This is a genomic window from Neisseria dentiae, assembly GCF_014055005.1.
Lineage (GTDB): Bacteria > Pseudomonadota > Gammaproteobacteria > Burkholderiales > Neisseriaceae > Neisseria > Neisseria dentiae.
The window spans coordinates 2359816-2417486 of sequence record NZ_CP059570.1 but is presented as its reverse complement, the minus strand read 5'-3'; the positions used below and the strand labels follow the sequence as shown (position 1 = coordinate 2417486).

The 57671-nt window shown below is 55.6% G+C and carries 48 protein-coding genes, 4 tRNA genes, 3 rRNA genes, 1 other RNA gene and 1 pseudogene (2 of these 57 only partly in view); 41 read left to right on the top strand and 16 right to left on the bottom strand.

Annotated elements, in window-relative coordinates; genetic code table 11:
• Positions 1 to 149: the start of a hypothetical protein gene (locus H3L92_RS11320; RefSeq protein WP_143824312.1), read on the bottom strand. It extends 520 nt beyond the left edge of the window; 149 of the gene's 669 nt are visible here — the first part of the coding sequence; the start codon lies at positions 147 to 149; its stop codon lies off the left edge, out of view.
• 119 nt (positions 150 to 268) lie between these two features.
• Positions 269 to 907: a hypothetical protein gene (locus H3L92_RS11315; protein WP_115336239.1), complete on the bottom strand. Its 639-nt coding sequence runs from the start codon at positions 905 to 907 to the stop codon at positions 269 to 271.
• A 211-nt stretch (positions 908 to 1118) separates the two neighbouring features.
• Between H3L92_RS11315 and rsgA the strand changes: the two genes are divergently transcribed.
• A complete protein-coding gene (gene rsgA / locus H3L92_RS11310) occupies positions 1119 to 1985 on the top strand; it encodes a ribosome small subunit-dependent GTPase A (RefSeq protein WP_085365313.1) in 867 nt (288 codons plus the stop codon).
• A 241-nt stretch (positions 1986 to 2226) separates the two neighbouring features.
• Here rsgA and H3L92_RS11305 read toward each other — a convergent pair whose 3' ends face one another.
• Positions 2227 to 3390, bottom strand: coding sequence for a benzoate/H(+) symporter BenE family transporter (locus H3L92_RS11305; protein WP_085365314.1), 1164 nt, complete (start codon positions 3388 to 3390; stop codon positions 2227 to 2229).
• Between the two features lie 319 nt (positions 3391 to 3709).
• On the opposite strand from H3L92_RS11305, the gene H3L92_RS11300 reads away from it, so the two are divergent.
• Positions 3710 to 4789: a calcium:cation antiporter gene (locus H3L92_RS11300; RefSeq protein WP_085365315.1), complete on the top strand. Its 1080-nt coding sequence runs from the start codon at positions 3710 to 3712 to the stop codon at positions 4787 to 4789.
• Positions 4790 to 4864: 75 nt separating this feature from the next.
• On the opposite strand, the gene murA is transcribed toward H3L92_RS11300, so the two are convergent.
• From murA to mutS, 4 genes are all read right to left on the bottom strand, one after another.
• Positions 4865 to 6115: a UDP-N-acetylglucosamine 1-carboxyvinyltransferase gene (murA, locus tag H3L92_RS11295; RefSeq protein ID WP_085365316.1), complete on the bottom strand. Its 1251-nt coding sequence runs from the start codon at positions 6113 to 6115 to the stop codon at positions 4865 to 4867.
• A gap of 182 nt (positions 6116 to 6297) precedes the next feature.
• Positions 6298 to 7029: an LOG family protein gene (locus H3L92_RS11290; protein ID WP_085365317.1), complete on the bottom strand. Its 732-nt coding sequence runs from the start codon at positions 7027 to 7029 to the stop codon at positions 6298 to 6300.
• A gap of 150 nt (positions 7030 to 7179) precedes the next feature.
• Positions 7180 to 8427 (bottom strand): M48 family metallopeptidase, encoded by a 1248-nt coding sequence (locus H3L92_RS11285; RefSeq protein ID WP_085365332.1) that lies wholly within the window; start codon positions 8425 to 8427, stop codon positions 7180 to 7182.
• A 385-nt stretch (positions 8428 to 8812) separates the two neighbouring features.
• A complete protein-coding gene (gene mutS, locus H3L92_RS11280; RefSeq protein ID WP_085365318.1) occupies positions 8813 to 11410 on the bottom strand; it encodes a DNA mismatch repair protein MutS in 2598 nt (865 codons plus the stop codon).
• A 68-nt stretch (positions 11411 to 11478) separates the two neighbouring features.
• Between mutS and H3L92_RS13450 the strand changes: the two are divergent.
• Positions 11479 to 11641, top strand: a pseudogene (locus H3L92_RS13450) (lipoprotein signal peptidase).
• A gap of 43 nt (positions 11642 to 11684) precedes the next feature.
• Here H3L92_RS13450 and rnpB read toward each other — a convergent pair.
• Positions 11685 to 12148, bottom strand: an RNA gene (rnpB, locus tag H3L92_RS11275) — RNase P RNA component class A.
• Positions 12149 to 12198: 50 nt separating this feature from the next.
• Positions 12199 to 12528 carry a zinc ribbon domain-containing protein YjdM gene (locus H3L92_RS11270; RefSeq protein WP_085365319.1) on the bottom strand — a complete coding sequence of 110 codons (330 nt, stop codon included), beginning with the start codon at positions 12526 to 12528 and terminating at the stop codon, positions 12199 to 12201.
• Positions 12529 to 12766: 238 nt separating this feature from the next.
• Between H3L92_RS11270 and H3L92_RS11265 the strand changes: the two genes are divergently transcribed.
• Positions 12767 to 12976 (top strand): hypothetical protein, encoded by a 210-nt coding sequence (locus tag H3L92_RS11265; protein WP_143824313.1) that lies wholly within the window; start codon positions 12767 to 12769, stop codon positions 12974 to 12976.
• Positions 12977 to 13039: 63 nt separating this feature from the next.
• A complete protein-coding gene (gene mnmE, locus H3L92_RS11260) occupies positions 13040 to 14407 on the top strand; it encodes a tRNA uridine-5-carboxymethylaminomethyl(34) synthesis GTPase MnmE (protein ID WP_085365321.1) in 1368 nt (455 codons plus the stop codon).
• A gap of 493 nt (positions 14408 to 14900) precedes the next feature.
• Here mnmE and H3L92_RS11255 read toward each other — a convergent pair whose 3' ends face one another.
• Positions 14901 to 16130, bottom strand: coding sequence for a PilT/PilU family type 4a pilus ATPase (locus H3L92_RS11255; RefSeq protein ID WP_085365322.1), 1230 nt, complete (start codon positions 16128 to 16130; stop codon positions 14901 to 14903).
• Positions 16131 to 16312: 182 nt separating this feature from the next.
• Complete coding sequence (locus tag H3L92_RS11250) at positions 16313 to 17353, bottom strand: type IV pilus twitching motility protein PilT (RefSeq protein WP_085365323.1); 1041 nt, start codon at positions 17351 to 17353, stop codon at positions 16313 to 16315.
• 167 nt (positions 17354 to 17520) lie between these two features.
• On the opposite strand from H3L92_RS11250, the gene H3L92_RS11245 reads away from it, so the two are divergent.
• The 10 genes from H3L92_RS11245 to H3L92_RS11200 all read left to right on the top strand — a co-directional run bounded on the left by H3L92_RS11245 (position 17521) and on the right by H3L92_RS11200 (position 26404).
• Positions 17521 to 18213, top strand: a complete 693-nt coding sequence (locus tag H3L92_RS11245; RefSeq protein WP_085365324.1) for a YggS family pyridoxal phosphate-dependent enzyme — start codon at positions 17521 to 17523, stop codon at positions 18211 to 18213.
• 46 nt (positions 18214 to 18259) lie between these two features.
• Positions 18260 to 19084, top strand: a complete 825-nt coding sequence (gene proC, locus H3L92_RS11240) for a pyrroline-5-carboxylate reductase (RefSeq protein ID WP_259345799.1) — start codon at positions 18260 to 18262, stop codon at positions 19082 to 19084.
• Positions 19085 to 19086: 2 nt separating this feature from the next.
• Entirely contained in the window at positions 19087 to 19644 is a 558-nt protein-coding gene (locus tag H3L92_RS11235; protein WP_085365326.1) for a YggT family protein, read from the top strand.
• Between the two features lie 206 nt (positions 19645 to 19850).
• Positions 19851 to 20267, top strand: a complete 417-nt coding sequence (gene dksA / locus H3L92_RS11230; RefSeq protein ID WP_085365327.1) for an RNA polymerase-binding protein DksA — start codon at positions 19851 to 19853, stop codon at positions 20265 to 20267.
• Between the two features lie 325 nt (positions 20268 to 20592).
• Positions 20593 to 22133: ribosomal RNA gene (locus H3L92_RS11225) — 16S ribosomal RNA — on the top strand.
• Positions 22134 to 22248: 115 nt separating this feature from the next.
• Positions 22249 to 22325: transfer RNA gene (locus tag H3L92_RS11220), tRNA-Ile, on the top strand.
• Between the two features lie 5 nt (positions 22326 to 22330).
• Positions 22331 to 22406 (top strand) — tRNA-Ala (locus tag H3L92_RS11215).
• A gap of 353 nt (positions 22407 to 22759) precedes the next feature.
• A 23S ribosomal RNA gene (locus H3L92_RS11210) occupies positions 22760 to 25643 on the top strand.
• 148 nt (positions 25644 to 25791) lie between these two features.
• A 5S ribosomal RNA gene (rrf, locus tag H3L92_RS11205) occupies positions 25792 to 25904 on the top strand.
• The 16S, 23S and 5S rRNA genes sit together here with 2 tRNA genes alongside, the layout of an rRNA operon.
• 200 nt (positions 25905 to 26104) lie before the next feature.
• Positions 26105 to 26404: a ComEA family DNA-binding protein gene (locus tag H3L92_RS11200; RefSeq protein ID WP_085366598.1), complete on the top strand. Its 300-nt coding sequence runs from the start codon at positions 26105 to 26107 to the stop codon at positions 26402 to 26404.
• Positions 26405 to 26627: 223 nt separating this feature from the next.
• Here H3L92_RS11200 and H3L92_RS11195 read toward each other — a convergent pair whose 3' ends face one another.
• On the bottom strand, positions 26628 to 27122 hold the full coding sequence (locus H3L92_RS11195; RefSeq protein ID WP_085366547.1) for a hypothetical protein: 495 nt from the start codon (positions 27120 to 27122) through the stop codon (positions 26628 to 26630).
• 366 nt (positions 27123 to 27488) lie between these two features.
• Between H3L92_RS11195 and H3L92_RS11190 the strand changes: the two genes are divergently transcribed.
• Together H3L92_RS11190 and H3L92_RS11185 are read left to right on the top strand one after the other, a co-directional pair.
• Positions 27489 to 28601, top strand: a complete 1113-nt coding sequence (locus H3L92_RS11190; protein ID WP_085366549.1) for a YjgN family protein — start codon at positions 27489 to 27491, stop codon at positions 28599 to 28601.
• Between the two features lie 22 nt (positions 28602 to 28623).
• Positions 28624 to 29622, top strand: coding sequence for a M48 family metallopeptidase (locus H3L92_RS11185; RefSeq protein WP_085366551.1), 999 nt, complete (start codon positions 28624 to 28626; stop codon positions 29620 to 29622).
• 74 nt (positions 29623 to 29696) lie between these two features.
• On the opposite strand, the gene asd is transcribed toward H3L92_RS11185, so the two are convergent.
• Entirely contained in the window at positions 29697 to 30818 is a 1122-nt protein-coding gene (gene asd, locus H3L92_RS11180; RefSeq protein ID WP_085366553.1) for an aspartate-semialdehyde dehydrogenase, read from the bottom strand.
• 141 nt (positions 30819 to 30959) lie between these two features.
• Between asd and H3L92_RS11175 the strand changes: the two genes are divergently transcribed.
• The gene (locus H3L92_RS11175) at positions 30960 to 31559 is read left to right on the top strand and encodes an RDD family protein (protein ID WP_085366555.1); all 600 of its coding nucleotides are present in this window, start codon (positions 30960 to 30962) and stop codon (positions 31557 to 31559) included.
• A 259-nt stretch (positions 31560 to 31818) separates the two neighbouring features.
• Here H3L92_RS11175 and H3L92_RS11170 read toward each other — a convergent pair.
• From H3L92_RS11170 to H3L92_RS11160, 3 genes are all read right to left on the bottom strand, one after another.
• Positions 31819 to 31894: transfer RNA gene (locus tag H3L92_RS11170), tRNA-Ala, on the bottom strand.
• A 7-nt stretch (positions 31895 to 31901) separates the two neighbouring features.
• Positions 31902 to 31978: transfer RNA gene (locus H3L92_RS11165), tRNA-Met, on the bottom strand.
• A 146-nt stretch (positions 31979 to 32124) separates the two neighbouring features.
• Entirely contained in the window at positions 32125 to 33273 is a 1149-nt protein-coding gene (locus H3L92_RS11160) for a class I SAM-dependent methyltransferase (RefSeq protein ID WP_085366557.1), read from the bottom strand.
• Positions 33274 to 33592: 319 nt separating this feature from the next.
• Between H3L92_RS11160 and mraZ the strand changes: the two genes are divergently transcribed.
• The 23 genes from mraZ to H3L92_RS11045 all read left to right on the top strand — a co-directional run.
• Complete coding sequence (gene mraZ, locus H3L92_RS11155) at positions 33593 to 34048, top strand: division/cell wall cluster transcriptional repressor MraZ (RefSeq protein ID WP_085366559.1); 456 nt, start codon at positions 33593 to 33595, stop codon at positions 34046 to 34048.
• Positions 34045 to 35004, top strand: coding sequence for a 16S rRNA (cytosine(1402)-N(4))-methyltransferase RsmH (gene rsmH, locus H3L92_RS11150; protein ID WP_085366561.1), 960 nt, complete (start codon positions 34045 to 34047; stop codon positions 35002 to 35004). The genes mraZ and rsmH overlap by 4 nt, the downstream gene beginning before the upstream one ends.
• Before the next feature lie 57 nt (positions 35005 to 35061).
• Positions 35062 to 35322 carry a cell division protein FtsL gene (gene ftsL / locus H3L92_RS11145; protein ID WP_085366563.1) on the top strand — a complete coding sequence of 87 codons (261 nt, stop codon included), beginning with the start codon at positions 35062 to 35064 and terminating at the stop codon, positions 35320 to 35322.
• Between the two features lie 55 nt (positions 35323 to 35377).
• Positions 35378 to 37129 carry a peptidoglycan D,D-transpeptidase PBP2 gene (gene penA / locus H3L92_RS11140; protein WP_085366565.1) on the top strand — a complete coding sequence of 584 codons (1752 nt, stop codon included), beginning with the start codon at positions 35378 to 35380 and terminating at the stop codon, positions 37127 to 37129.
• Positions 37130 to 37139: 10 nt separating this feature from the next.
• A complete protein-coding gene (locus H3L92_RS11135) occupies positions 37140 to 38636 on the top strand; it encodes a UDP-N-acetylmuramoyl-L-alanyl-D-glutamate--2,6-diaminopimelate ligase (protein WP_085366567.1) in 1497 nt (498 codons plus the stop codon).
• Positions 38637 to 38710: 74 nt separating this feature from the next.
• Positions 38711 to 39580 carry a peptidase gene (locus tag H3L92_RS11130; protein ID WP_245945438.1) on the top strand — a complete coding sequence of 290 codons (870 nt, stop codon included), beginning with the start codon at positions 38711 to 38713 and terminating at the stop codon, positions 39578 to 39580.
• Between the two features lie 143 nt (positions 39581 to 39723).
• Positions 39724 to 40242 (top strand): M23 family metallopeptidase, encoded by a 519-nt coding sequence (locus H3L92_RS11125; RefSeq protein ID WP_085366569.1) that lies wholly within the window; start codon positions 39724 to 39726, stop codon positions 40240 to 40242.
• A gap of 67 nt (positions 40243 to 40309) precedes the next feature.
• Positions 40310 to 41257, top strand: a complete 948-nt coding sequence (locus H3L92_RS11120; protein WP_085366571.1) for an Abi family protein — start codon at positions 40310 to 40312, stop codon at positions 41255 to 41257.
• Positions 41258 to 41401: 144 nt separating this feature from the next.
• Positions 41402 to 42772, top strand: coding sequence for a UDP-N-acetylmuramoyl-tripeptide--D-alanyl-D-alanine ligase (locus H3L92_RS11115; RefSeq protein ID WP_085366573.1), 1371 nt, complete (start codon positions 41402 to 41404; stop codon positions 42770 to 42772).
• A 160-nt stretch (positions 42773 to 42932) separates the two neighbouring features.
• The gene (gene mraY / locus H3L92_RS11110; protein WP_085366575.1) at positions 42933 to 44015 is read left to right on the top strand and encodes a phospho-N-acetylmuramoyl-pentapeptide-transferase; all 1083 of its coding nucleotides are present in this window, start codon (positions 42933 to 42935) and stop codon (positions 44013 to 44015) included.
• 129 nt (positions 44016 to 44144) lie between these two features.
• Positions 44145 to 44627: a group II truncated hemoglobin gene (locus tag H3L92_RS11105; protein WP_085366602.1), complete on the top strand. Its 483-nt coding sequence runs from the start codon at positions 44145 to 44147 to the stop codon at positions 44625 to 44627.
• 180 nt (positions 44628 to 44807) lie between these two features.
• Positions 44808 to 45098, top strand: a complete 291-nt coding sequence (locus tag H3L92_RS11100) for a GIY-YIG nuclease family protein (protein WP_085366577.1) — start codon at positions 44808 to 44810, stop codon at positions 45096 to 45098.
• A 187-nt stretch (positions 45099 to 45285) separates the two neighbouring features.
• On the top strand, positions 45286 to 46623 hold the full coding sequence (gene murD, locus H3L92_RS11095) for a UDP-N-acetylmuramoyl-L-alanine--D-glutamate ligase (protein WP_085366579.1): 1338 nt from the start codon (positions 45286 to 45288) through the stop codon (positions 46621 to 46623).
• A 299-nt stretch (positions 46624 to 46922) separates the two neighbouring features.
• Entirely contained in the window at positions 46923 to 48083 is a 1161-nt protein-coding gene (gene ftsW, locus H3L92_RS11090; protein WP_085366581.1) for a putative lipid II flippase FtsW, read from the top strand.
• Positions 48084 to 48166: 83 nt separating this feature from the next.
• Positions 48167 to 49234, top strand: coding sequence for an undecaprenyldiphospho-muramoylpentapeptide beta-N-acetylglucosaminyltransferase (murG, locus tag H3L92_RS11085; RefSeq protein WP_085366583.1), 1068 nt, complete (start codon positions 48167 to 48169; stop codon positions 49232 to 49234).
• A gap of 228 nt (positions 49235 to 49462) precedes the next feature.
• On the top strand, positions 49463 to 50857 hold the full coding sequence (murC, locus tag H3L92_RS11080; RefSeq protein ID WP_085366585.1) for a UDP-N-acetylmuramate--L-alanine ligase: 1395 nt from the start codon (positions 49463 to 49465) through the stop codon (positions 50855 to 50857).
• A 114-nt stretch (positions 50858 to 50971) separates the two neighbouring features.
• Positions 50972 to 51883 carry a D-alanine--D-alanine ligase gene (locus H3L92_RS11075; protein ID WP_085366587.1) on the top strand — a complete coding sequence of 304 codons (912 nt, stop codon included), beginning with the start codon at positions 50972 to 50974 and terminating at the stop codon, positions 51881 to 51883.
• Positions 51873 to 52640 carry a cell division protein FtsQ/DivIB gene (locus H3L92_RS11070; protein WP_085366589.1) on the top strand — a complete coding sequence of 256 codons (768 nt, stop codon included), beginning with the start codon at positions 51873 to 51875 and terminating at the stop codon, positions 52638 to 52640. The genes H3L92_RS11075 and H3L92_RS11070 overlap by 11 nt, the downstream gene beginning before the upstream one ends.
• A 21-nt stretch (positions 52641 to 52661) precedes the next feature.
• Entirely contained in the window at positions 52662 to 53897 is a 1236-nt protein-coding gene (ftsA, locus tag H3L92_RS11065) for a cell division protein FtsA (protein WP_085366591.1), read from the top strand.
• A 129-nt stretch (positions 53898 to 54026) separates the two neighbouring features.
• Positions 54027 to 55196 carry a cell division protein FtsZ gene (gene ftsZ / locus H3L92_RS11060; protein ID WP_085366593.1) on the top strand — a complete coding sequence of 390 codons (1170 nt, stop codon included), beginning with the start codon at positions 54027 to 54029 and terminating at the stop codon, positions 55194 to 55196.
• Between the two features lie 283 nt (positions 55197 to 55479).
• Positions 55480 to 56088, top strand: coding sequence for a phosphoribosylglycinamide synthetase (locus H3L92_RS11055; protein WP_085366595.1), 609 nt, complete (start codon positions 55480 to 55482; stop codon positions 56086 to 56088).
• Between the two features lie 181 nt (positions 56089 to 56269).
• Positions 56270 to 56953: an OmpA family protein gene (locus tag H3L92_RS11050; RefSeq protein WP_085366596.1), complete on the top strand. Its 684-nt coding sequence runs from the start codon at positions 56270 to 56272 to the stop codon at positions 56951 to 56953.
• A 599-nt stretch (positions 56954 to 57552) separates the two neighbouring features.
• Positions 57553 to 57671, top strand: the 5' portion of a protein-coding gene (locus H3L92_RS11045) for a shikimate dehydrogenase family protein (protein WP_085366759.1). 724 nt of this gene lie beyond the right edge of the window; the window shows 119 of its 843 coding nt (coding positions 1–119); its start codon is at positions 57553 to 57555; its stop codon lies off the right edge, out of view.

The following is a 57671-nucleotide window of genomic DNA, read 5'->3' as shown; positions in this document are numbered from 1 at the left end:
TGCTCTTTATCGGGATTAATCTCCAAGGGCTGGTAAAAAGGCACGGTATGCACGGTTTGGCCGTCAACATACATCGGGGGCAGTTCCTGCGGTGTTTTTTGGCAGGCGGCCAATATCCCCGACAGCAATACCAGCCCACATTTCAGCATAAGTTTCATAATAACTATTCTCCCCAACCCGTTTTATCGTCAAACAAAGGCGTGCCCGGAGCGGCAAGATAAACTGTTAATGTATAGGTTTTATTGCCCATTTTGCTTCCTTTTAAAAATTATTTTGCCACTACTGGGGCAATATCGACCGCCAGTTTCATTTTGGGATAATTACGGTAATCCTGCAAAGCCCGGATAGAGAGGTGGTAATAGCCACCTTTTTCCAGCGGATTAAAAATGGCTAAACCGTTCATTCTGCCGTTATAACCCTCTTCTAATCCGTGTGAACGTGAAGCACGGAAAACCCCTTCAAACCGTTTTTTACCGGTATACGGTTCGCCTTTCAGTAAAGTACCAATCTCCGGATACTGCCACAACCCAACAGGTTGGGCTTTTCCGTCTTTTCCATAATAGGTTAGTTCAAGCTCAAAAGACATCTTTTTATCTTTGACTAATTTATCATTTAAAAGCCAATATTTTTTATCATCAGGTAATGCTGAGTCAGGCAGTACCGATGGTAGAACAGCAACGGCACTGATGATATAGGAATCTTCTTTTGGATCGGGCTGCCTTTTGAAACGGAAATAAAGCTGCTGCTCTTTATCAGTATTGATTTCCAATAGTTGGCGAAGATATGTATCAACCACTCTTACGGGTTGGCCGTCAACTTCTTTCGGTGCTTGGGAGCAGCCTGCCAGAGGCAAAATAATCAGTAAAGCGGCCAGTATCTTTTTCAGGCTATGCTTTTTATCGTTCATAAGATTTTCCTTCACCATCAGTTTCCGATCAAAGCCGTATAGGCTAAGGCCGTGTAGATTTGATTATTTTATATAATAAGTTGAAATTTAATTAAAAAATATATTCTTAGATTGATTGGGTAATTATAATAGGTTGTGGCCTGAAGCTTCTGCTTTTCAGACGGCCTGGATAATCCTGTAAAATAGTTTTTATTTCTGCCTGCCCGATTTTATGCCCGACACCGCCCAAATCACCGCCAGCTACGGCCGCCGTTTTATCGTGCGCACGCCGGCCGGCGCCGTTTTCGATGCCACTACCCGTAAAAAACGGGTGGATTTTGCCTGCGGCGATTGGGTGCGCATCAGCCCCGTCAACAGCGAGCAGGCGGTAATCGAAGATTATCTGCCGCGCCAAAGCCTGCTCTACCGGCAGGACGCTTGGAAAACCAAGCTGATTGCCGCCAATGTGGACAAGTTGTTTATCGTAACTGCCGCCGTGCCCGCCCCCAACGAGCTGCTGCTGCAACGGGCGCTGCTGGCGGCGGAAGCGGCGGGCATCGGTGCGGTGGTGGTGGCGAATAAAGCCGACCTGCCCGAAACGGCGGCTTGGCGGGAGAAATTAAGTTTTTACGAATCATTGGGTTATCCCGTTATCGAAACCTGCGCACTCGATAACGCTAACAACCTCAGGCCGCTGATGCAGGGGCACACCAATATTTTTCTGGGGCAGAGCGGCATGGGCAAATCCACGCTCACCAACGCGCTGTTGGGCAGCGATGCCGCGCGCGTGGGCGAAATTTCCACCGCGCTCGATTCGGGCAAACACACCACAACACACGCCCAATTGTATGATTTGAATGAAGAAACCAAGCTGATTGATTCGCCCGGCCTGCAAGAGTTCGGCCTGCACCATCTGGACGCGGCGCAATTGCTGCGCTATTTCCCCGACCTGCGCCATCTGGCGGGGCAATGCCGCTTCCACAACTGCACCCACCGCGCCGAGCCGGGCTGCGCCGTGAAAAGCGCCGCCGAAGCGGGCGAAATCCGCGAAGCACGGCTGGCGTTTTTGCAGCGGATTACCGACGAGCTGTTGCGTTAGGGCTTGCGGGATATCTTTGAATGAAAAACTTAAGGCCGTCTGAAAAATTTTCAGACGGCCTGGATACATAGTTGAACCGCTTATTTGGTATCCGTTCCGTCAAGCCCGGGCTTGATCCGAATATCTGTTATTTTTTACGGAACAAAAAGATACTCGGGTCAAGCCCGAGTATGACGCGAACAGGGTATTTATGACGTAAGCAGGTGATTTCAGACGGCCTGAAAACCATTGCCTGGTTATGTTATTTCGCCGTTTTCAGATTCAGATGGTAAACCGCCAAACCCAGCACCAGCCCCCAGAATGCGCTGCCTATGCCCAAGAGCGTCATGCCCGATGCGGAAGCCAGCAGCGTTACCAATGCCGCTTCGCGCGAGCTTTCGTGCTGCCAGGCGGCGGCGAGGTTGGCTTGCAGGGTGCCGAATACGGCGATGCCGGCCAGCGCCACCATCAGTTCGGCGGGCAGGGCGGTGAACATAGCCACGGTTACGCCGCCGGCAGCGGCCATCAGCAGGTAAATCACGCCCAGCAGAACGGTGGCCAGATAGCGCCGTTCGGGCTTTTTATCCACATCGCTGCCCATGCAGATGGCGGCGCTGATGGCGGCCAGATTCACCATAAATGCGCCGAAGGGCGCGGCCAGCAACGAAGCGGCGGCGCTGCTTTCCACCAGCGGGCGGGCGGGGGTTTGGTAGCCGTAGCTGCGCAAAATAGCCATGCCCGGCACGTTTTGCGTGGCCAGCGAAGCGATAAACAGCGGCACGGCCACGCTGACGATATGCCCCAAATGCAGCCCGGGGCTAACCCATTCCAACACGGGGTTGCGCCAAACCAGCCGCGACCAGTCGATCAGCCCCGCCCATGCCGCATAGCCGAAGCCCGCCGCCAACATCAGCAGGATGCTGTAACGCGGCAGGCGGATTTTGGTTAAGAAAAACACCGCCAGCATAATCAGCACCAGAGCCGTTTGGCTGCCCATGGCGCCGAACACGCGGCTGCCGAAATTAATCAATATGCCCGCCAGCATCGCCGCCGCCAGCGGGGCGGGAATCATACGCACCAGGCGGTCGAACCAGCCGAACGCCGACACCAGCCACATCGCCGCCGCCGCCGCCATAAAGCCCGCCACCGCATCGTTCAGCATGATGCCTTCCAGACCCGCCAGCACCGCCGCGCCGGGCGTGCACCAGGCAATCATCACGGGTGTTTTGTAGCGCAGGCTCAAAGCCAAAGTCAGCACGCCGCACACCAGCGCCAGCGCGGTAAACCACGACACAACTTGTGCGGGTGATGCGCCGAATGCCAGCGCGGCTTGGTAAATAATCACCGCGCTGCTGCCGTAAGACACCAAAAACGCGGCAACGGCGGCGGCAAAATGGGAGGCGGAAAAATCGGCAAGCTTGGGCATAAGCAAAACGGTGGTTGTCGGACGAAATACGTTTATAACATAAGCACAGCCGTGATTGGCAGATTGAAACCTTTGAAAAATTCAAGTCTGCATCTGCGCCATGCTCGGACTTGACGGCAGTTGGGTATTTCAGACGGCCTGATCGGCTTACATAGGTTTCGGCTTTCAGACGGCCGCAACGCGCAGCGTTTGAAAAATCGTTGGAAAATGCAAACGGCGGCATGGCGCTTGTTTGATAAGTTTATGAAAAATAGGCCGTTGCCCGTTATAATATGCGGCTTTTCCACATATTTTCATTCTAACAGGATATCCGTTATTTATGGCTTCACACCCGCACACACAACTTCCCTGGTGGTCGCTCGCGCTTCCCGTTTTGGCCTGGGGGCTTTATTTCATCGGCATTAAAGACAGCGGCTGGCTGCAAATCGGCGGCGGCGTTTTGCTGATCGGCAGCGTGCTCTCGGCGGTGCACCACGCCGAAGTGGTGGCGCACAAAGTCGGCGAACCTTTCGGCACGATTATTCTGGCGCTGGCGATTACCGTTATCGAAGTGGCGCTGATTGTGTCGCTGATGGTGGCCGGCGGCGACAATGCCGCCTATCTCGCGCGCGACACGGTTTTTGCCGCGATTATGCTGATTTTAAACGGTATTCTGGGCGGCTGCCTGCTAATCGGCGGCCTGAAGCACCGCGAACAGTTTTTCGGCCAGAAATCGGCCACCACCGCGCTGGTTACGCTGGTGGCCATTCTCACGCTCACGCTGGTGTTGCCCAACTTCACCACCAGCACCGAAGGCCCCACCTATAACGCCGCGCAGCTCGTATTTGTGGCCGTTGCCTCGCTGGTGCTGTACAGCTCGTTTATTATGGTGCAAACCATACGCCACCGCGATTATTTTCTTGCCGACGATGACGACCAAAGCCACCATGCCGAGCCGCCTTCGGCCAAAGTGGCACTCACCAGTTTGGCGTTTTTGATTGTCTGCCTGGGCATCGTGGTGCTGTTGGCCAAAGCGCTCTCGCCTGCCGTTGAAGCCATTGTGGCCGACTTGGGCGCGCCCAAAGCCTTGGTGGGCGTGATTATCGCCGCCGTGGTGCTCTTGCCCGAAGGTTTGGCCGCGCTCAAGGCCGCCCGCCGCAACCGCCTGCAAACCAGCATCAATTTGGCTTTGGGTTCGGCGCTCGCCAGCATCGGTCTGACCATTCCCGCCGTGGTGATTGTGTGCCTGCTGTTCGACATCAATATGGTTTTGGGTTTGGACTTGAAATCTATGGTGCTCTTGGCACTTTCGGTTTTTACCGTGATGCTCTCGCTCAACCACGGCCGCACCAATATGCTTTACGGCGTGGTGCTGCTCACGAGTTTGGCGGCATATGTGTTCACCGTGATTGTGCCGTAAACGCTCCGCTTCTTCGGGTAATAAGCAAAGGCCGTCTGAAAACTTTTCAGACGGCCTTTGCCATCAACAGGCTGGTCAGGAAATCCGCTCGATTTTCGCGCCCACTTGGCCGAGCTTGGTTTCGATATGCTCGTAGCCGCGGTCGAGGTGGTAGATGCGTTCGACGATGGTTTCGCCGTCGGCCACCAAACCGGCCATCACCAGGCTGGCCGAGGCGCGCAGGTCGGTGGCCATCACGGTGGCGCCGGAAAGTTTTTCCACGCCTTTCACAACGGCGGTGTTGCCTTCCGCCGTGATGTTGGCGCCCATGCGGTTGAGCTCGGGAACGTGCATAAAGCGGTTTTCAAAAATGGTTTCCACCACTTTGCCCGTGCCTTCGGCCACGGCGTTGACGGCCATAAACTGCGCCTGCATATCGGTGGGGAAACCGGGGTGGACGACGGTGCGGATGTCCACCGCCTTGGGGCGTTGGCGCATATCGATGGCAATCCAGTCGTCGCCCGCTTCGATAATGGCGCCGGCTTCCACGAGTTTGTCGAGCACCGCTTCCATGGTTTTCGGCGCGGCGTTTCTCAACACCACTTTGCCGCCGGTCATCGCCACCGCGCACAAAAACGTGCCTGCTTCGATGCGGTCGGGCACCACGCTGTGCTCGCAGCCGTGCAATTCTTTTACGCCCTCCACCGTCATCACCGGAGTGCCGATGCCGCTGATTTTCGCGCCCATTTTCACCAGGCATTCGGCCAAATCCACCACTTCCGGCTCGATGGCGCAGTTTTCCAACACGGTGGTGCCTTCAGCCAGCGTGGCGGCCATCAGCAGGTTTTCCGTGCCGCCCACCGTTACCACGTCCATCACCACGCGCGCGCCTTTCAGACGGCCTTTGGCTTTCACATAGCCGTGTTCGATGGTGATTTCGGCGCCCATCGCCTCCAAGCCTTTCAAATGCTGATCGACCGGGCGCGAACCGATGGCGCAGCCGCCGGGCAGGCTCACCTGCGCTTCGCCGAAGCGCGCCAGCGTGGGGCCTAACACCAGAATCGATGCGCGCATGGTTTTCACCAGCTCATACGGGGCAACGGTATTGTTGACCGTGCCGCCGTTGATTTCGAATTCATGCACGTTGTCGGTAAGCACGCGCGCGCCCATGCCTTGCAGCAGTTTCTGGGTGGTTTTCACGTCGCGCAGCATGGGCACGTTTTTCAGGCGCAGGGTGCCGGCGGTCAACAGGCCGGCGCACATCAGCGGCAGCGCGGCGTTTTTGGCGCCGGAAACGGTGATTTCGCCGTTTAACGGGCCGTTGGCGGAAATTTTGAGTTTGTCCACAGTGGTTCTTTCGGTAAACGCAGGCTTCGGGCGGCCTGCGGGTTGTGTTGCGGTAAACGGGCGATTATAAAAGATTTTTTAAATGCACGGCGCGGTTTTCGACAAACAGCGCGTAAAGCGTTTCAGACGGCCTGAATGCGGAAGGTTCCGGCGTTGTTTGCACTTGCGCAAAAGCGCCTGTGTTACAACCCCAGCTCCCAAGTGTTGTCTTGCGGCTCGAGCAGGCCGTCGGGGCGGTTTTCGTAGTGGGCGAAAATATGTTCCACGATTTCGTCTTCACCGTCGATTAACTGCACCAGATCCAAATCTTTTTCGGAAATCATGCCGTTGCCGAGCAGTTGGTCGCGGATCCAATCCATCATGCCCTGCCAGAAGGTTTTGCCCACCAGGATAATCGGGCGGCTGGGCGTTTTGCCCGTTTGCACGAGGGTGAGGCTTTCAAACAGTTCGTCGAGCGTGCCGAAGCCGCCGGGCATCACCACATAAGCCACGGCGTGTTTCACAAACATCACTTTGCGCGGAAAAAAATGTTGGAATTTGATGGATAAATTCTGATACGGGTTGGCGTGCTGCTCGTGCGGCAGCACGATGTTCAGCCCCACGGCGGGGCTTTTGCCGGCAAACGCGCCTTTGTTGGCCGCTTCCATGATGCCAGGGCCGCCGCCTGAAATCACCGAAAAACCGGCGTCGGACAGTTTTCGCGACAAGCGCTCGGTAAACAGATAATCGGGGTGGTCCACCGGCGTGCGCGCGCTGCCGTAAATGCTCACGGCAGGCTGGATGGCGCGCAGCTCTTCGCCCGATTCGACGAATTCTGAAATGATTTTCAACACATGATACGACTCGCGCGCCTGGATTTCGCGGCGGGTTTCTTCGGGCAGCATCGGTGCGGGCAGTTTGCGGTAAAGGTTCATAAGCGTTCTTTCGGTTGCGGACGGGGCATTGTAACCGATGATGCCGGTTGCGGCCGTCTGAAAAACATTGCGGGAATCGGGAATATAGTCAAACCGGTAATTTCAGTTTCTTCTTAAGCTGATTCACTGTACGGCATCGGATCCGGCCGTTCAGACGGCCTTTTTCAGCGCCGCCACCCGCTCGCGTGCGCCGGGGTGGGAATCGTAAAAGCGCGAATACCATTTGTCGCTCACCAAACTCGAGGCGTTGCTGCGGTAGAGTTTGGTGAGGGCGGCAATCAGGTCGCCCGCAGAAGCGGCGGCGGCGGCGAAGCGGTCGGCCTCGAATTCGTTTTTGCGCGACATCAGGCTGCCCAGCGGCGAAAACGGAAAGGCAAACACCGGCAGCACCAGCAAAAACAGCAGCAAAGCCATGGCGTGGCTGGGGTAGGCCACGCCCAGCCCCGTGTAAAACGCCGCCTGCGGCATCAGCAGGCCGAGAACGAACAACACCGCCAAAGCCAGCGCAAACGTTACCAGCATCTGTTTGACGATGTGTTTGTGTTTGAAATGCCCCAGCTCGTGCGCCAGCACCGCTTCCACTTCGTCGGGCCGCATATCTTCAAGCAGCGTGTCGTAGAACACAATGCGCTTGTTGGCGCCCAAACCCGTGAAATAGGCGTTGCCGTGGCCGGAGCGTTTGCTGCCGTCCATCACGAAAATGCCGTTGCTTTTGAAGCCGGTGCGTTCGAGCAGGTTTTCGATCTGCGTTTTCAGACGGCCTTCGGGCAGCGGCTCGAATTTGTTGAACATGGGCGCAATCCATTTCGGAAACGCCCACAGCAGCGCGAGCGAAAAGCCCAGCCACAGCAGCCACACCCACAGCCACCACAGCGCGCCGGTTACGCCCATCAGGTAAATCGCGGCATACAGCAGCGGCACGCCGATAACCGCGCCCAGCAGCAGCCCTTTGATGCGGTCGCCGAAAAACACCGCCGGCGTGCTGCGGTTGAAGCCGAAACGCGCTTCGAGCCTGAACGTGCCGTACCAATCAAGCGGCAGCGAAAGCACGGTATTCACTAAGGCGAACAGCGCAACCAAAACCACGCCCTGCGTGATGGGGCCGTCTGAAAACTTCATGCTCAAGGCCGCCAGCAGGTTGAGGCCGCCGCCGAAGGTGAACACCAGCAGCAGCAGGGTTTCAAACACAATGCGGTAGCGCGCCAGCCGCTGTTTGGCCAGCGTGTAGTCGGCCGCTTTTTGGTGGTCTTCGAGCGGTACGGTGGCGCTGAAATCCTGCGGCACGGCATGGCGGTGTTTGAGCACGGCACGGCTTTGGCGCACCGACAGGTAAAGCTGCAAAGCGGTGGAAAACACGAGAAAAAACAGAAAGGCGGTGTAAACGGTGTGTGCATTCATTTTGAATATTTTTTCAATAAAAACAAACTTGTGGCGCAAAACAGACAACATCGGGCAGGGCGCTAGCTAAATTTGGCATTCTGTAAAGCGCGTGAGTATAATGAGTGTCAGCAACTTTTCATAACTGTTTATCCTTTCGGAAAAACACTTCGGCCCTTGTTTACAAGGGCGTTTTTTTGCCTGCCGGTTTCAGACGGCCTTTGCCCGGCAAAGGTTTCTTTTTTCATATTTCTTTTCACATCTTGCGGCTTGGGGCTTTTGTAAAAAGCCGGCCCAAGCTTGGAAATATTGGAATCCGCCATACCCGGCCTTGGGCCGGGTATCTGTTATTTTATTTCTTTTGATGCAACGAGATGCTCGGATCAGGCACGGGCATTTCGTTATTCTATTCTGCCAACTCTTTCAAACGGTAGAGCATATCCAGAGCCTCGCGCGGCGAGAGTTCGTCGGGGCGGATGTCGGCCAGCATGGCCAGCGCGGGGTTGGGTTCGGCGGGCGGGTTGTTTTCAGGGTTGTGGCCGTCTGAAAAACTTTCTCCGCCGTCGAAACCGCCGTCGTTTTCAGACGGCATCATATTGAAAATATCCATCTGCGGGCGGTTGGCGGCAGCCTGTGCTTCGAGTTCGTTCAAATGTTTGCGGGCGGATTTGAGCGCGCGCGCGGGCAGGCCGGCGAGTTTGGCCACGGCGATGCCGTAGCTTTTGCTGGCGGGGCCGGGTTCGATGTGGTGCAGAAACACGATGTCCTGCCCCTGTTCCAGCGCCGAGAGGTGCATATTAACGGCGGTGGCGTGCGCTTCGGGCAGGCGGGTCAGCTCGAAATAGTGGGTGGCAAACAGGCTGAACGATTTGTTTTTCTGCAAAAGGTGTTCGGCAATCGCCTGCGCCAGCGCGAGGCCGTCGAAGGTGGAGGTGCCGCGGCCGACTTCGTCCATCAACACCAGCGATTCTTCGGTAGCGTGGTGCAGGATGTAGGCGGTTTCGCTCATTTCCACCATAAAGGTGGAGCGGTTGCCGGCCAAGTCGTCGCTGGCGCCGATGCGGGTGAAAATCTGGTCGATGGGGCCGGTTTTGGCGGCGTCGGCGGGCACGAAGGCGCCGGTGTGCGCCAGCAGCACGATTAGGGCCACTTGGCGCATATAGGTGGATTTGCCGCCCATATTGGGGCCGGTGAGCAGCATCAGGCGGTGTTTGTGGTCGAGGCCGGTGCTGTTGGCGGTGAAGTGGCGCACCTGCCGCTCGACCACGGGGTGGCGGCCGTTGCTGATTTCAATCAGCGGGTAGTCGGCAAACTCGGGGCACACATAGCCACGCTCTTCGGCATGGCGGGCGAAGGTGGAGAGTACGTCGAGCGAGGCGGCGGCTTTGGCGGCCTTCTGCAATTGCGGCAAGGCCGTCTGAAGCTCTTTGAGCAGGGTGTCGTAGAGTTGTTTTTCGAGCGCGAGCGAGCGTTCTTGCGCGCTGAGCACTTTGTCTTCAAAGGTTTTTAATTCGGGGGTGATGAAGCGTTCGGCGTTTTTCAGGGTTTGGCGGCGCTGGTAGTCGGCGGGCGCCTGCTCGGCCTGCACTTTGGATAATTCGATATAAAAGCCGTGCACTCGGTTGAATTCCACTTTTAAGGTGGATAGGCCGGTGCGTTCGCGTTCGCGCGCTTCGAGAGCGAGCAAAAATTCGTCGCCGTGGTTTTGGATGTGGCGCAACTCGTCCAATTCGGGGTGGAAGCCGTGGTTGATGACGCCGCCGTCTTTCAGCCACACGGCAGGCTCGGGCAGGATGGCCGCTTGCAGTTTTTCGGCGGTCGGCAGGGTTTCGGGGAACACGTTTTGCAGGGTTTGCAGCAAGGCGCTGCCGCCGGCGGGCACCGGCGTTTCGGCCAGCACCAACAGGCTGTCGCGCAGGGCGGCCAAGTCGCGCGGGCGGGCGTTGCCAACGGCGATGCGGGCGGCGATCCGTTCGATGTCGGCCACGCTTTTCAGACAGGCCTGTACATCGGCATAGTGGTTTTGCAGTTCCAAAACCGCCTGCTGGCGCGCCTGAATGTGGCTTCTGTTTCGCAGCGGGTGGTGCAGCCACAGCGCGAGCAGGCGGCTGCCCATGTGGGTGGCGCATTCGTCGAGCACCGAAAACAGCGTCGGCGCTTTTTTGCCGGCGAGCGTTTGGGTGATTTCGAGGTTGCGGCGGGTGGCGGCGTCCATGCCGATGTATTGGTTTTCGGTTTCGAGCGAGAGGCCGTCGAGGTGTTGCGGCAGGCGGTTTTGGGTAAGGCGGATATAGTTAAGCAGCGCACCGGCCGCGCCGACGGCTTCGGCGTGCGCTTCGATATCGAGGCCGAAGCCGCGCAAATCCTGGCAGCCGAAATGGTCGGTTAACAGTTTGGCGGCGGCATCGGCGGCAAACTGCCAGTGGTTGAGCCGCGTGATGTTGGCCGCCTGAACGGCGGGCGCGTTTTTGCCGTCGGGCAGCAGGATTTCGGCGGCCTGCAAACGCGCCAGTTCGTCGGGCAGTTTGTCGGCGGTGGTGAGCTTGGCTTTGAACTCACCGCTTTGCAGCGAGGCCCACGCCAGCCCGATGTGTTTCTTGCCGGCGCACACGGCCACGATGCGGTTGGTTTCTTTGTCTTCGAGAAAGGCCGAATCGGTGAGCGTGCCGGGGGTAACGATGCGCACCACTTTGCGCTCCACCGGCCCTTTGGTCGCGCCCACTTCGCCCACCTGCTCGCAAACCGCCACGCTTTTGCCCATTTTCACCAGCCGCGCCAGATATTGCTCGGCGGCGTGAAACGGCACGCCCGCCATTTTAATCGGTTCGCCGTTGAGCTGGCCGCGGGTGGTCAGCGTGATGTCTAACAGCTTGGCCGCTTCCACCGCGTCGTCGAAAAACAGCTCGTAAAAGTCGCCCATGCGGTAAAACACCAGTTTGTCGGCATGGCCGGCTTTGATGTCGAGATATTGCTGCATCATCGGGGAAACGGCGGGTTTGGTCATTTCAGACGGCCTTTGTGCGGGTGGAAAAGGGAGGGCTATTGTAGCAAAAGAAAGAAAAGCTGAGACCTTTGCAAAACCCCCATCTGCGGTGCATTTCTGCGTTGTGCGTTTATGCCCTTTAGGGTACTGCCCGCTCGCTTGCCTAACTTCATGTTATGTCTGCGCTCGCTGCGCTGCTACGCCTTGAACTGCATCCTCATCTGAAGGGTTTTGCAAAGGTCTCAAGCTTGAGGCCGTCTGAAAAGTTTCAGACGGCCTCTTGAAAAATATCGTGCATACAGGTCGGGCGGTAAGCCGGGTTCTGTCGCGGACAGCCATTCCTCTAGGCACACCATTACTGATGTGCTCCAGCAACCTACCCGAACGCTCGGCGGGCCGCGTCTGTGCGTTCTGTTTGGTCTTGCTACGGATGGGGTTTGGCCTGCTGCGCCTTGTTACCAAGTGCACGGTGCGCTCTTACCGCACCTTTTCACCCTTGCCTGTGCTCCCTACCGCCAGCCTTTTGCGCTCTGCGGTGTTGGCGTGCCTTGCCGTACTATCTGTACTGTCTGCGGCACGCCGCCTTGCATAACGCAAAAGGCTGGCGGCAGTATCTCGGAACCATCGGCGGTTCTGCTCTCTGTTCCACTTTCCGTCGTGTTGCCACGCCCGGCCGTTAGCCGGCATCCTGCCCTGTGTAGCCCGGACTTTCCTCCCCGCAGGCCTTACGCGCTGCGCGGCGGCTGTCTGCCCGGCCTGTATGCGGGGCGGATTATAGCACGGCGGCGGGGCAAACTTTTGCAAAGGTTTCAGGCTTTTTTCACGAATTCCGACTTCAGGTTCATGGCGCTGCCGTCGATTTTGCAGGCGATGTCGTGGTCGCCTTCCTGAAGGCGGATGCCTTTCACTTTGGTGCCCTGTTTGATCACCATCGAGCTGCCTTTCACTTTCAAATCTTTAATCAGCACCACGGTGTCGCCGTCGGCCAGCGGCGTGCCGTTGGCATCTTTCACCGTTAACGTTTCTTCGGCGGCGGATTCGTTTTCCTGCCATTCGTGGGCGCACTCGGGGCAGACGAATTGCACGCCGTCGTGATAGGTCAGTTCGGAGCCGCATTGCGGGCAGGCGGGTAGGGTCATGGTCGGGTTCCTTATAATCTTAGTAATCTTAATAATCTTAAAAATTTGGTGTGAAAAGCCGAATTATATAGTAAAGGCCGTCTGAAACGGTTTTCAGACGGCCTTTACTATATAATCGCCCTATTCAAAAACTTTCAAAAAATATTTGATGAAACTGAAATGGTTCCCTTGGCTTGTCGCGGCATCCTGCTCTTTTCTGGGGTTTCTGTTTATTTTTTTCTTATACATCCCGTATCTCTTGCTGCAACAAACGGGCGGTGTGCGCCCCGAAGATCAACTGATTTCGCTGTTGCTCGGTTTATGCGGCGTTTTATTGTGTGTATGTTCGTTCTGCCTGTTTATGAGCCGTAAAGCGGCAGTCGGCCGGCAGCTGAACACTTTTGATTGGTTTTTGATTCTGTTTCCCGTGTTTCTGCCTGCCGCCGTGCTGGCGTATCTGCTGTTTTAATCGCGCGCCTGTGTACGGAAGAGTGTCTCTTGTTTACGGTTTTCAAATAAAACGGAATATTTTATGTCTGCATCTCAAAATCCCATAGCCGCCATCGCCACCGCGCCCGGACGCGGCGGCGTGGGTGTTGTCCGTATTTCCGGCAAAAACCTGCTGCCGTTGGCCGCAACCCTCAGCGGCGGCAAAACGCCCAAGCCGAGGGTGGCTTTATATACCGATTTTCTCGATTCAGACGGCCAAGCCATCGATACCGGCCTGATGCTGTATTTCGCCGCACCGGCGAGTTTCACCGGCGAAGACGTGCTCGAGCTGCAAGGCCACGGTGGACCGGTGGTGATGCAGATGCTGCTGTCGCGCTGTTTGCAGTTGGGGGCGCGCCTGGCCGAGCCGGGCGAATTTACCAAACGCGCATTTCTCAACAACAAACTCGATCTGGCGCAGGCCGAGAGCGTGGCCGATTTGATTGATGCTTCCAGCCGATCGGCCGCGCGCATGGCCGTGCGCTCGCTCAAAGGCGCGTTTTCGCAGCACATTCACGCGCTGGTGGATGATTTGATTACGCTCAGAATGCTGGTGGAAGCCACGCTGGATTTTCCCGAAGAAGACATCGATTTTCTCGAAGCCGCCGATGCGCGCGGCAGGCTGGCCGAACTGCAAGGGCGCTTGAAAACCGTGTTGCAGAGCGCCGAGCAGGGCGCGATTTTGCGCGAAGGCATGAATGTGGTGCTGGTGGGCGCGCCCAATGTGGGCAAATCAAGCCTGCTCAATGCGCTGGCGGGCGACGAAGTGGCGATTGTTACCGACATCGCCGGCACCACCCGCGACACCGTGCGCGAACAGATTACGCTCGACGGCGTGCCGGTGCACATCATCGACACCGCCGGTTTGCGCGACACCGACGACGTGGTGGAGCAAATCGGCATCGAGCGCAGCCAAAAAGCCGTGCGCGAAGCCGATGTGGCGCTGGTTCTGATTGACCCGGCCGAGGGCATCAACGCCAAAACCCAAGCGATTCTGAACAGCCTGCCGCCGACGCTGAAAAAAATCGAAATCCGCAACAAAATCGATTTGGCCGGCGAAACCGCCGCAATGGTTTCAGACGGCCTCAAACTGGCCAGCGGTGCGGATACGCTGATCAAACTTTCGGCCAAAACCGGCGCAGGTTTGGATTTGCTCAAACAGGCGCTGCTCAACGAAATCGGCTGGCAGGGCGAGAGCGAAGGGCTGTTTCTCGCCCGCCGCCGCCACCTCGCCGCGCTGCACGAAGCCGAAGCCGAATTGGAAAATGCCGCGCTGTGCGGCAACCACCAAATCGAGCTTTTGGCCGAACACCTTCGGCTGGCGCAGGCCGCGTGCAGCGAAATCACCGGTGAATTTACGGCAGACGATTTATTGGGGGTGATTTTTTCGAGGTTCTGTATCGGAAAATAAACGGTGTTTTCGGGAGGGTTTCAGGCCGTCTGAAATGCCCGGCTGCTGTTACGGTTTATTGATTTCACGATTCATATAGCAATCCGTCGCAGCAAAATGGAAGCCGCCTAAGAAACGGATATGGGCTAAGCCCAAACAGGCCCTCTCTCTAGCTCTCTCCCACGGGAGAAGGAACAGGTTGCAGAAGTGTAGAGATGTTCAGGTGTTTTCAGACGGCCTGAGACCTTTGCAAAATTCTTTTAGGCACCTTAAAGCACTTGCGTCATGCTCGGGCTTGACCCGAGTATCTTTTTGAGAATTTTGCAAAAATCGTTGAAGCTAAATCGTTGAAGCTAATGACGGAATTTAAGCTTTTCAGACGGCCTCAAGGTATTTTTGCAAAGGTTTTTTGTTCTTAAAAAATAACAGATGCCCGGGGCAGGCCCGGGCATAATTGGCGGGGAAAGCAAAACCCTCACGTTCCAACCGGGTTTCGCAAAGGCTTCCGCCCGCGTTACATCAAATTCAAATCGCTGATGCGGTCATACAGGCGGCTCGGATCGTTGCCTTCTTCGTGCAGCTGGATGCGCAGGCGCAGGTCGTTGGCGGAGTCGGCTTGGCGCAGGGCTTCGTCGTATTCGATTTGGCCTTTGATATAGAGGTCGAACAGGTGCTGGTCGAAGGTTTGCATGCCTTCGCCGCTCGAGCGCACCATCAGGTCTTTGATGTCCATCAGGTCGCCTTTGAAAATCAAATCCTGCATGGCGGGGTTGTTGAGCAGCAGGTCGATAACGGCGGTGCGCTGGCCGCGGCCTTTTTTAATCACCAAACGCTGGCCGATGATGGCGGTGAGGTTCAGCGCCAAATCCATCAAAACTTGCGGCTGGCGCTCTTCGGGGTAGAAGTTGATGATGCGCTCGATGGCCTGCGCGGCGTTGTTGGCGTGCAGGGTAAACACGCACAAGTGGCCGGTTTGGGCAAGCTGGAGGGCGTATTCCATGCTGGCTTCGCTGCGCACCTCGCCGATACAGATAACGTCGGGCGCTTGGCGCATGGCGCTTTGCACGGCCAGTTTCCAGTCGGCGGTGTCGATGCCCACTTCGCGCTGGGTGATGATGCAGCGGCGCGGCTGGTAGAGGTATTCGATGGGGTCTTCGATGGTTACGATGTGGCCGGGCATTTTTTGGTTGCGGTGGTCGATCATGGCGGCCATCGAGGTGGATTTGCCCGAGCCGGTGGGGCCGGCGAGAATCAGCAGGCCGCGGGGGGTGAGGGCGAGGTCTTTGAGTTTCGGCGGCAGCGCCAGCTCTTCCACGCTGGGAATGCGCTGGTTGATGCGGCGCAACACCATGCCGGGGCGGCCTTGTTCGTGATAGGCGTTAACGCGGTAGCGGGTGTTGCTGCGCGACTGCACCGAATAGTTCAGCTCCAAATCGCGGTTGAAGGCTTCGAGCTGCTCGTCGTTCATGGTCGATTGGGTGATGGCGGCGGTGTCGGCGCCGGTGAGCGCCTTGTGCGGCATGGGCGTGAGCGTGCCGTTTACTTTCATGGCGGGCGGGAAGCCGGCGCTGATAAAGATGTCGGAAGCGCCGCGCTGTTCGGCTTCGGCGCACATGCGGTCGAGCAGCGGGTGCAGGTGGGTGCCGATTTCGGCGGGGGTGGGGATGTGCGGCGGTTGGTTTTTCTGTGAATAAGCCTGCACCATTTCGGAAAGCAGGTTGTGCAGTTGGTTGGATTCGCTCATGGTGTTTTCCCTGACGGTTTTTCGGTATCGGTTTTTCAGACGGCCTGTTTGTTTTGTATAGTGAATCCACTTACTTCGGTACAAGGCAGCAAGCCGAAGACAGTACGGTAGTACGGCAAGGCGCAGCAACGCCGTAACGGAGTAAGTGGATTCACTATAAAGGCTGCGGCCGTCTGAAAGAATCAAACAATCATATCGGCGCTTTGTGCTTTGCTGCGCGCCACTTCGGGGCTGATAACGCCTTGGCGCACGAGGTTTTGCAGGGCTTGGTCGAGCGTTTGCATGCCGTGCGCCTGGCCGGTTTGCAGCGCGGAGTTGATTTGGGCGATTTTGTTTTCGCGGATCAGGTTGCGCACGGCGGCGGTGGACACCAGGATTTCGTGCGCGGCCACGCGGCCGTTGCCGTCGCGGGTTTTCAGCAGGGTTTGCGAAATCACGGCGCGCAGCGATTCCGACAGCATCGAGCGTACCATTTCTTTTTCGCCGGCGGGGAACACGTCGACGATACGGTCAACCGTTTTGGCCGCGCCGGTGGTGTGCAGGGTGCCGAACACCAAGTGGCCGGTTTCGGCGGCGGTGAGCGCGAGGCCGATGGTTTCGGGGTCGCGCATCTCGCCCACCAGAATCACGTCGGGGTCTTCGCGCAGCGCCGATTTGAGCGCGTTGGCGAAGCTGTGGGTGTGTTGGTGCAGTTCGCGCTGGTTGATCAGCGCTTTTTTGCTTTGGTGCACAAACTCGATCGGGTCTTCGATGGTGAGGATGTGGGCGGGCTGGGTTTCGTTGATGTAGTTGATCATCGCCGCCAGCGTGGTCGATTTACCCGAGCCGGTGGGGCCGGTTACCAGCACGAGGCCGCGCGGGTTGTCGGCGATTTTCTGGAAAATGCGCGGGGCTTTGAGGTCTTCCAGCGTGAGCACGGTGCTGGGAATGGTACGGAACACCGCCGCCGGGCCGCGGTTGGTCATGAATGCGTTCACACGGAAGCGCGCCACATTGGGCAGCTCGAACGAAAAATCCACTTCGAGGTTTTGCTGGTACACTTTGCGCTGATAGTCGTTCATCACCGAAGTAATCATATTGCCCACTTCTTCGTTGGTCATTTCGGGCAGGTTGATGCGGCGCACGTCGCCGTGCACGCGGATCATCGGCGGCAGCTCGGAGCTTAAGTGAAGGTCGGACGCTTTGTTTTTCACGCCGAAGGCGAGTAAGTCGGTAATCTGCATAATGTGTAGCCTTGCTTTTTAAGTTAAAATTTTTCAGACGGCCGCCGTTCGGTTTGGCGGCGGCCGGGAATCAATCCATGTCGGCGCATTATTTTAAATAGATAAACCGTGTTAAACCAAGTAAATTTTTAATTATTTTTGCTAACGTGCCAAAAACGGAAAGAATCATGACAAGCCTGCAACAAAATTACCGCAACGTGCTGGCCCGAATCGGCCAAGCCGAAGCCGCCGCACACCGCAGCGCGGGCAGCGTGAAGCTGGTGGCGGTGGGCAAAACCTTTCCCGCCGCCGACATCCGCGAAGTCTATGCCGTGGGCTGCCGCGATTTCGGCGAAAACTATATTCAGGAATGGTATGAAAAAACCGGGCGGCTGGCCGATTTGCCCGGCATCGTGTGGCACATCATCGGCGATGTGCAGTCGAACAAAACCAAATATGTGGCCGAACGCGCCCATTGGGTGCACACCATAGGCCGTCTGAAAACCGCCCAACGGTTGAGCGCGCAAAGGCCGCCTGAAATGCCGCCTTTGCAGGTGTGTATCGAAGTGAACATCGCCGCCGAGCCGAACAAACACGGCGTGGCGCCCGAAGAAGCCGTGGCGCTGGCCTGCGAAGCGGCGAAGCTGCCCAACCTAACCGTGCGCGGCCTGATGTGCGTGGCCAAAGAGGGCAGCAGCGAAGAGCAACTGCGGCAGCAGTTCGGCAAGATGCAGCAGCTGCTGGCCGACTTAAACGCAGCGGGCGTGGCGGCCGACGTGCTCTCAATGGGGATGTCGGCCGATATGGATATTGCCGTCGAATGCGGCGCCACCCATGTGCGTGTGGGCAGCGCGGTTTTCGGCAGGCGCAACTACGGTTAACGGATGCCGAGGCCGTCTGAAACCTTTTCAGACGGCCTGCCGGGCTATCTGTCCATTCGCAGAAAGCAAAACCATGACTATCTATTTTTTAGGCGGCGGCAATATGGCCGAAGCCATAGCGGGCGGTTTGGTGAAACAGGGCGGTTATCACGTCCACATCGCCAACCGCGGAGCCGGAAAACGCGAACGGTTGGCGCGTGAGTTGGGCGTGCAGGTATCGGAAAAGCTGCCCGGCCTCAGTGCAGACGATGTGTTGGTGCTGGCGGTCAAACCGCAGGACATGCAGGCCGCCTGTGCAGGTTTGCAAACCAGCGGTGCGCTGGTGTTGTCGGTGGCCGCCGGTTTAAGCATCGATACCTTAAGCCGCTGGCTGGGCGGCACCCGCCGCATCGTGCGGGTAATGCCGAACACGCCCAGCAAGGTCGGTTTGGGCGTTTCCGGCCTGTTTGCCGCCGACGGCGCCGATGAAGCCGACAAACGTCTCGCCCAAAACATAATGGCGGCGGTGGGCGAAACAGTGTGGCTGGAAAACGAAGCGCAAATGCACGCCATCACCGGCATCACCGGCAGCGGCCCCGCCTATGTGTTTTACCTGATGAACGCCTTGCAGGCCGCCGCCGTGCAGCAGGGTTTCGACGAAAAAACCGCCCGCAGCCTCAGCCTAGCCACCTTCAAAGGCGCAGCGGCACTCGCCGAATCAAGCGGCGAAGATTTCAGCACCTTGCAGCAAAACGTTACCTCGAAAGGCGGCACCACCTTTGCCGCCGTCGAAGCCTTCAACGCACACCGGCTGCCCGAAGCCATCGAAGCCGGCGTCAACGCCTGCGTGGCGCGTTCGCAGGAAATGGCGCAACAGTTCGAGGCCGTCTGAACATGATTGCCCAAATGCTGATCCTGCTGGCCGACGGCCTCGCCATAGTGTGTTTGTCGCGTTGCCTGCTGCAATGGGCCAAGCTCGATTACAGCCACCCGCTGGCGCAGTTTTGCACCCAAACCACCGATTGGCTGGTCAAACCCCTGCGCAAAGCCGCCCCGCCACTGGGCCGCTGGGATACCGCCTGTGTATTGGCCGCCGTGCTGCTCTATTATGCAGCCTACACATTGGCCTCACTGATTGTCCTGCCCGGCGGGTTCGGCGCCAAAATCATTGCCGCCAACCTGTTCTTCGCCGTGTTGGGCATTTTGAAAGCCACCGCCTATGTGCTGCTGTTGGGGCTGGTGTTAAGAATGGTGCTGAGTTTTAAAAATCCATACTCTTCTTTACAAGCATCTTTGCATAAAGTGTTTGAACCATTATCACGACCGTTTGTCTTTCTAAAATTCAGGCGTTACGACTTTTCAGGTAGCGTATTGGCCCTGATGCTGTGGTTTTGGCTGAGTGCAATCCTGCCACAGTTGACCGCCAGGCTGAATTTATGGCTGTTGAATTGATTTATCAAAAAGTTAGCTCCCCAAACAGGCCGTCTGAACACCAAGAAATAACACAGCGGCGGGCAAAAGCGCAGCATAAACAAAAAACCATGTTATGATGACTGCCTAAGCCGAATAGGCCGATTTTCCGAAAAATCAATAACAAGCCGCAACGGGCGACTTTAACCGCTAAAGTCATTCAAGCAACCGGGAAAGAAAGAACCATCATGACAAAACTGACCGAACAAGACATCCTCAACTGGAACGGCCCCGAAGACGACTACATGAATGCCGACCAGCTGGCATTTTTCCGCGACTTGCTGGTTAAACTGCAAGACGAACTCATCGAAAACGCCAATGCCACCACCGGCCACCTGCAAGAGCACGAGTCCGCCCCCGATCCCGCCGACCGCGCCACGCAAGAAGAAGAATACGCTCTCGAGCTGCGCACCCGTGACCGCGAGCGCAAACTGCTGAGCAAAATCCAAGCCTCCATCCGCAGCATCGACGAAGGCGACTACGGATTCTGCCAAGACACTGGCGAACCCATCGGCCTCAAACGCCTGCTGGCCCGTCCCACCGCCACCCTGTCGGTAGAAGCCCAAGAGCGCCGCGAACAACTGAAAAAACAGTTCGCTGATTAATACACAGCACCAAGCATATCAGGCCGTCTGAAACCATTTTCAGGCGGCTTATTGTTTGCGTTGAATTAAATATTGTTGTGAAACAGTCGGTTGTTGTTTTTGTTGTGGGATTTTTCGGTTTTTGTGTTGACTGTTTTGTTGTTGGTTGTGTATAGTTCGCCTTCTTCGCTGCTTCGGCGGCAGGAAACGCTCTTTAACAACACAGATTACCGATAAGTGTGAGTGCCTTAGTGCCTCACACTGCGACAAAAAACAGACAAGATGTAGATATATCTATTCTTTGTCGGTTTCTTTGAAGCAGACCAGAAGTTAAAAGTTAGAGATTGAACATAAGAGTTTGATCCTGGCTCAGATTGAACGCTGGCGGCATGCTTTACACATGCAAGTCGGACGGCAGCACAGAGAAGCTTGCTTCTTGGGTGGCGAGTGGCGAACGGGTGAGTAACGCATCGGAACGTACCGAGTAGTGGGGGATAACTGTCCGAAAGGATGGCTAATACCGCATACGCTTTGAGAAGGAAAGCGGGGGCTCTTCGGACCTCGCGCTATTCGAGCGGCCGATGTCTGATTAGCTGGTTGGTGGGGTAAAGGCCTACCAAGGCGACGATCAGTAGCGGGTCTGAGAGGATGATCCGCCACACTGGGACTGAGACACGGCCCAGACTCCTACGGGAGGCAGCAGTGGGGAATTTTGGACAATGGGGGCAACCCTGATCCAGCCATGCCGCGTGTCTGAAGAAGGCCTTCGGGTTGTAAAGGACTTTTGTCAGGGAAGAAAAGCTTCGGGTTAATACCCCGGGGTGATGACGGTACCTGAAGAATAAGCACCGGCTAACTACGTGCCAGCAGCCGCGGTAATACGTAGGGTGCGAGCGTTAATCGGAATTACTGGGCGTAAAGCGGGCGCAGACGGTTACTTAAGCAGGATGTGAAATCCCCGGGCTTAACCTGGGAACTGCGTTCTGAACTGGGTGACTAGAGTATGTCAGAGGGGGGTAGAATTCCACGTGTAGCAGTGAAATGCGTAGAGATGTGGAGGAATACCGATGGCGAAGGCAGCCCCCTGGGATAATACTGACGTTCATGCCCGAAAGCGTGGGTAGCAAACAGGATTAGATACCCTGGTAGTCCACGCCCTAAACGATGTCAATTAGCTGTTGGGGTACTTGATACCTTAGTAGCGTAGCTAACGCGTGAAATTGACCGCCTGGGGAGTACGGTCGCAAGATTAAAACTCAAAGGAATTGACGGGGACCCGCACAAGCGGTGGATGATGTGGATTAATTCGATGCAACGCGAAGAACCTTACCTGGTCTTGACATGTACGGAACCCTCCAGAGACGGAGGGGTGCCTTCGGGAGCCGTAACACAGGTGCTGCATGGCTGTCGTCAGCTCGTGTCGTGAGATGTTGGGTTAAGTCCCGCAACGAGCGCAACCCTTGTCATTAGTTGCCATCATTTGGTTGGGCACTCTAATGAGACTGCCGGTGACAAGCCGGAGGAAGGTGGGGATGACGTCAAGTCCTCATGGCCCTTATGACCAGGGCTTCACACGTCATACAATGGTCGGTACAGAGGGTAGCCAAGCCGCGAGGCGGAGCCAATCCCAAAAAACCGATCGTAGTCCGGATTGCACTCTGCAACTCGAGTGCATGAAGTCGGAATCGCTAGTAATCGCAGGTCAGCATACTGCGGTGAATACGTTCCCGGGTCTTGTACACACCGCCCGTCACACCATGGGAGTGGGGGATACCAGAAGTAGGTAGGCTAACCGCAAGGAGGCCGCTTACCACGGTATGCTTCATGACTGGGGTGAAGTCGTAACAAGGTAGCCGTAGGGGAACCTGCGGCTGGATCACCTCCTTTCTAGAGAAAAGAAGGGGTGCTTGGGCATTCACACTTATCGGTAAACTGTGAGACGAAGATGCGGGCAAGGGTTTCGGATGGCGGATGGAGACATTTGTTGTTCGAGGCACGACCTGGGTTTGTAGCTCAGCTGGTTAGAGCACACGCTTGATAAGCGTGGGGTCGGAGGTTCAAGTCCTCCCAGACCCACCAAGATTGGGGGCATAGCTCAGTTGGTAGAGCACCTGCTTTGCAAGCAGGGGGTCATCGGTTCGATCCCGTTTGCCTCCACCAAAAAACGCTGCAAATGAAAGCGAATTGAAGAGTTTGCTTTGATTTGCGCCGTTAGGAATAAAGCATTCCGAATAACGCATCGATCTTTAACAAATTGGAAAGCCGAAATCAACAAACAAAGACAATGTTGGTCGGATTGGGAAGCGTCAAAGCGCGGCCCGCAGGCGGTTGAAGCCGTCTGAAAAGAATCCGGCCACAGTATTTGGGTGATGATTGTATCGACCGTATCCTGAAAGACAAAAGGCGGGATACGGTACACAACAAAGCAGTAAGCTTTATCAGATTAGGGAATCTAAGCTAGCCGGCTAGTCAACGGTTGGGTTAGCGAAGTCAGAAGGTTCTTCAAATGATAGAGTCAAGTGAATAAGTGCATCAGGTGGATGCCTTGGCGATGATAGGCGACGAAGGACGTGTAAGCCTGCGAAAAGCGCGGGGGAGCCGGCAATAAAGCAATGATCCCGCGATGTCCGAATGGGGAAACCCACCGTATTCTGTACGGTATCCTTATCTGAATACATAGGATAAGAGAAGCGAACCCGGAGAACTGAACCATCTAAGTACCCGGAGGAAAAGAAATCAACCGAGATTCCGCAAGTAGTGGCGAGCGAACGCGGAGGAGCCTGTATACGATAGCCGTTGGGATAGAAGAACAAGCTGGAAAGCTTGGCCATAGTGGGTGATAGCCCCGTATTCGAAATCCGAATGGTGGTACTAGGTATACGACAAGTAGGGCGGGACACGAGAAATCCTGTCTGAAGATGGGGGGACCATCCTCCAAGGCTAAATACTCATCATCGACCGATAGTGAACCAGTACCGTGAGGGAAAGGCGAAAAGAACCCCGGGAGGGGAGTGAAAGAGAACCTGAAACCTGATGCATACAAACAGTGGGAGCCCTAAGGGGTGACTGCGTACCTTTTGTATAATGGGTCAACGACTTACATTCAGTAGCGAGCTTAACCGGATAGGGGAGGCGTAGGGAAACCGAGTCTTAATAGGGCGACAAGTTGCTGGGTGTAGACCCGAAACCGAGTGATCTATCCATGGCCAGGATGAAGGTGCCGTAACAGGTACTGGAGGTCCGAACCCACGCATGTTGCAAAATGCGGGGATGAGCTGTGGATAGGGGTGAAAGGCTAAACAAACTCGGAGATAGCTGGTTCTCCCCGAAAACTATTTAGGTAGTGCCTCATGTATCACTTCCGGGGGTAAAGCACTGTTATGGCTAGGGGGTCATTGCGACTTACCAACCCATGGCAAACTAAGAATACCGGAAAGTGCAATCATGGGAGACAGACAGCGGGTGCTAACGTCCGTTGTCGAGAGGGAAACAACCCAGACCGCCAGCTAAGGTCCCCAATGACAGATTAAGTGGTAAACGAAGTGGGAAGGCCCAGACAGCCAGGATGTTGGCTTAGAAGCAGCCATCATTTAAAGAAAGCGTAATAGCTCACTGGTCGAGTCGTCCTGCGCGGAAGATGTAACGGGGCTCAAATCTGTAACCGAAGCTGCGGATGCGCTTGGCGCATGGTAGGGGAGCGTTCTGTAGGCCGTAGAAGGTGTGTTGTAAAGCATGCTGGAGGTATCAGAAGTGCGAATGTTGACATGAGTAGCGATAAAGCGGGTGAAAAGCCCGCTCGCCGAAAGCCCAAGGTTTCCTACGCAACGTTCATCGGCGTAGGGTGAGTCGGCCCCTAAGGCGAGGCAGAAATGCGTAGTCGATGGGAAACGGGTTAATATTCCCGTACTTTGATTCAATGCGATGTGGGGACGGAGAAGGTTAGGTTAGCAAACTGTTGGAATAGTTTGTTTAAGCCGGTAGGTGGAGTGTTTAGGCAAATCCGGACGCTCATAACACCGAGAAGTGACGACGAGTATCTACGGATACGAAGTAACCGATACCACGCTTCCAGGAAAAGCCACTAAGCTTCAGTTGGATCAGAACCGTACCGCAAACCGACACAGGTGGGCAGGATGAGAATTCTAAGGCGCTTGAGAGAACTCGGGAGAAGGAACTCGGCAAATTGATACCGTAACTTCGGGAGAAGGTATGCCCTTCGATGTTAAGCCCTTGCGGTGTAAGCATTGGAGGGTCGCAGAGAATCGGTGGCTGCGACTGTTTATTAAAAACACAGCACTCTGCTAACACGAAAGTGGACGTATAGGGTGTGACGCCTGCCCGGTGCTGGAAGGTTAATTGAAGATGTTAGCGCATCGGATCGAAGCCCCAGTAAACGGCGGCCGTAACTATAACGGTCCTAAGGTAGCGAAATTCCTTGTCGGGTAAGTTCCGACCCGCACGAATGGCGTAACGATGGCCACACTGTCTCCTCCCGAGACTCAGCGAAGTTGAAATGGTTGTGAAGATGCAATCTCCCCGCTGCTAGACGGAAAGACCCCGTGAACCTTTACTGTAGCTTTGCATTGGACTTTGAAGGCACTTGTGTAGGATAGGTGGGAGGCTGAGAAGCAGAGACGCTAGTCTTTGCGGAGCCGTCCTTGAAATACCACCCTGGTGTCTTTGAGGTTCTAACCCAGGTCCGTGATCCGGATCGGGGACCGTGCATGGTAGGCAGTTTGACTGGGGCGGTCTCCTCCCAAAGCGTAACGGAGGAGTTCGAAGGTTACCTAGGTCCGGTCGGAAATCGGACTGATAGTGCAATGGCAAAAGGTAGCTTAACTGCGAGACCGACAAGTCGAGCAGGTGCGAAAGCAGGACATAGTGATCCGGTGGTTCTGTATGGAAGGGCCATCGCTCAACGGATAAAAGGTACTCCGGGGATAACAGGCTGATTCCGCCCAAGAGTTCATATCGACGGCGGAGTTTGGCACCTCGATGTCGGCTCATCACATCCTGGGGCTGTAGTCGGTCCCAAGGGTATGGCTGTTCGCCATTTAAAGTGGTACGTGAGCTGGGTTTAAAACGTCGTGAGACAGTTTGGTCCCTATCTGCAGTGGGCGTTGGAAGTTTGACGGGGGCTGCTCCTAGTACGAGAGGACCGGAGTGGACGAACCTCTGGTGTACCGGTTGTGACGCCAGTCGCATCGCCGGGTAGCTAAGTTCGGAAGAGATAAGCGCTGAAAGCATCTAAGCGCGAAACTCGCCTGAAGATGAGACTTCCCTTGCGGTTTAACCGCACTGAAGAGTCGTTCGAGACCAGGACGTTGATAGGTGGGGTGTGGAAGCGCGGTAACGCGTGAAGCTAACCCATACTAATTGCTCGTGAGGCTTGACTCTATCATTTGAAGGACTTTGGACGGAAACGTAAACAAAGCATCAAAGAGAAAGCTTACTGATGAAGATACTTCGTCACCGAAAAGTTGATTAAAGAATAAATAAGCGGAGCAAAAGCTCCGTAACGGCTTACCGATTTGTACAGTTTAAGTCTGGCGGCCATAGCGGGTTGGTCCCACGCCTTCCCATCCCGAACAGGACCGTGAAACGACCCAGCGCCGATGATAGTGTGGATACCCATGTGAAAGTAGGTCACTGCCAGACACCCATTCAGAGCCCCCGGTACGGAAGTATCGGGGGCTTGTTCCATGGGAAGTGTTGCCGGGCGGCGACAACGGTTACCATAGTTATTAATTGAGGGGGTGGAAGTGTTTGAAAAGCGGCAGTCATCGCTTATGATAGACGGCGTGCCGGAAAAGACCGGCACGGTTTAGAGACATTCATTACGGAGGAAAAGCATGAAACTGAAACATTATCTCTTCGGTGCCCTGGCGGCACTGGCGGCACCGCTGCTGCTGGCGGCGGTGAACATCAACACCGCGACGGCGGAGGAGCTGAAGGCGCTGCCGGGGATAGGGCCGTCGAAGGCGGCGGCGATCGTGGCGTACCGTGAGCAGAACGGGCCGTTCAAGAGCGTGGACGATTTGCAGAACGTGAAGGGGATAGGCGCGGGGATACTGGCGAAGCTGCGTGAGGAGGCGACGGTGGGGGCCGGGGCGGCGAAGAAGGCGCAGCCCGCGGTGAAAAAACCGGCCGGTAAGTAGTGAAGCTGCCGGCAGGCTGTGCAGGGCAAGTATAGTGAATTCAAATAAAAACTCCGAAATGAAATAACTGCATTCAAACTTGCAATTGGGCGATATGCTAAAGAATCGTTTTACCCTACTTCGGCATTCTTATTTTAATCCACTATAGATGCAAAGGCCGTCTGAAATGAATCTATTTCAGACGGCCTAATTGCAGGGCTGGTTTCTTGAATATCGTGTTGTGCTATTCGGCAGGTGTTGTGGCAGCCGTATGCTTATGCAGCCGGTACCAGCCGGTTAAACGGTATAGGCATAGGCAGGCAACGAGAGGTTGGCAGATGGCAATGATCAGGTATCGGGGCGAACCGAATGCAATGGTATTATGGACGCCTGCCAGTTTGATTAAAGCCCATGCCCATTGCCAAAGAGACGGTATGCTGAAAGCGAGCACAGCCACCAGGCCGAGTGTGCGGAAAACGCCGATGGGCAGAATTTGCTGCTGCAACACGCTGCGGTTGAGTTTCAGCAAAGTCCACAAGCCGAAACCGATAATTAGCACCATACCGCCGTTTGCTGCAACTTGGAGACCGCTGAAAGCAATATCGGGAGAAACGGGCAGCCCGTCTTTCGGTAATTGGGATTGGCTCAGGTTGAAGCTTTGCAGGATATTGATGACAAAAGTGTATGCCATATCGGCCAATACCAGCCATATCGGTAACGGGGTCAGTAAGCGGTTCATATTTCAGAGCAGGCGTAAAAAAACGCAGTTTAAAGTATTTACGGGGGAATATGAACGGGGTAATACAATTAATCTGTTTGATTCCGATAAAAATATATGGGATTTTAAGAAATTAAAGATACAGCTGTTCAGAAAATGAAATAGCGATAGTTGCTTGGATTGGAACCAATGAATCTTTAAGTAGAGGCGGTTAGGTATTTTTGCAAAGATCTCGATATAGAAAATACTTTGTGATCCATTATCCAGTTATCTAAATGACAGCTCCTTTCAAAAAGCAGGCCGTCTGAAAAATGCATTTTGTATTTTTCAGACGGCCTGAATATAATTCGGCTGTTGATTCGTTAATGTTAAAAGGGAAACTTAAGGATGAGCAGTTTATCTGAGCAGGAAAACCGATATGATGAAAGCAGCTTGGCCGTGCAAGAAAACGCCGAAGTAGCAGTGCCGGCTACCCACATAGAGCAAGGGCAGCAATGGCGTTTTGGGTTTCACGGTAACGCCGGAGAATATTTCAACATTTGGATTGTTAATATTTTCTTAACTATCATCACCTTAGGCATTTATGCGCCGTGGGCGAAAGTACGCCGTTTGCGCTATTTTTACGGTAATACCCGGTTGGGTGGCGATCAATTCGATTTTACGGCTCTGCCCTCGCGGATTTTAATCGGGCGGCTGATTGCCGTGGTGCTGTTTGCGGCGTTTTCGGTGTTGTCAGAGTTGGATCCGGCTTATGCGCTGGCGGTATGGGGAGTGGCATTGGTTGCCGTGCCGTGGCTGGTGCGCTCTACTATGCGTTTCCGCGCCAGAAACAGTAAATACGGCAACAGCCGCTTTTATTTTTCTGCTTCCCAAGGGCAGACTTATTGGCTGTTTGCCAAATGCCTGTTGGTTACGCTTTTGAGTTTCGGCTTGCTCTATCCGGTGGCGCTGTATTGGTTTAAATCTTATCAAATCAACCATCTGCATATCGGCGGTTTGAAGTTTGAATTGCAATCGGGTTGGGCCGATTTTTACGGCGCGGTGTTGAAGCCTTATTTATGGATACTGCTGGCCGGATTTGTGGTTATGATATTGGGTATGATGTTGCAAACCCCCGGGCGTCCGGAGGTGGTGGGCGGTTTGTTTGTAGCGGCTGCTGCGGCACTTTATATTTTAATGATAGGTTTGTTTGTGCCGCTGACACAAGCCTATCTGTTCCGCGCCACCTGGCAGAATGTGCAAGTGGGTAACAGCCGTATTTCCACCGATTTGTCTCCGATAAAATATGCGTGGATTAAATTCACCAACTATGTTGCCATGGTGTTCACCCTCGGCCTGCTGCACCCGTGGGCGGCGGTCAGGCTTTATCGGTATCAGTCGGCATCGTTGCAGGTGGATTTGTATGATGATCCGCAAAACCTGGTTAATCAGGCACAGAATGATCCGCACAGCATAGGCGAAGAAATCGCCGATGTGTTCGATATCGATATTTCACTGTGAGACGGCAGCGGGAGAACAGGTAATGGCAGAATCTGTTACGGTACGTTATTACGACGGCAAGCGCAATACGCCCCATCAGGCCGAATTGTCGCTGGACGGAGAGCGGTTGCGCATCGTTTACGGCGGCGGCCAAACAGATTTTTATCCGCTGCACAGCGCGGCCTACCTTGCGGGCGTGGGCGGGGTATTGCCGGTGTTGGAGTTGCCGGATGATGCCCGCATCGAGTTTCCCGACCATCATGTGCCCGACTGGCTGCCGCTGCAAAACAGGGCCATGCTGAAGCATGTCGGCCGGCTCGAACAGAGCTGGAAATGGGCAGGCATCGGCTTGGTTGTAGTGGTTTGTGTGATTACGGCGGTGTTTAAATGGGGCATTCCTGCCGCCGCCTATTATGCCGCCCGGCATTTGCCTGCCCAAACGTTGGACGACATCGGCGGCCAGGCCGAAAAAGCCATTGTCGGTTTAACCGGAGAAAGCCGCCTGAGTGCGGCGAGAAAGCGCGAAATATCGAATCTTTATCAAACCTTAAAACCGGAAAAGCCCGCAAAATTATTGTTCAGACAAGGGAACGGCCTCGGGGCCAATGCTTTGGCCATACCCAACAATACGATAGTTTTAACCGACGAGCTGATCGCCCTTGCCAAGCACGATAATGAAATTCTTGCGGTTTTGGCCCATGAGCAAGGCCATTTAAGCGAGCGGCACAGTTTGCAGCAGGCTCTGCGCGGAATCGGCACCGGCGTGTTTTTGCTGCTGATAACGGGTGATACAAGCGATTTGCTTTCCAACCTGCCGGCCATGCTGGTGGCAGCGCAGTATTCCCAAACATTCGAGCTGGAAGCCGACCGTTATGCCATTAACGCATTGAAGCGTCAAAATATTCCGCCAAAACACCTGGCAGATTTCTTGCAACGCTTAAACAGCAGCCACGGCCACGGCGAAAGCGGTGCGGCACAGGTGTTCGGCTCCCATCCGGTAACTGCCGAGCGGGTGAAACAGGTGGAAATGTTAGCCGAATAAAACAGATATGAAAAAGGCCGTCTGAAACATTTCAGGCGGCCTTTAGTCATTACATTATATGTTTGGCAAACCGGTTACGAATCCAAATTGCCCAACACAATCCGCAGCATACGGCGCAGCGGCTCGGCGGCCCCCCAAAGAAGCTGGTCGCCAACGGTAAATGCGCTGATGTATTCGCCGCCCATGCCCAGTTTGCGGATGCGGCCCACGGGTACGCTTAATGTGCCGGTTACTTTGGCGGGGGTCAGCTCGTGGATGCTGGCTTCTTTTTCGTTGGGGATAACTTTCACCCAATCGTTGGCTTCGGCCAGCAGTTTTTCGATTTCGGCCACCGGCAAATCTTTTTTCAGCTTCAGCGTGATGGCTTGGCTGTGGCAGCGCATCGCGCCCACGCGCACGCACAGGCCGTCGATAACGGTGGGGTTGGCGCTGCGGCCGAGGATTTTGTTGGTTTCCACGCCGCCTTTCCATTCTTCTTTCGATTGGCCGTTGCCCAAGTCGGCATCAATCCACGGAATCAGGCTGCCGGCCAGCGGCACGCCGAAGTTGGCGGAGGGGAAAGCATCGCTGCGCAGAAAATCGGACACTTTGCGGTCGATATCCAAAATCGCGCCGGCGGGGTCGGCGATTTCGGCTTTGACTTCGTTGTGAATCGCACCCATGCCTTCGATCAGTTCGCGCATATTTTTGGCACCCGCGCCCGAAGCGGCTTGGTAGGTCATGCTGGTTGCCCATTCCACCAAGTCGTTTTGGAACAGGCCGCCCAAAGCCATCAGCATCAGCGATACGGTGCAGTTGCCGCCGATGTAGTTTTTCACACCGTTTTGCAGGGCTTGGCCGATAACGTTGCGGTTGACGGGGTCGAGAATAATCACCGCATCGTCGTTCATGCGCAGCGAAGAAGCCGCATCAATCCAATAGCCGTTCCAGCCGGAATCACGCAGCGGTTTGAATACGGCTTTGGTGTAATCACCGCCCTGGCAGGTAACGATGATGTCCATTTTCGCCAGCTCGGCGGTATCGTTGGCATCCAACAGGGTTTTGGCGGCTTGGCCGAAGTCGGGAGCGGCGCCGCCTACGTTAGAGGTGGTGAAGAATACGGCTTCGGGAATATGGGCGAAGTCGTTTTCTTCCTGCATGCGCTGCATCAAAACCGAACCGACCATGCCGCGCCAGCCGACGAATCCTACTTTCATTGTTTGCTCCTAAACGAAAAATTGTTTACAAAATAAGGAAAGATAATCAAGTTAGCGTTTTAACCCCCGAAAGGGTAAAAGTAAAGGCTTTTTTGTGGTAAGGTGGCAAAATTTTCCAAATCTTGAAACGGAGCGTCAAATATGGACACACTCAATTCCCACCCCGCACCCGCCGGCGAAGAAATCGTGGAGGTGGATATTGCCACGGCGGGCAGCAGAATCGCGGCCTATCTTTTGAATGTGGTGTTTACCGTGCTGGTTTTTGTTCCGTTTTTTTACAGCATTGTGCTGCCCCTAATGGAGCATTGGGATGAGCAGAACCCCGAATTTTTGGATCAAATCGCGTGGAACGGCCCTTTGGTGGCGGGCAGCTTGCTGCTGTTGCTGGTTTATGCAGCCGCACAAATGTGGCTGATGGCGCGGGACGGGCAGTCTTTCGGCAAAAGAATCATGAAAATCAGAGTGTTGAAAAGCAACGGTGAAAACCCCGGCTTTTGGGGCACGGTGATGCTGCGCGAGATTTTGTTTAACGTTATCGTGAGCATTGCTTCGATGATTGCGGGTTATCTGATTACGCTCGTGGTGCAAGGCAGCCCTGAAACGGCCGAATTGATTGGGAATGCGTTATCACAGCTGTTGTGGGTGGTGTGTTTGGTGATGTTGTTTAACAAAACGAAAAACCGCCGCACTTTGCAGGATATGCTGGCTGATACGGTGGTGGTTAAACTGCCGGAAAGATAATTTTGCGCAGGCTGAGATCTTTGCAAAATTCTTTTAGATACCTGAAAATACTTGCGTCATACTCGGGCTTGACCCGAGTATCTGTTTGTTTTAGAAGAAAAAGGGATACTCTGGTCAAGCCCGAGTATGACGAAACATAAGTAAATTCAGGACTAAAACGACTTTTGGCAAAGGTCTCAAGATTGAAGGCCGTCTGAAACTTTTCAGACGGCCTTCACAGTAAAAAAGCACTTGGTTTTAACCAAGTGCTTTTCAAATCTGGTGGAGGTAAGCGGGATCGAACCGCTGACCTCTTGCATGCCATGCAAGCGCTCTACCAACTGAGCTATACCCCCAAAGTTCTGGTGGCGAATCAGGGACTCGAACCCCGGACACAAGGATTATGATTCCTCTGCTCTAACCGACTGAGCTAATTCGCCGTTTGGTGAAAGCGCAATTATACGGTTTTTTTCCGGACGGGCAACCGCTTTATCGGAAATTATGCGCTTTCATTTGATTTTTATGGGAAAAAATATTTAAAGGCCGTCTGAAATGTTTTCAGGCGGCCTTTGCCGTGCGGAAAGATCTAAAGTTTGTGACAGATGTCGCCCGATATAAAGCCCTGCCAATCCACTTCTACGCCGCGCCCGAACGCCATCACTTTAAACAGTTCGCCCATTTCGTGTTGGCCCAACAGTTTGTGCAGGGCGGCGGTTTCGCGGATATAGGCGGGTGTTCCGGGTTTGGCGGTTTGTGCCAGCAGGCCGGTGATGCCGAGGTTGAGCAAGAAATTGGCCTGGGTGGTGTAGCCGATTAAATCCAAGCCGCCGTCGGTGCCGGCTTGGGCAATATCGGTGAAGTTGACATGGGCGGTCAGATCGGTGAGGCCGATGTGGAAAAACGGATCGTGTACGGTGTGGTGGCGGTAGTGCCCGATTAAGGTGCCCGCGTGCCGCTGTGGGTGGTAATACTGGGCGGCATCGAAGCCGTAGTCGATAAAAATCATGCCGCCACGCACGAGTTTGCCCGCCAGCGTGCGGATAAAGGCGTGTTGGGCGGGGTGCAGCTCGCTGGTGTACGGCTCGTCGGGCGGAAAGCAGGCGGCGGCGCTTGCCAGCAAGCCGGCTTGTTCGAGCAGGCGCGGGGCTTGGACGAAAGCATTATGCTCCAATGCCACACCGATTTGCCAAAACTGCCCGTGTTCGCGTCGGATAAGCTCGCAGGGCATGGCATCGAGCACTTCGTTACCGATGACGATGCCGTCGAAAGTGTCGGGCAATTCGGCTAAGTGGATAACTTTCCCGGCCGCTTCCGGCACTTGTTTGCAGATGCGATCACGCTGGCGTTCGGCCAGTTCGCTTGATATTTCAATGATGTAGTAATTCTTGAGGCCGTCTGAAAGCGATTGCAGCAAATCGGCGGCCAATTCGCCTGTGCCGGCGCCGAATTCATAGATGTTGCCGTCGGTTTGCGGCAGCAGCGGGGCAAGTTGGTTGGCGAGTGTGCGGCCGAACAAGGGGGTGAGGGCGGGGGCGGTAACAAAATCGCCCGCCGCCCCGATTTTGTGTGCGCCGCCGGTGTAGTAGCCGTATCGGGGGGCATAGAGCGCCAGCTCCATGAAGCGGGAAAACGGAATCCAGCCGCCGCGCCCGCGGATGTCTGCCGCAATCAGGCTTTGCAAGGCTTCGGAGGATGTTGCGGCGGCGGCAGAAGGGGCGGGTAATTGCGCAGTCATAAATGTTAGAACGTGTAAATTTTATCAAAGGGCCAAGATATTATACCCTTTATTAGAAAACGGACTCTATTTCATAATTTTTACTATATATGGTAATTGTAATATAATATTAATACTAGATATTGTGTTTTTATGTGTGTCAGGTGCATAAAGCGGGCGAGATGTCTGCTTTTTTGATGCTTAAGTGTTTGTCTTACTGGTTATTTTTTCAGAAAAGCGGGTTTGACCGCAATGTTGAAATTGCATATAGTGTGGGCATGTGGGGTAATGTGTGTCAAAGTGTCTTCATTGCCCGTTTTTAATCACGGAGTGGGATAAAGTGTTTGGCGGCGTTCACGAGTTGAGCATAGACAGCAAAGGGCGGTTGGCGATTCCTGCCAAGTTCCGCGAACTGCTGTTGCGCCATTACACACCGGCCGTTGTGGCAACGCTGGATTCGCGCAGCCGCCTGCTGATTTATCCCGAAGCCGAATGGGAAGGCGTGGCCAGGCAGCTGCTGGCGTTGAAAACGGCAGGCAATCCTACGCTGCAACGCTACCAAAACCTGTTGCTGCACAATGCCGACACACTGGAGCTGGATACGGCCGGGCGCGTGTTGCTGCCCGCCAACCTGCGCCGCCGCGTGGATTTCGATAAGGAAGTCACGCTGGTGGGGCGTGCCAACCGCTTGGAGCTGTGGGGACGCGAGCATTGGGAGGCTGAAATGGATCAGGCCTTGGATATCGATCCCGACGAGTTGGCTTCCGAATTGAGCCAAACGGATTTGCAACTGTGAGCGGTGCCGAAACTTTGCAGCACATCACCGTGCTGCTGCACGAGGCGGTGGATGCGCTGGCCGTGCGGGAAAACGGTGTTTATGTGGACGGCACATTCGGCAGGGGAGGGCATTCCCGCCTGATTCTGTCGAAACTGGGCAGCGAAGGCCGCTTGGTGGTGTTCGACAAAGACCCGCAGGCCATTGCCGTTGCCAACGAATTGGCGGCGCAAGACAAGCGCGTGAGCGTGGTGCATAACGGCTTCGCTACTTTTCAGACGGCCTTAGACGGGCTGGGTATCGGCCAAATAGACGGCGCCTTGTTTGATTTGGGCATTTCGTCGCCGCAGATCGACGAAGCGGCGCGCGGATTCAGCTTCCGTTTCGATGCTCCGCTGGATATGCGCATGGACCCTACGCGCGGCATTTCGGCGGCCGAATGGCTGGCAAGCGCCGCCGAGCAGGAAATACACGAGGTAATCAAAAATTATGGTGAAGAGCGGTTTAGTCGCCAGATTGCGCGCGCTGTCGTTTCGCAGCGCGAAACGGCGCCCATCGATACAACCCGCAAGCTGGCGCAGCTCGTGGCGCAAAACGTCCGTAGCCGCGAGCGCGGACAAGACCCGGCGACCCGGACGTTTCAGGCCGTTCGCATCTTCATCAACCGTGAGCTTGAAGAAATAGAAGCCGTGCTGCCGCAGGCGGCGGGTCGCCTGAAAGAAGGTGGCAGGCTGGCGGTGATTGCCTTCCACTCGCTGGAAGACCGCATCGTAAAACAGTTTATCAAGCGTTATTCGCAGCATCCGCCCTTGCCCCGCTGGGCGGCGGTGAAAGAAGCCGATTTGCCGCAGCCGCCGTTAAAGCCGGTGGGCAAGGCCGTTAAGCCGGACGGAGAGGAAACCGCTGCCAACCCGCGCGCACGTTCGGCCGTATTGCGTGTTGCCGAGCGCACCGGCGGCAGTTTTGAAGCATGTTAACCGGCGGCGCGCCTGCCGGTGCAACAGGCCGTCTGAAAACGAAGGCCGTTTGAAAATATGAATAAATTAAACGTTATTTTATTGGTAGTGGCATTGTTGTCGGGCTTGGCGGTGGTAACCGTGCAAGACCAGTCGCGCCAATACTATATTTCGCTGGATAAGGCCGAAAAGCACGAAGTCCAGCTTGAGCAGGATTATGCGCGTTTGAAGCTCGAACAGGCCAAGCTGTCGAACCATACACTAATTAAAGAAGCGGCGGAGCGGCAAAGGCTGCAACCCCCGAGCGCATCAGATACACGCATGATTGAAATGAAATAAACGGCGGTTTCTTAAAAACAAATCGAGGCCGTCTGAAAAAAAACGAGAAGTTGCTATGTTGATTAAAAACGAATATAAGCCTCAGATGCTGCCCAAGCAGCCCAAAGCCAAGAAACCCGTTTCTACCAACGGGCGGATTGCCTTTGTGCTCGGCGGTTTGGCTTTGGCGTTTGCCGCGCTGGTGGGGCGGGGGGTTTACCTGCAAACCACGCAGCATGAATTTCTGAAAAACCAGGGCGACCAGCGCTTCGTGCGCACGGTGGCGCTGCCCGCTTCGCGCGGCACGATTACCGACCGCAACGGCGCCACGCTGGCCTTGAGTGCCCCTACCGAATCACTGTATGCCGTGCCTTCCGGCATGGATATCCAGCCGACGGCCGAACAGCTTGAACGGCTTTCGGCGCTTATCGGCGTGCCCGTTGCCACCATCGAAGAGCGTTTGGCGAAAAAAGACAAAGATTTTATCTATCTGAAACGCCAGTTGAATAAAGAAACCGCCGATAAAGTGGCGGCCTTGGGCATCAAAGGCTTGGCGTTCCAGCAGGAAACCAAACGCCACTACCCGATGGGCAACCTGTTTGCACACGTTATCGGCTTCACCAATATCGACGGCAAAGGCCAGGAAGGGCTGGAGCTGGCGCGTGAAGACGATTTGCGCGGCGAAAACGGTGCAAAAGTGGTGCTGCGCGACAACAAAGGCAATATCGTCGACAGTCTCGATTCCCCCCGCAACCGCGATCCGCAAAACGGCCGCGATATAGTGATGTCGCTCGACCAACGCATTCAGGCGCTGGCTTATGACGAGCTGAACAAAGCCATTGCCCACCACCGCGCCAAAGCCGGCAGCGCCGTTGTGCTCGATGCGCAAACCGGCGAGATTCTGGCGCTGGTAAACAGCCCCGCCTACGATCCCAACAATCCCGGCGGAGCCGACAGCGAGCAGCGCCGCAACCGGGCCGTTACCGATATGATCGAGCCGGGTTCGGCCATGAAGCCGTTTCCGATTGCCAAGGCATTGGACGAAGGCAAAGCCAGCGTGAATTCGCGCTTCAACACCCTGCCGTTCAAAATCGGCCCCGCCACCGTGCGCGACACCCATGTTTACCCTTCGCTCGACGTGCGCGGCATCATGCAGAAATCGTCTAACGTGGGCACCAGTAAGCTGTCGGCCATGTTCAAGCCCGAAGAAATGCACGCGTTTTACCAAAGCCTGGGCATAGGCCGCCGAATGCACTCCGGCTTTCCCGGCGAAACACCGGGCATGCTGCGCAAATGGCAGAACTGGAAACCCATCGAACAGGCCACCATGTCGTTCGGTTACGGCCTGCAAATGAGCCTGCTGCAACTGGCACGCGCCTATACCGTGATTACCAGCGACGGCGAACTGCTGCCCGTAAGCTTCGAAAAACAGGAAGCCCCGCCCAAAGGCGAGCAGATTATCAAGCCCGAAACTGCCCGCGCCGTACGTGAAATCATGATTTCCGTTACCGAAAAAGGCGGCACCGGCACCATGGGCGCGGTTGACGGCTTCGATGTCGGTGCCAAAACCGGCACGGCCCGCAAACTGGTCAACGGCCGTTATGCCAGCGACAAACACGTTGCCACCTTCATCGGCTTTGCGCCTGCCGAGAAACCGCGCGTGATTGTGGCCGTTTCGGTGGACGAACCCTCCGCCAACGGTTACTACGGCGGCGTGGTTGCCGGCCCCGTGTTCAAAGGCATCATGAGCGGCAGCCTGAATATTCTCGGCGTGTCGCCCACCAAACCTCTGAAGGAAACCCCCACCATTCAGACGGCCAAACGATAAAGAGTTTTTTATGTTCAGCGAACGAGTTCCCCCTGCTGAAACCGACCTGCCGCCCCTGCTGTGCGAAAGCGCAGCAGGGCGTTTGCTGCATTCGGACAGCCGGAAAATCCAGCCCGGCGACATCTTCGTCGCCTGCCAGGGCGAATACACCGACGGGCGCAGCTTCATTCCTGCCGCCATTGCCAACGGCGCCGCCTTCGTGTTTTGGGACGACGACGGCAGTTTTGCCTGGCAGCCCGAATGGAGCGTGCCCAACCAAGGCATCAAAGATTTGAAACACCGCGCCGGCATACTGGCCGCCGAAGTGTACGGCAACGTTTCAAACAATCATGCAAACGGCCCCGCCGTTTGGGGCGTTACCGGCACCAACGGCAAAACCTCGGTAACCCAATGGCTCGCACAAGCCGCCGACCTGCTCGAAGGCCGCCCGAAAAGCTGTGCCGTTATCGGCACCGTCGGCAACGGCTTTTGGGGCGAGTTGGTAGAAGCCACCCACACCACGCCCGACCCCGTTTCCGTGCAAACCCTGCTCCACCGCTTCAAACAGCAAGGCGCGCGCGCCGTGGCGATGGAAGTGTCCAGCCACGGCCTCGACCAAGCACGCGTTAACGGCGTGCCCTTTCAGACGGCCGTGTTCACCAACCTCACCCGCGACCACCTCGACTACCACGGCAGCATGGAAGCCTACGGCGAAATCAAATCGCGCCTGTTTTACTGGCAGGGCCTGCAACACGCCGTGATTAATGCCGACGACGGATACGGCGCCGAACTGGCAGGCCGTCTGAAAACCGAACGCCCCGGCCTGGCCGTTTACCGCTACGGTTTTGCCGAAGATGCCGACATCCGCATTACCGGCTTTAGCGCCACATCCGGCGGCATGACGGTTATGCTTGACACCCCGTGGGGCGCGGGCAAATGCCAAACCCGCCTGCTCGGCTGCTTCAACGCCCAAAACCTCGCCGCCTGCGTGGGCGTGTTGTGCGCCGCAGGCTACCCGCTGCAACCGGTATTAAACGCACTCGCCCGCATCCGCCCCGCCACCGGCCGCATGGACTGCATCATGAACCCCGGCAAACCGCTGGTGGTGGTCGATTACGCCCACACGCCGGACGCCCTCGAAAAAGCGCTCGCCACCTTGCAGGAAATCAAACCGCAAGGCGCGAGCCTTTGGTGCGTGTTCGGCTGCGGCGGCAACCGCGACAAAGGCAAACGCCCGCTGATGGGTGCCGCCGCCGTTGCGGGCGCCGACAAAGTGGTGGTTACCAGCGACAACCCGCGCATGGAAGAGCCGCAGGCCATTATCGACGACATCCTTCCCGCCGTGCCTAACCCCGAACACATCGAAGCCGACCGCCGCGCCGCTATTGAATATGCGGTTAAACACGCCGCGGCAGACGATATCATTCTGATTGCCGGCAAAGGCCACGAAACTTATCAGGACGTGCAGGGCGAGAAGCATCATTTTTCCGATTTCGAAGAAGCGGAAAAAGCGCTGGCGCAAAGATGAAACCGGGTGGCAATCACTGTTTCAGTCGGCCTTTGGGTGTTGTTTGAACAGGCCGTCTGAAAAACCGAGGAAGCATGATGGATACAAAAAAACTCGTGAAAGCCAGCAACATCATCGGTGTGGTGTCGATAGTGCTGCTGGTGTATTGGGTATTTGCCTTTATCCTGATTCAAGTGTTCGGGTTGAAAGTATTCCGCGAACACATCACCGAAATCTTCGGCTTGAGCATTTTGGGCGTGGTGGCGTTGATGGCGGGGGCGTTGATGCTGAACATTATGCTGAACCTGACCCGTATCGCCGAACGCGGCGAAGAGGTGTCGGTTAAGAGCGGCAAAAAATGGCTCTACGCCTGCCTGCTGGTTTTCCCGCTGCTGGCCGCGCTGCTCTTCGGCGGCAATTACCTGACCGCCCAACAGAAGCAGCAGCTTTTGATTGAGTCGGCGCAGCGGCTGATACAAAACCACCCGAAGCAAACCGAAGCCGTTACCGCCTACCGCTTCGGGCTGCCCTATATACGCAACACCGCCGGCCATTTGGAATTGCTGGAAAAACAAGACAGCGCATTTAACAGCGTAACCGTTATCGTGCCCGACAACATCGGCGGCACGCCGGTTTATCTGAATTTCGGCAGCAATATCCCGAAAGAAGGAGCTGCCGAAACAGCGGCTGCCGCGGTTGCAGATAACGGCAGGCAGGAAGACGCCGTAACCTACCGCACCGCCGAGGGCAAACAGGAAACCCTGCGCAAAGCCGACTACCTGCACCGCGCCGACTTGCGCGAGCGGGAATACCTGCAAAAAGTGTTTCAAAACCAATCGGATGAAATCCGCTTTGTGTCGGATAACGGCAGATACGAGTTGTTTTACCCCTATCGTAAAAACGGCCGCACCCTGGCAGTATTCCGCCTTTCCGATTACCAGTATTACGGCAAGTTAGGCAGCTAGCCAAACAAGATGCAAGATAAAAACTGCGGCCGCAGGCCGTTTGAAAATTAAACAAACGCACAACTCACTTGAACAAACAGAAAGGAAAACCGATACGCGCCGCCACCCGAGGCCGTCTGAAACCAACGAAAGGAACCCGATCAGTGATATCGAAACCCGCCAAGCGGCTGGTGTGCTTTGCCACCGTTTCCGTTTTTTTATGGGGCTGCCAAGCCACGCGGCCGAACCAAGAGCTGGCCGAACTCAGGGCGCAGCCCGCCCCCGCAGAACAAAGCCTGATTAACCCCGTGAAAGGGCAGAAATTCGCCGACACATGGGGCGCGGCCCGCAGCGGCGGCCGCCGGCACGAAGGCGTGGATATTTTCGCCGACAAAGGCACGCCCGTTCGCAGCACCACCGACGGCATCGTTACCAAACGCGGCAAAAACAGACTGGGCGGCAAAGTGATCGGCATACAAGGCCCCGGCGCATGGCACTATTACGCCCACCTGAAAAAATTCGCCGGCGCGAAGTTATACGACAGGGTGAAGGCCGGCGAGGTTATCGGCTATGTGGGCAAAACCGGCAACGCCAAAAAAACACCGGCGCACCTGCACTACGGCGTTTATACCACCCACGGCGGCGCGGTGAATCCTTATCCGTTGATTGATCAGGAGAGATGAATCGGGTTGGAATAATAAGTTTCTGAAAAAAATATAAAAACAATATAACGGAAGGCCGTCTGAAAATATGTATGAACCGATAAAACCGTGGCGGGATTTTGCCGACCAAGTCGCATTGCTGGAAAGCAGGGGGTTGCGAATTGACGATAGGGAGCGTGCGGAAAAATATCTGCGCCGTATCGGGTATTATCGTTTGAGCGGCTATTTTCATGTTTTCCGACAATGGGATGAAACAAACCAAAAATTACTGGACGATTTTATCGAAAGCAGTCATTTTGAGAGCGTATTGTCGCTATATCTTTTTGATAAAAAACTGCGTTTTTTAGCTTTGGATGCGCTTGAGCGTATTGAAATGGCTGTGCGGGTAGATATTGTGCATACCTTGGGTAAATACGATCCTATGGCGCATAAAAATCCTGATTGCCTGCATGGAAATTTTACGAAGAAAAAGAATAAATCAACCGATAAAACAGAGCATGAAATGTGGCTGGAGCGTTTTGCCGAATTGGAAAAGCGGGCGGAGAAAAAGAATAATCCGTTGGTTATTCATAATATGCAAAAGTATGGTTGCTTGCCGATTTGGGCTGCCGGCTGTTTGTGGGATTTCGGTACCATGTCTTGGCTTTACGGGGGTATGAAATATCAGGATAAAAATCAAATAGCGCAAAAATATGGTGCGGTAAACGGGGATATTTTTGCACAATGGTTAGACAGTCTGAACGATATACGAAATATTGCGGCACATCATGACCGCCTATGGAACATCAATATTCATCGTTCTTCCGCACCGATTACAAAGGATGGCTATTGGAAACGTGTCGACAGTAAACGCCCGTTTTTTTATTTCTGCATTATGCAATCGATGCTGAAAGTGCTATGCCCCGGTTCTCTATGGGCAGATAGATTTGACAGACTGTTGGAGGAGTTTCCCGGAAACGTTCCGAGCAGAAATATCAGTTTGAACAGATTCGGCTTGATTGAAAACTATAAGGAATGGCACTTATGGCAAAAATAAAAACCGCCGCGTACACAAAATTGTGCAGAGGCGACGGTCATGTCAGTTCGTATGGTACGCAAAAATACTTCATCAATCAATGAAAAAATATCAAAGTAGAGAAAAAAACGTTTAATTGTCCGAAAAAGAAAACAGAACACGAAAATGAACCCCCTAACCCTGAATTTTATCCGCCAAGCCCTCAACCTGCCGCTGCCGTCTGAAAACGGTGATGCCGAAGTCAAGCGTATCGTAACCGACAGCCGCGATATCCGCAGCGGCGACGTGTTTTTCGCCTTGGCCGGCGAGCGTTTCGACGCGCATGATTTTGCGGCGGACGTGCTGGCCAAAGGCGCGGCGGCGGTTGTGGTGTCGCGTGAAGATTGCGCCGCGCTTCCCGGCGCGTTGAAAGTAGACGACACGCTGGCCGCGCTGCAAACGCTGGCCGCGGCCTGGCGCAACGAAACCAACCCGTTTGTGTTCGGCATCACCGGTTCCAGCGGCAAAACCACCGTGAAAGAAATGCTGGCGGGGATACTGCGCCACCGCTTCGGCGAAGATGCCGTGCTGGCGACGGCGGGCAATTTCAACAACCATATCGGCCTGCCGCTCACTCTGCTCAAGCTCACGCCCGCGCACCGTTATGCCGTGATCGAAATGGGCATGAACCACTTCGGCGAGCTGGCCGCGCTCACGCGGATTGCCCGACCCGACGTGGCGCTGGTCAACAACGCCCTGCGCGCGCACGTCGGCTGCGGTTTCGACGGCGTGGGCGATATTGCCAAAGCCAAAAGCGAGATTTACCAAGGCCTGTCTGAAAACGGCTTGGCGCTGGTGCCGGCCGAAGATGCCCATGCAGCTGTGTTTCAGACGGCCGCACAAGGCTTGAAACAGCAGACTTTCGGCGCGCAAAGCGGCGATATCCATGCCGAAAACATCGTGTTGAAGCCGCTGTCGTGCGAATTCGATTTGGTGTGCGGCAACGCGCGCGCCGCCGTTAAGCTGCCGGTGCCGGGCAAACACAACGTGGCCAATGCCGCCGCCGCCGCCGCGCTGGCGCTGGCCGCCGGTTTGAGCCTGCAAGAGGTTTCAGACGGCCTATCTGAATTCGCCAATATCAAAGGCCGTCTGAACGTGAAACGCGGCATCAAAGGCGCCACCGTGTTGGACGACACCTATAACGCCAACCCCGACAGCATGAAAGCCGCGCTCGATGTACTCGCCCAACTGCCCGCCCCGCGCGTGTTCGTGATGGGCGACATCGGCGAATTGGGCGAAGACGAATCGGCCGCCATGCACGCCGAAGTGGGCGCCTACGCCCGCAGCAAAGGCATCGAATCCGCTTATTTCGTCGGCGATTACAGCGCTTCGGCGGCGGAAGCCTTCGGCGGCAACGGGTTATGGTTTGCCGACAAAGACCCGCTGATTCAGGTGTTGGCGCACGATTTGCCGCCAGGCGCGAATGTGCTGGTGAAAGGCTCGCGCTTTATGAAGATGGAAGAAGTGGCGGAGGCGCTGTTGGAAAAGGCCGTCTGAAAAGGAATATTGCATCCGGAAGGTTTGCCGTTCTGCTTTAAAATAACGGATTCGGAAAAACCGACGCATTAATAAAGAGGCCGTCTGAAACGGTTTCAGACGGCCTCAAGCCCAATAATAAACAACAACACCAAAATCAAACAAAAAGGAAGTAAACCCCATGCTTTTATGGTTAGCCCACTTCAGCGACTGGTTCTCGGCGCTGAACGTTTTCCAATACACCACCTTCCGCGCCGTGATGGCCGCCCTGACCGCGCTGGCGTTTTCGCTGCTGTTGGGGCCGTGGACGATACGCAAGCTCACCGAGCTGAAAGTCGGCCAGGCCGTGCGCCACGACGGGCCGCAAACCCACCTGATCAAAACCGGCACGCCCACCATGGGCGGCTCGCTGATTCTCACCGCCATCACCGTTTCCACCCTGCTGTGGGGCAATCTGGCCAACCCCTATATCTGGATTCTGCTGCTGGTGCTGCTCGCCACCGGCGCGTTGGGCTTCTACGACGACTGGCGCAAAGTGGTTTATAAAGACCCCAACGGCGTGTCGGCGCGCTTCAAAATGGTGTGGCAGTCGGGCGTGGCGCTGGCGGCGGGGCTGCTGCTGTTTTATGTGGCGCAGAACTCGGCCAACAATATCCTGATCGTGCCGTTTTTCAAACAAGTGGCCCTGCCGCTGGGTGTGTTCGGCTTTGTGGTGCTGGCCTACCTCACCATCGTCGGCACCTCCAACGCGGTCAACCTCACCGACGGTTTGGACGGCCTGGCCGCCTTCCCCGTGGTGCTGGTGGCGGGCGGTTTGGCGATTTTCGCCTACGCCAGCGGCCACGCGCAGTTCGCCCAATACCTGCAACTGCCCCATGTGGCCGGCGCCAACGAAGTGGTGATTTTCTGCACCGCCATGTGCGGCGCCTGCCTGGGCTTTTTGTGGTTCAACGCCTATCCCGCGCAAGTGTTTATGGGCGACGTGGGCGCGCTGGCCTTGGGCGCGGCCTTGGGCACGGTGGCGGTGATTGTGCGCCAAGAGCTGGTGCTGGTGATTATGGGCGGCCTGTTTGTGGTGGAGGCCATTTCCGTGATGTTGCAGGTGGGCTGGTATAAGAAAACCAAAAAACGCATCTTCCTGATGGCGCCCATCCACCACCACTACGAACAAAAAGGCTGGAAAGAAACGCAGGTGGTGGTGCGGTTTTGGATTATCACCATCGTGCTGGTGCTGGTGGGCTTAAGCTCGCTGAAAATCCGCTGATGCCTGTCTGAAAAGCATAACCTATTGCCGTCATACTCGGGCTTGACCCGAGTATCTCCCAGAGATACCGATTAAAGTTTCAGACGGCGTCAGGAACCACATAAAACAGAAAACATGACACAGCAAACGATGTATGCCCTATTGGGCGGCGAAGCGGGCATAGAAGCACTAACCGGCCGCTTCTACGACTTGATGGAGCTGGAGCCGCAATACGCCGAACTGCGCGCGCAACACGGCGAAACGCTCGATTACGCCCGCGAACGCCTGTTCCAATTCCTAAGCGGCTGGCTCGGCGGCCCGCCGCTGTATGAGCAGGCACACGGCCACCCGCGCCTGCGCCAGCGGCATTTCCCCTTCGCCGTTGCCATGCAGACGCGCAACCAATGGATTGCCTGTTTCGCCCAAGCGCTGCACGAATCGGCGGTTGCGCCCGATTTGGCCGAACCGCTGCTGCTGCGCCTGTTTGCGCTGGCCGACTGGATGCGCAACCAACACGAACCGGAACACGCCCCGCCGCTGCCGCCGATGGCGGCCGAACCGGAAACACGCTTGCCGGAATTGGCGGCGGTGTTGGAAGAATATGGGGTGGAAGGGTTTTTTGAGGCCGTCTGAAAAATATAAATTGCCGTCATACTCGGGCTTGACCCGAGTATCTCCCGGAGATACCGATTAAAGTTTCAGACGGCCTCTATAAAAAAAGCAAGAGACCCTGGTCAAGCCCGGGTATGGCGGGCAAAGTCAGCGGTTTTCAGAAGAAGCAAACCGAAACAAGGGATTAAGGGGGAAATAAACATGAAACAACCCGCCGTTTACATGATGAGTAACCGCAAAAACGGCGTATTGTATTTGGGTGTTACGTCTAACCTGATACAGCGTGCTTACCAACACCGACAGCATATTGCCAAAGGGTTTACCGACCGCTATAACTTAGAAAGCTTGGTATGGTATGAACTGCACGAAACGATGGAAAGCGCCATTCGGCGCGAACATACTATGAAGCATTGGCGGCGGCAGTGGAAAATCGACTTAATCGAGAACACCAATCCCGAATGGCGGGATTTATGGCAGGAAATAGTCGGATAGTGCCGGCGCATGGTGGAAAGCGCAAATTTGAACCACCGCCGTCATACTCGGGCTTGACCCGAGTATCTCCCGAGAATAACCGGAAAAGTTTTTCAGACAGGCATGGTGGAAAGGCCGACAAGATACTCGGGTCAAGCCCGAGTATGACGAAATATTCGAAAATGACAAAATATTAACGAGCAACAACATGAACTGGCAAAACCAAAAAATCCTCGTCGCCGGCCTCGGCGGCACCGGCGTTTCCATGATTGCCTATCTGCGCCGCGCCGGCGCGCAGGTGGCGGCTTACGATGCCGATTTGAAACCCGAGCGCGAAGCGCAGCTGACGCAGCTTTTCAAAGGTTTGAACTGCCACACAGGCCGTCTGAAAGACGCGTTGGCGCAGGGTTTCGACGTGCTGGCGCTCAGCCCCGGCATCAGCGAGCGCGCGCCGGAAATCGCCGAATTCAAACAAAACGGCGGCAAGGTGTTGGGCGACATCGAAATCCTCGCCCACATCGTAAAGGCGCGCGGCGACAAAGTGATCGCCATCACCGGCAGCAACGGCAAAACCACCGTAACCAGCCTGGTGGGCTACCTGTGCGTGAAATGCGGGTTGGACACCGTGGTGGCCGGCAACATCGGCACGCCCGTGCTCGAAGCCGAATTGCAGCGCGAAGGCAAAAAGGCCGACGTGTGGGTGCTCGAACTTTCCAGCTTCCAGCTCGAAAACACCGAAAGCCTCACCCCCGATGCCGCCGTGGTGCTGAATATTTCCGAAGACCACCTCGACCGCTATGACGACCTGCTCGACTACGCCCACGCCAAAGACAAAATCTTCCGCGGCAACGGCGTGCAGGTGCTCAACGCCGACGATGCGCTGTGCCGCGCCATGAAGCGCAACGGCCGCCAAGTGAAATGGTTTTCGCTGGAAAACGAAACCGATTATTGGGCGGATGTTCAGGCAGGCCGTCTGAAAGCGGGCGCTAGCGGCTTGCTCGACACCGCCGCCGTGCCGCTGCAAGGTTTGCACAACGCCGCCAACGTGCTTTCCGCACTCGCCCTGTGCGAAAGCATCGGCCTGCCGCGAACCGAGCTGCTGCAACACATTCAAACCTTCAAGGGGCTGCCGCACCGCGTGGAAAAAGTGGGCGAGAAAAACGGCATCACTTTTATCGACGACAGCAAAGGCACCAACGTCGGCGCCACCGTGGCGGCCATTTCCGGCCTGCAAAGCCCGATTGTGCTGATTGCCGGCGGGCAGGGCAAAGGGCAGGATTTCACCCCACTGCGCGCCGCGCTGCAAAACAAAGCCCGCGCGGTGCTGCTAATCGGAGCCGACGCGCCGCAAATCCGCCGCGATTTGGGCGGCTGCGGCGTGGAGATGATTGATTGCGAAACCCTGCCCGAAGCCGTTCAGACGGCCTACCGGCTCGCGCAAAGCGGCGACATCGTGCTGCTTTCCCCCGCCTGCGCCAGCTTCGATATGTTTAAAGGTTACGCGCATCGGGCGCAAGTGTTCGTCGAAGCGTTTGAAGCGTTGTAGGGGGTGTAGTCAGAAGGCTTGCAAAGCGGTTTTTTGAGGGAAAATCCGCAGATGCAAGGCAAAAAGCACAGCAAGGTTGAACACCTTGCGAGCATTTTAGCTTCGCAAGTCCGCTACGCCACCTAACGCCGCAGATGCGGGTTTTAACCAAAAATACCGCCGCAACGCGGTCGACTACACTCCCTAAGGGCCGTCTGAAAAGCGTTTGCGTTTTGCCCGCCGAGGCGGGTTTTAATGACGCTCGTATGTTTGTTAAACCGCCCGAACCCTAAAGCAACTCAAACCAATTTTTAAAGCATATGATTACAGAATCCAAAATCCTAGACCGCAAAATCCTGCGCAGCGGCCACAAAACCGACCAGTCGCTGCTGTGGATGGTGGTGCTGATGGTGTCGTTCAGCCTGCTGATGATTTATTCCGCCTCCATCGCCTATGCCGCCCACGACGGCGGCGACCAATGGTTTTACCTTTCCCGCCAGGCCATGTTTCTGACCGCCGGCGCGCTGGCGGGGCTGGTGGCGTTTAAAATCCCGATGGCCAAGTGGAAGAAATACACGCCGTGGATTCTGTTTGCGAGCTTGGGGCTGCTGGTGGCGGTGCTGCTGGTGGGGCGCGAGATTAACGGCGCGAAACGCTGGATACATCTGGGGCCGGTTAACCTGCAACCCACCGAAGTGTTCAAACTGGCGATTATTTTATATTTGTCGAGCTTTTTCACCCGCCGCGCCGAAATCCTGAAGCAGTTTAAAAAAGTGGGCTTTTCCGCCGTGCCGGTGGGCATAGGCTTGGGCCTGATTATGCTGGAGCCGGACTTCGGCTCGTTTGTGGTGGTAACCGCTGTGGCGATGGGCCTGCTGTTTCTGGCGGGGCTGCCGTGGCGCTGGTTTCTGATGATGGTGGGCATCGGCCTGGCCAGCATGGTGGCGCTGATTGCCGTCGCACCCTACCGTATGGCGCGGGTATCGGCATTCTTAAACCCGTGGGAAGACCCGCTGGGCAAGGGCTACCAGCTTACCCACTCGCTGATGGCGATTGCGCGCGGCGAATGGTTCGGCGTGGGTTTGGGCGCGAGTTTGGAAAAACGCTTCTACCTGCCCGAGGCGCATACCGACTTTATTTTGGCGGTAATCGGCGAAGAGTTCGGCTTCGTGGGCATTTCGGTGCTGATTTTCTGCTATGCGTGGCTGGTGTGGCGGGCGTTTTCCATCGGCAAGCAGGCGCGCGATCTGGAGCTGTTTTTCGGCGCGTTTGTGGCCAAAGGCATCGGCATCTGGCTGGGCATTCAGAGTTTTTTCAATATCGGCGTGAACATCGGCCTGCTGCCCACCAAGGGCCTGACCCTGCCGCTGATGTCCTACGGCGGTTCGGCGGTAATTATCATGCTGGTGTGCATTGCGCTGCTGTTGCGCGTGGATTATGAAAACCGCCTGAAAATGCGCGGTTACAAAGTGGAAGGATAAAACCGGCCGCCGCCCGTTGCGGAAGGCCGTCTGAAAAAAACGTATAAACCAAAAAAATATAATAGAAAAGGATAATTCGAGTTATGGGCAGTAAAACCTTTATGCTGATGGCCGGCGGCACCGGCGGCCATATTTTCCCCGCGCTGGCGGTGGCCGAAGCCCTGCGCGGGCGCGGCCACCATGTGATTTGGCTGGGCAGCGAAGATTCGATGGAAGAGCGCATCGTGCCGAAACACAATATCCGCCTCGAAACGCTGGCGATTAAAGGCGTGCGCGGCAACGGCTGGAAGCGCAAACTGGAATTGCCGTTTACCTTGTTCAAAACCGTGCAGGCGGCGATGCGGATTATCAAAAAACACCGCGTCGATTGCGTTATCGGCTTCGGCGGTTTCGTTACCTTTCCCGGCGGCGTGGCCGCCAAACTGTCGGGCGTGCCGATTGTGATTCACGAGCAAAACGCCGTGGCGGGCTTGGCCAACAAACAGCTTGCCCGCTGGGCGCGCCGCGTTTTGTATGCGTTTCCGCGCACGTTCGGCAACCCCGACGGCTTGGTCGGCAACCCCGTGCGTGCCGACATCACCAACCTGCCGCCGCCCGCCGAGCGCTTTGCCGGGCGAGAAGGCCGTCTGAAAGTGTTGGTGATGGGCGGCAGTTTGGGCGCCGACGTGCTTAACCAAACCGTGCCGCGCGCGCTGGCGCTGCTCACCGAAAGCGAGCGCCCGCAGATTTACCATCAGTCGGGCCGCGGCAAACTCGGCACGCTCAAAACCGATTACGAAGTGCTCAATGTGCAGGCCAAATGCGTGGAGTTTATCGACGATATGGTCGCCGCCTACGAACACGCCGATGTGGTTATCTGCCGCGCGGGCGCGCTCACGATTGCCGAGCTGACCGCCGCCGGTGTGGGCGCCCTGCTGGTGCCTTACCCCCATGCGGTGGATGACCACCAAACCGCCAACGCCCGCTTTATGGTGCAGGCCGACGCCGGATTGCTGCTGCCGCAGTCGCAACTTACCGCCGAGAAGCTGTCGGAAGTGTTGTGGGCGCTCAACCGCGAACGCTGCCTCGAGTGGGCCGAAAACGCCCGCACGCTGGCCATGCCGCACAGCGCCGACGATGTGGCGGTTACGGCGATTGCCGCCACGATGTAGGCCGATTCGGAAGAAGGTTTTTCAGACGGCCTGTTGCCCCGGTAAACGGGCTGGTTGGGAAACGGCACAAAACCTGCCCGGCAACAACCGTCTGAACACCCTTTTACATTAAAACCATAGCGCATCTATCCGCAGCCCTTTAAAATAACGCCTTTTAAGTTTGCCGGCGGTTTGGGCGCAGTATTTTGGCCGTCTGAAACGGAACGGGCTTCAGGAAAACACAACAACATGAAAAACAGAGTCAACAACATTCATTTTGTCGGTATCGGCGGTTCGGGCATGTGCGGGATTGCCGAAGTGCTGCACAACCTGGGGTTTAAAGTATCCGGTTCCGATCAGGCGCAAAGTGCGGTAACGCGCCACTTGAGCGGCTTGGGCATTCAGGTTTACCCCGGCCACACCGCCGCACACGTTACCGATGCCGATGTGGTGGTAACCTCCACCGCCGTCAAACCCGACAACCCCGAAGTGCTGGCGGCTCAGGAGCGTAAAATCCCCGTGATTCCGCGCGCGCTGATGCTGGCCGAGCTGATGCGTTTCCGCGACGGCATCGCCATCGCCGGCACCCACGGCAAAACCACCACCACCAGCCTCACCGCCTCCATTCTGGCGGCGGCGGGCATGGACCCAACCTTCGTTATCGGCGGCAAACTCACCGCCGCCGGCACCAACGCCCGCCTGGGCAAAGGCGAATATCTGGTGGCCGAGGCCGACGAATCCGACGCTTCGTTTCTGCACCTCACCCCCATTATGTCGGTGGTTACCAATATCGACACCGACCATATGGACACCTATGACCACAGCGTCGAAAAACTGCATCAGGCGTTCGTGTCGTTTATCCACCGCATGCCGTTTTACGGCAAAGCGTTTTTATGCACCGACAGCGAACATGTACGCGCCATCGTGCCGCGCATCAGCAAGCCCTACGCCACTTACGGTTTGGACGAAAGCGCCGATATTTACGCCACCGAGCTTCAGGCCGAAGGCGACAAAATGCGTTTTACCGTTCATGTGAAGCAGGAAGGCATCAAGCCATTTGAAGTGGTGCTGAATATGCCCGGCCGCCACAACGTACTCAATGCGCTGGCCGCCATCGGCGTGGCGCTCGAAGTGGGCGCATCGGTGGAGGCCATCCAGCAAGGTTTGCTGGGCTTTGCCGGTGTCGGCCGCCGCTTCCAGAAATACGGCGACATCAGCCTGCCCGGCGGCGGCAAGGCCACGCTGATCGACGACTACGGCCACCACCCCGTAGAAATGGCCGCCACGCTGGCCGCCGCACGGGGCGCGTATCCCGACAAACGTTTGGTATTGGCCTTCCAGCCGCACCGCTACACCCGCACCCGCGATTTGTTTGAAGACTTCGTGAGCGTGTTGAGCACCGTCGATTCGCTGGTGTTAACCGAAGTGTATGCCGCCGGCGAAGAGCCGATTGTGGCGGCCGACGCCCGCGCGCTGGCGCGTGCCGTGCGCGTGTTGGGCAAGCTCGAACCGATTTACTGCGAAGATGTGAACGCCCTGCCCGAAACCCTGCTGAATGTATTGCAAGACGGCGACGTGGTGCTGACCATGGGCGCGGGCAGCATCAACAAAACCCCGCAGGCGCTGGCGGGAAGCGCAAGCTGAACGGCAGGGCAGGGCGGTTATGCCGCTCTTTGAAAAATAATAAAACACAGGGGTTGTTGATTGTTTTAGCCGATCAATAAACAGGCCGTCTGAAAAAAGAAAGAAACCGTAAATATGCAAGATTTTGGCAAAGTTGCCGTATTGATGGGCGGATTTTCCAGCGAGCGCGAAGTGTCGCTCGACAGCGGAGCCGCCATTGTCGCCGCCCTGCAAAGCAAGGGTATAGACGCACACCCGTTCGACCCGAAAGAAACCCCTTTGCACGAGCTGAAAGCCCGGGGCTTTCAGACGGCCTTCAATATTCTGCACGGCACTTACGGCGAAGACGGTACCGTGCAGGGCGCACTCGAACTTTTGGGCATTCCCTACACCGGCAGCGGCGTGATGGCCTCGGCCGTGGGCATGGACAAATACCGCTGCAAACTGATTTGGCAGGCGCTGGGGCTGCCTGTGCCCGAATTCGCCGTATTGCGCGAAGACAGCGATTTCGATGCCGTTGAGCGCGGGCTGGGTTTGCCGATGTTTGTAAAGCCCGCCGCAGAAGGCAGCAGCGTGGGCGTGGTAAAAGTGAAAGAAGCAGGCCGTCTGAAAGAAGTGTATAACAGCCTCAAACACCTGCACGGCGAAATCATCGCCGAACGCTTTATCGGCGGAGGCGAATATTCCTGCCCCGTGATTAACGGCGAAGGCTATCCCGCCATCCGCATCATTCCCGCCACCGAGTTTTACGATTACGAAGCCAAATACACCCGCGACGACACCGTTTACCGGTGCCCCGCCGATTTAAGCGAAGCCGACGAAACCCTGATGCGCTCGCTGTCGGTGCGCGCCGCACAGGCAATCGGCGCCGAAGGCGTGTCGCGCGTGGATTTCTTAAAAGACACCGACGGCAAGCTGTATCTGCTTGAAATCAATACCTTGCCCGGTATGACCAGCCACAGCCTGGTGCCGAAGTCCGCCGCCCAAACCGGCTTGAGCTTCGCCGATTTATGTGTTGAAATTCTGAAAACTGCTCATGTGGGATAATGCAGGCGCCCTGAAGCGCGTAACCCGTTGGCTGATGATCCTGGTAGTGCTGATACTGCTGGGAGCATTGGCCGTTTGGGTTTACAATTCGCCGTATTTTCCGGTGAAACAAGTCAAAATCGAAGGCGAAATTCAGCGCACCGGCGGCAAACAGCTACAAGCCGTGGCGCAAAAATATATACGCGGCAACATCTTCCGCGCCGATCTGAACGGCGCGCAGGAAGCGTTCGCCAAGCTGCCGTGGGTTGACAAAGTAACCGTGCGCCGCCGCCTGCCCGATACCGTCGAAATCGACCTCGTCGAGCGCATCCCCGTGGCGCGCTGGAAAGAATCCGGCCTGATCGACAGCAACGGCAACCTCTTCAATGCCGCCACCGACGAAAAATTCCCTGTTTTTTCAGGCGAACCCGGCACCGGCAAGATTATGGTGAAGCACTTCAACGAATTTAACGCCATCTTAAAACCCCTGGGTTTGGCCGTTGCCGAACTCGAATACTCCCCGCGCTCGGCTTGGACGGTAGGGCTGGATAACGGCATTTCCGTGCGCCTGGGGCGCGAAAACGAAACCAAACGCCTGCAACGCTTCGCCGAAATGTGGCCGGGCATTTTGCAGGCGCAGCAAGGCAATCTGGCCTATGTGGATATGCGCTACCGCGACGGATTCGCCGTGCGCTACCACGACAAACAGCAAGAACCGCAGGCAGACACGCCGTCTGAAAACAGCGCATCCGGCGTCGAAGCACAAAACCGACAGTAATCAGCAAACGAATGGGACATCATGGTAAAAGGCAAATACATCAGTGCATTGGATATCGGCACTTCTAAAGTTATCGCATTAATCGGCGAAGTGCACGAAGACAACGAAATCCATATTATCGGTTTGGGGCAGGCACCTTCGCGTGGCCTCAAAGCCGGTATGGTAACCAATATCGATGCCACCGCCCAAGCCATCAAGCAGGCCATGGAAGAAGCGGAACGCATGGCCGACTGCAAAGTCGACAGCGTAACCACCGGCATCGCCGGCAACCACATCCGCAGCCTCAATTCGCAAGGCGTGGTGAAAATCAAAGACGGCGAAGTTTCCCAAGCCGACATCGACCGCGCCATCGAAACCGCCAAAGCCGTCAATATCCCGCCCGACCACAACATCCTGCACACCGTGGTGCAGGAATACATCATCGACAACCAGCCCGGCGTTAAAGAACCCATCGGCATGAGCGGCGTGCGTCTGGACACCCGCGTACACATCATCACCGGCGCGATTACCGCCCTGCAAAACATTCAAAAATGCGTCAACCGCTGCGGCCTGCATATGGAGCAGATTATGCTGCAACCGCTGGCGAGCGGCCAGGCCGTCTTAACCGAAGACGAAAAAGATTTGGGCGTTTGCGTGATCGACATCGGCGGAGGCACCACCGACATCGCCGTTTACACCAACGGCGCCATCCGCCATACCGCCGTGATTCCGGTTGCCGGCGATTTGATTACCAAAGATTTGGCGCAAGCCCTGCGCACGCCGCACAATGCCGCCGAATACATCAAAATCAACCACGGCGTCGCCATCGCCACCATGGACGGCCTCGACGAAATGATCGAAGTGCCCAGCGTGGGGGACCGCCAGCCGCGCCAGATTTCCCGCCGCGTTTTGGCCAGCGTTATCGGCCCACGCGTCGAAGAAATTTTAGAGCTTACCCTCAACGAACTGCGCCGCAGCGGATTCCCCGAAGAAGTGCTCACTTCGGGCGTGGTGCTTACCGGCGGCGCATCGCTGCTTACCGGCATCGTCGATTTGGCCGAAGACGTGTTCAACCTGCCCGCCCGCATCGGCGTGCCGCACGAAATGGGCGGCGTTTCCGAGCGCATCCGCAACCCCCGCTACGCCACGGCCATCGGCCTTTTGCAGGCCGCGCGCGGCGAAGTTTCGGGTGCGCCGGTAACCGGCGCGGTTGCCATCAGGGAGCCGAAAGAAAACTGGCTGGTTCGGCTGAAAGAATGGCTGAAAAATAATTTTTAAAATTCTCGTAAAAATGTAAGAAGAATTTTGCCAGCGGGGCAAGGCTTCTTATATAATAGCGCCAACTTTCGCAGTTATTTAGCCGTCATTTATTTACCCGTCCTGACGCAGGGCGCAGAGGAGCATTTTATGGAATTGGTTTACGACGTAGTAGAAGCCGCCGCAAGCCCTGCGGTTATCAAAGTTATCGGTATCGGCGGCGGCGGTTGCAATGCCATTAACAATATGATTTTAAACACCGTTCAAGGTGTGGAATTTATCAGCGCCAACACTGATGCGCAATCTTTGGGCAGAAGCAATGCCGCCAAACGCATCCAGTTGGGCACCAATCTGACCCGCGGTTTGGGCGCGGGCGCGAATCCCGAAATCGGCCGCGCGGCAGCCCAAGAAGACCGTGAAGCCATTGCCGACGCCATCCGCGGCGCCAATATGCTGTTCATCACCACCGGCATGGGCGGCGGCACCGGCACCGGCGCAGCCCCCGTTGTTGCGGAAATCGCAAAAGAACAAGGTATCTTAACCGTTGCCGTGGTTACCCGCCCGTTCGGCCACGAAGGCAAACGCGTACACATCGCCCAAGAAGGTATGGACCATCTGAAAAGCCAGGTGGATTCCCTGATCGTTATCCCGAACGACAAACTGATGACCGCACTGGGTGAAGACATCACCGTGCGCGAAGCATTCCGCGCCGCCGACAATGTGCTGCGTGATGCCGTTGCCGGTATTTCCGAAGTGGTTACCCGCCCCGGCTTCATCAACTTAGACTTCGCCGACGTGAAAAACGTGATGAGCATCATGGGCATGGCCATGATGGGTTCGGGCTTCGCGCAAGGTATCGACCGTGCCCGCCTGGCCACCGAACAAGCCATTTCCAGCCCGCTGCTGGACGATGTAACCTTAGACGGCGCGCGCGGCGTTTTGGTGAACATCACCACCGCTCCGGGTTGTTTGAAAATGTCGGAATACCGCGAAATCATGAAAGTGGTTGACGAATACGCCCATCCCGATGCCGAGCGCAAATACGGCACCGCCGAAGACGAAGGCATGGAGGAAGATGCCATCCGCGTAACCATCATCGCAACCGGCTTGAAAGAAAACACCGCCGCCGCTTCAAACAACCTGCGCATGGTGAAAACCCAACAGGCAACCGGCACCGACGACGGCTTCGGCAACATCGACGGCTTGATCCGTTCCGGCCGCAGCACCCGCAGCATGAACCTGACCGCTTCCGATTTCGCCAACCAATCCGTGTTGGACGATTTTGAAATCCCCGCCATTCTGCGCCGCCAAGCCGACTAACCGTTATCGGTTTGATACTTGAAAAGGCCGTCTGAAAACCGAAACAGGTTTTCAGACGGCCTTTTGATGTTTATTAAAGTAATTGCTCTTTTGGGCTGAACTTAATACACTAACGGTAAGTCAAAGTAATATTAACCACCAATACCGTTATAGTGGATTAAAATAAGAATGCCGAAGTAGGGTAAAACGATTCTTTAGCATATCGCCCAATTGCAAGTTTGAATGCAGTTATTTCATTTCGGAGTTTTTATTTGAATTCACTATATATCCGAAGGAGCAAAATATGCGTTTGCAAATATTGGCTGTATGCACGTTAACCGCATTGGCCGGCTTGGCCGCCTGTCAAAAAGAAGAAACGCCCGCTGCGCCTGCGCAACAGGCACAACAGCAGGCTCCGGCGCAAGCCGAACCGGCTGCGCAAGCACCGCAGCAGGCAGTAGCACCCACGTCGGGCGAGAGCTTGATTCGCGAGCCGGTTGCCGCACAAAGCCAACCCACGCAGGCGATTCAAACCAAAACATTCGGCGAATACACCATTCATTTGACCAAAGCCAAAGTTGTTGGTCAGATTTTGAGCGTGGAATTTATTGCAGTGCCTCCAAAAGGTGCAAATGGAGAATATAAAGGTGTAAGCGGTGAATACTTTCCGTTAAAAGACTTTGACTATATAGACGAAACCACCAGCAAAAAAGTTACCCTGCTGCAAGACGAAAACGGAAAATACATGGCCAACCCGTTAAGCGGAGTTAGTGAAGAGCTGCGGCTTGAGGGTCATCAGAGATTTCCGCAAGCACTCACATTAAAATTCCCTGCCCCGCCTGAAACCTCGCCCACTATTACCATCGATTTTCCCAAAGTCGGTTCGTTTGATTCCGTTCCCGTGAGCCGTTAAGTTTTCAGATACGGGGTTTTCAGACGGCCTATCAATCAAGATCAGGCCGTCTGAAAACCGTTTTGCCGAAAAATTTAAAAAAAAACAGCCATATCCGTGCATACCTGGGACTGATCCGAATATGCCGGCACTGCGGCTAAGTATCAGGTAAATCCGACTTTAAATTTTAAAGAGTAATCCGATGAACGCCACAACCGCATTTTCCCTGTTGGCTGCCGCAATCCTATGCGCCTGCAACCCGCAATCTTCAGGCAGCCAAACACCTGCCGCTGCCGCCTCCGCCCAAAACACGCAGGCGGAAACGCCGCCGCCTGCTTCTGTGCCCGCGCAAGCCGCACCTGCCCAACCCGCTTCCGCTGCTTTGCAAACAGCCGAGCCGCAATCTGCTGCCGCACAAACAGCTTCTGCGCCCGTTTCATCGGTTTCTGCACAAGGCAGTAATCTGTCGGCAACCGGCAGCAGCCTGAGTGGGCAGCAAACGGGGTTCAATATCGAAATCAATCTGGCTTCCGATGTGTTGTTCGATTTCGATAAGGCCGATTTGAAGCCCGAGGCCGACCCCGAGCTGCAAAAAGCCGCCGAAGTGATACGCGAAAAGGGCAAGGGGCTGATTCTGATCACCGGCCACACCGATAGCAAGGGCAGCGAAGCCTACAATAAAAAGCTCTCGCTGGCACGGGCGCAAGCTGTTAAAAAATGGTTTGAAAGCAACGGCTTGCAACAAGATTTTCAAACCGACGGCAAAGGTGCGGCGGATCCGATTGCGCCAAACACCAACGAAGACGGCAGCGATAATCCCGAAGGCCGCGCCAAAAACCGCCGTGTGGAAATCGTGATCAACAAAACCAAGCAGTTGGGTGAATAAACGGTTTTCATAGGTTGAAACTTTTGCAAAAGTACTTTCAGGCCGTCTGAAAAATATATTTCAGACGGCCTGAAACCTTTGTTAATTCGTTGGTATTTTAAAACCTCTGCGTCAAGCCCGAGTATGACGGCGTTTGGGTATTTCAGACTTAAGGTATTTGCAAAGGCTGAGACCTTTGCAAAATAACCAATTCAAACCTGAAAACGTTCGTATCCCGTCATTCCCGCGCAGGCGGGAATCCAGCCTTAAAACCATCAATTATTTTATTTCAATAACTTATGAAAAAACGACTGGATTCCCGCCTGCGCGGGAATGACGATAATCAGATGTTTCAGACGGCCTAAAAGAATTTTGCAAAGGTCTCAGGCTTCAAGTATTGCTCGTAAAGGTTCCGGCTTTTCGTTCTGCAATTTTCAGGCGAAACATTGGCTAAATTAAAGTGTGAATGGCGGTTATGCGGCTGTTTCGGTTATAAACTTCCAATGCTTTTTCAAACCTGCCCATAATCCTGCTTTTCCCATTGCCTGTCGCGGCGGTGGCGGGGCGGGCGGGGGAACATCGGTTAGAATAAGCCCGTTTTTTCTGCCGGAAAGCGCCTTATGCCGTCTTCTTTAACCATCAACGGGTTAACCCGTGTCATCGCCCATATCGGCTTCCCCACCCAAACCTTTAAATCGCCGATGATTTACAACCCTTATTTCGCCGATGCGGGCATCAA

What these genes read in the sequence shown, in the direction of transcription:
- H3L92_RS11270 (WP_085365319.1), bottom strand. Translation starts at nt 12,528, where the DNA reads ATGACCCTACCCGCCTGCCCGCAATGCGGCTCCGAACTGACCTATCAC.
- H3L92_RS11120 (WP_085366571.1), top strand. Translation starts at nt 40,310, where the DNA reads ATGTATGAACCGATAAAACCGTGGCGGGATTTTGCCGACCAAGTCGCA.
- asd (WP_085366553.1), bottom strand. Translation starts at nt 30,818, where the DNA reads ATGAAAGTAGGATTCGTCGGCTGGCGCGGCATGGTCGGTTCGGTTTTG.
- H3L92_RS11250 (WP_085365323.1), bottom strand. Translation starts at nt 17,353, where the DNA reads ATGCAGATTACCGACTTACTCGCCTTCGGCGTGAAAAACAAAGCGTCC.
- mutS (WP_085365318.1), bottom strand. Translation starts at nt 11,410, where the DNA reads ATGACCAAACCCGCCGTTTCCCCGATGATGCAGCAATATCTCGACATC.
- H3L92_RS11050 (WP_085366596.1), top strand. Translation starts at nt 56,270, where the DNA reads ATGAACGCCACAACCGCATTTTCCCTGTTGGCTGCCGCAATCCTATGC.
- H3L92_RS11160 (WP_085366557.1), bottom strand. Translation starts at nt 33,273, where the DNA reads ATGACTGCGCAATTACCCGCCCCTTCTGCCGCCGCCGCAACATCCTCC.
- mraY (WP_085366575.1), top strand. Translation starts at nt 42,933, where the DNA reads ATGCTTTTATGGTTAGCCCACTTCAGCGACTGGTTCTCGGCGCTGAAC.
- murC (WP_085366585.1), top strand. Translation starts at nt 49,463, where the DNA reads ATGAAAAACAGAGTCAACAACATTCATTTTGTCGGTATCGGCGGTTCG.
- rsgA (WP_085365313.1), top strand. Translation starts at nt 1,119, where the DNA reads ATGCCCGACACCGCCCAAATCACCGCCAGCTACGGCCGCCGTTTTATC.
- H3L92_RS11100 (WP_085366577.1), top strand. Translation starts at nt 44,808, where the DNA reads ATGAAACAACCCGCCGTTTACATGATGAGTAACCGCAAAAACGGCGTA.
- murD (WP_085366579.1), top strand. Translation starts at nt 45,286, where the DNA reads ATGAACTGGCAAAACCAAAAAATCCTCGTCGCCGGCCTCGGCGGCACC.
- H3L92_RS11075 (WP_085366587.1), top strand. Translation starts at nt 50,972, where the DNA reads ATGCAAGATTTTGGCAAAGTTGCCGTATTGATGGGCGGATTTTCCAGC.
- ftsW (WP_085366581.1), top strand. Translation starts at nt 46,923, where the DNA reads ATGATTACAGAATCCAAAATCCTAGACCGCAAAATCCTGCGCAGCGGC.
- H3L92_RS11235 (WP_085365326.1), top strand. Translation starts at nt 19,087, where the DNA reads ATGATTGCCCAAATGCTGATCCTGCTGGCCGACGGCCTCGCCATAGTG.
- H3L92_RS11315 (WP_115336239.1), bottom strand. Translation starts at nt 907, where the DNA reads ATGAACGATAAAAAGCATAGCCTGAAAAAGATACTGGCCGCTTTACTG.
- murG (WP_085366583.1), top strand. Translation starts at nt 48,167, where the DNA reads ATGGGCAGTAAAACCTTTATGCTGATGGCCGGCGGCACCGGCGGCCAT.
- H3L92_RS11285 (WP_085365332.1), bottom strand. Translation starts at nt 8,427, where the DNA reads ATGAATGCACACACCGTTTACACCGCCTTTCTGTTTTTTCTCGTGTTT.
- H3L92_RS11185 (WP_085366551.1), top strand. Translation starts at nt 28,624, where the DNA reads ATGGCAGAATCTGTTACGGTACGTTATTACGACGGCAAGCGCAATACG.
- H3L92_RS11245 (WP_085365324.1), top strand. Translation starts at nt 17,521, where the DNA reads ATGACAAGCCTGCAACAAAATTACCGCAACGTGCTGGCCCGAATCGGC.
- H3L92_RS11255 (WP_085365322.1), bottom strand. Translation starts at nt 16,130, where the DNA reads ATGAGCGAATCCAACCAACTGCACAACCTGCTTTCCGAAATGGTGCAG.
- H3L92_RS11190 (WP_085366549.1), top strand. Translation starts at nt 27,489, where the DNA reads ATGAGCAGTTTATCTGAGCAGGAAAACCGATATGATGAAAGCAGCTTG.
- H3L92_RS11300 (WP_085365315.1), top strand. Translation starts at nt 3,710, where the DNA reads ATGGCTTCACACCCGCACACACAACTTCCCTGGTGGTCGCTCGCGCTT.
- H3L92_RS11135 (WP_085366567.1), top strand. Translation starts at nt 37,140, where the DNA reads ATGTTCAGCGAACGAGTTCCCCCTGCTGAAACCGACCTGCCGCCCCTG.
- ftsZ (WP_085366593.1), top strand. Translation starts at nt 54,027, where the DNA reads ATGGAATTGGTTTACGACGTAGTAGAAGCCGCCGCAAGCCCTGCGGTT.
- H3L92_RS11290 (WP_085365317.1), bottom strand. Translation starts at nt 7,029, where the DNA reads ATGAACCTTTACCGCAAACTGCCCGCACCGATGCTGCCCGAAGAAACC.
- H3L92_RS11175 (WP_085366555.1), top strand. Translation starts at nt 30,960, where the DNA reads ATGGACACACTCAATTCCCACCCCGCACCCGCCGGCGAAGAAATCGTG.
- H3L92_RS11305 (WP_085365314.1), bottom strand. Translation starts at nt 3,390, where the DNA reads ATGCCCAAGCTTGCCGATTTTTCCGCCTCCCATTTTGCCGCCGCCGTT.
- H3L92_RS11105 (WP_085366602.1), top strand. Translation starts at nt 44,145, where the DNA reads ATGTATGCCCTATTGGGCGGCGAAGCGGGCATAGAAGCACTAACCGGC.
- H3L92_RS11195 (WP_085366547.1), bottom strand. Translation starts at nt 27,122, where the DNA reads ATGAACCGCTTACTGACCCCGTTACCGATATGGCTGGTATTGGCCGAT.
- H3L92_RS11070 (WP_085366589.1), top strand. Translation starts at nt 51,873, where the DNA reads ATGTGGGATAATGCAGGCGCCCTGAAGCGCGTAACCCGTTGGCTGATG.
- H3L92_RS11055 (WP_085366595.1), top strand. Translation starts at nt 55,480, where the DNA reads ATGCGTTTGCAAATATTGGCTGTATGCACGTTAACCGCATTGGCCGGC.
- H3L92_RS11115 (WP_085366573.1), top strand. Translation starts at nt 41,402, where the DNA reads ATGAACCCCCTAACCCTGAATTTTATCCGCCAAGCCCTCAACCTGCCG.
- ftsL (WP_085366563.1), top strand. Translation starts at nt 35,062, where the DNA reads ATGAATAAATTAAACGTTATTTTATTGGTAGTGGCATTGTTGTCGGGC.
- H3L92_RS11130 (WP_245945438.1), top strand. Translation starts at nt 38,711, where the DNA reads ATGATGGATACAAAAAAACTCGTGAAAGCCAGCAACATCATCGGTGTG.
- mnmE (WP_085365321.1), top strand. Translation starts at nt 13,040, where the DNA reads ATGTCTGCATCTCAAAATCCCATAGCCGCCATCGCCACCGCGCCCGGA.
- dksA (WP_085365327.1), top strand. Translation starts at nt 19,851, where the DNA reads ATGACAAAACTGACCGAACAAGACATCCTCAACTGGAACGGCCCCGAA.
- ftsA (WP_085366591.1), top strand. Translation starts at nt 52,662, where the DNA reads ATGGTAAAAGGCAAATACATCAGTGCATTGGATATCGGCACTTCTAAA.
- penA (WP_085366565.1), top strand. Translation starts at nt 35,378, where the DNA reads ATGTTGATTAAAAACGAATATAAGCCTCAGATGCTGCCCAAGCAGCCC.